Origin of the sequence: Paenibacillus sp. FSL P2-0136 (assembly GCF_037975325.1) — a bacterium.
GTDB classification, from domain to species: domain Bacteria; phylum Bacillota; class Bacilli; order Paenibacillales; family Paenibacillaceae; genus Paenibacillus_AQ; species Paenibacillus_AQ silagei.
On sequence record NZ_CP150244.1, the window covers coordinates 6,455,089 to 6,509,997 of the forward strand.

Annotated in this window: 72 protein-coding genes and 1 other annotated feature (2 of these 73 cut by a window edge); of the genes, 5 read left to right on the forward strand and 67 right to left on the reverse strand. The window is 49.2% G+C overall.

Features of this window, described 5'->3' with window-relative positions:
* Positions 1–233, reverse strand: partial view of a sigma factor-like helix-turn-helix DNA-binding protein gene (locus NYE26_RS27450; RefSeq protein WP_036721921.1) — the start only. 241 nt of this gene lie to the left of the window's left edge; the window shows 233 of its 474 coding nt (coding positions 1–233); it begins with the start codon at positions 231–233; the stop codon falls past the left edge of the window.
* A gap of 250 nt (positions 234–483) precedes the next feature.
* Between NYE26_RS27450 and NYE26_RS27455 the strand changes: the two genes are divergently transcribed.
* Positions 484–882, forward strand: a complete 399-nt coding sequence (locus NYE26_RS27455) for a helix-turn-helix transcriptional regulator (protein WP_339251595.1) — start codon at positions 484–486, stop codon at positions 880–882.
* 86 nt (positions 883–968) lie between these two features.
* The gene (locus NYE26_RS27460) at positions 969–1,862 is read left to right on the forward strand and encodes an ImmA/IrrE family metallo-endopeptidase (RefSeq protein WP_339251597.1); all 894 of its coding nucleotides are present in this window, start codon (positions 969–971) and stop codon (positions 1,860–1,862) included.
* 67 nt (positions 1,863–1,929) lie between these two features.
* Here NYE26_RS27460 and rpsI read toward each other — a convergent pair whose 3' ends face one another.
* From rpsI to NYE26_RS27635, 35 genes are all read right to left on the reverse strand, one after another.
* Positions 1,930–2,322, reverse strand: a complete 393-nt coding sequence (rpsI, locus tag NYE26_RS27465) for a 30S ribosomal protein S9 (protein WP_036692433.1) — start codon at positions 2,320–2,322, stop codon at positions 1,930–1,932.
* 20 nt (positions 2,323–2,342) lie between these two features.
* A complete protein-coding gene (rplM, locus tag NYE26_RS27470; protein ID WP_036721811.1) occupies positions 2,343–2,780 on the reverse strand; it encodes a 50S ribosomal protein L13 in 438 nt (145 codons plus the stop codon).
* Between the two features lie 231 nt (positions 2,781–3,011).
* The gene (gene truA, locus NYE26_RS27475) at positions 3,012–3,791 is read right to left on the reverse strand and encodes a tRNA pseudouridine(38-40) synthase TruA (RefSeq protein ID WP_339251600.1); all 780 of its coding nucleotides are present in this window, start codon (positions 3,789–3,791) and stop codon (positions 3,012–3,014) included.
* Positions 3,792–3,970: 179 nt separating this feature from the next.
* Complete coding sequence (rplQ, locus tag NYE26_RS27480; protein WP_019908254.1) at positions 3,971–4,336, reverse strand: 50S ribosomal protein L17; 366 nt, start codon at positions 4,334–4,336, stop codon at positions 3,971–3,973.
* Positions 4,337–4,378: 42 nt separating this feature from the next.
* Positions 4,379–5,323, reverse strand: a complete 945-nt coding sequence (locus tag NYE26_RS27485) for a DNA-directed RNA polymerase subunit alpha (RefSeq protein WP_036692422.1) — start codon at positions 5,321–5,323, stop codon at positions 4,379–4,381.
* A 131-nt stretch (positions 5,324–5,454) separates the two neighbouring features.
* Positions 5,455–5,850: a 30S ribosomal protein S11 gene (rpsK, locus tag NYE26_RS27490; protein WP_020427052.1), complete on the reverse strand. Its 396-nt coding sequence runs from the start codon at positions 5,848–5,850 to the stop codon at positions 5,455–5,457.
* 19 nt (positions 5,851–5,869) lie between these two features.
* The gene (gene rpsM, locus NYE26_RS27495; RefSeq protein WP_036721817.1) at positions 5,870–6,238 is read right to left on the reverse strand and encodes a 30S ribosomal protein S13; all 369 of its coding nucleotides are present in this window, start codon (positions 6,236–6,238) and stop codon (positions 5,870–5,872) included.
* Positions 6,239–6,257: 19 nt separating this feature from the next.
* Positions 6,258–6,371, reverse strand: coding sequence for a 50S ribosomal protein L36 (rpmJ, locus tag NYE26_RS27500; RefSeq protein WP_003322638.1), 114 nt, complete (start codon positions 6,369–6,371; stop codon positions 6,258–6,260).
* Between the two features lie 53 nt (positions 6,372–6,424).
* Positions 6,425–6,640 carry a translation initiation factor IF-1 gene (gene infA / locus NYE26_RS27505; protein ID WP_018753971.1) on the reverse strand — a complete coding sequence of 72 codons (216 nt, stop codon included), beginning with the start codon at positions 6,638–6,640 and terminating at the stop codon, positions 6,425–6,427.
* A gap of 2 nt (positions 6,641–6,642) precedes the next feature.
* Positions 6,643–6,951, reverse strand: coding sequence for a KOW domain-containing RNA-binding protein (locus tag NYE26_RS27510; protein ID WP_036721819.1), 309 nt, complete (start codon positions 6,949–6,951; stop codon positions 6,643–6,645).
* A gap of 11 nt (positions 6,952–6,962) precedes the next feature.
* Positions 6,963–7,715 carry a type I methionyl aminopeptidase gene (gene map / locus NYE26_RS27515; protein WP_036721822.1) on the reverse strand — a complete coding sequence of 251 codons (753 nt, stop codon included), beginning with the start codon at positions 7,713–7,715 and terminating at the stop codon, positions 6,963–6,965.
* A gap of 4 nt (positions 7,716–7,719) precedes the next feature.
* Entirely contained in the window at positions 7,720–8,364 is a 645-nt protein-coding gene (locus NYE26_RS27520) for an adenylate kinase (RefSeq protein WP_036721823.1), read from the reverse strand.
* Positions 8,365–8,462: 98 nt separating this feature from the next.
* Entirely contained in the window at positions 8,463–9,761 is a 1,299-nt protein-coding gene (secY, locus tag NYE26_RS27525) for a preprotein translocase subunit SecY (protein ID WP_036721825.1), read from the reverse strand.
* Positions 9,761–10,201 carry a 50S ribosomal protein L15 gene (rplO, locus tag NYE26_RS27530; protein ID WP_036692409.1) on the reverse strand — a complete coding sequence of 147 codons (441 nt, stop codon included), beginning with the start codon at positions 10,199–10,201 and terminating at the stop codon, positions 9,761–9,763. The genes secY and rplO overlap by 1 nt, the downstream gene beginning before the upstream one ends.
* A 41-nt stretch (positions 10,202–10,242) precedes the next feature.
* Complete coding sequence (gene rpmD, locus NYE26_RS27535; protein ID WP_019908243.1) at positions 10,243–10,428, reverse strand: 50S ribosomal protein L30; 186 nt, start codon at positions 10,426–10,428, stop codon at positions 10,243–10,245.
* Between the two features lie 14 nt (positions 10,429–10,442).
* Positions 10,443–10,940, reverse strand: coding sequence for a 30S ribosomal protein S5 (gene rpsE / locus NYE26_RS27540; protein WP_036652980.1), 498 nt, complete (start codon positions 10,938–10,940; stop codon positions 10,443–10,445).
* A 26-nt stretch (positions 10,941–10,966) separates the two neighbouring features.
* Complete coding sequence (rplR, locus tag NYE26_RS27545) at positions 10,967–11,335, reverse strand: 50S ribosomal protein L18 (RefSeq protein ID WP_036692407.1); 369 nt, start codon at positions 11,333–11,335, stop codon at positions 10,967–10,969.
* A gap of 84 nt (positions 11,336–11,419) precedes the next feature.
* Positions 11,420–11,962, reverse strand: coding sequence for a 50S ribosomal protein L6 (gene rplF, locus NYE26_RS27550; RefSeq protein WP_036721827.1), 543 nt, complete (start codon positions 11,960–11,962; stop codon positions 11,420–11,422).
* A gap of 30 nt (positions 11,963–11,992) precedes the next feature.
* Entirely contained in the window at positions 11,993–12,391 is a 399-nt protein-coding gene (rpsH, locus tag NYE26_RS27555; protein ID WP_036692403.1) for a 30S ribosomal protein S8, read from the reverse strand.
* 32 nt (positions 12,392–12,423) lie between these two features.
* Complete coding sequence (locus tag NYE26_RS27560) at positions 12,424–12,609, reverse strand: type Z 30S ribosomal protein S14 (RefSeq protein WP_036589425.1); 186 nt, start codon at positions 12,607–12,609, stop codon at positions 12,424–12,426.
* A gap of 44 nt (positions 12,610–12,653) precedes the next feature.
* Positions 12,654–13,196 (reverse strand): 50S ribosomal protein L5, encoded by a 543-nt coding sequence (rplE, locus tag NYE26_RS27565; protein ID WP_209878863.1) that lies wholly within the window; start codon positions 13,194–13,196, stop codon positions 12,654–12,656.
* Positions 13,197–13,226: 30 nt separating this feature from the next.
* On the reverse strand, positions 13,227–13,580 hold the full coding sequence (gene rplX, locus NYE26_RS27570; RefSeq protein ID WP_019908235.1) for a 50S ribosomal protein L24: 354 nt from the start codon (positions 13,578–13,580) through the stop codon (positions 13,227–13,229).
* Positions 13,581–13,636: 56 nt separating this feature from the next.
* The gene (rplN, locus tag NYE26_RS27575) at positions 13,637–14,005 is read right to left on the reverse strand and encodes a 50S ribosomal protein L14 (RefSeq protein ID WP_036680556.1); all 369 of its coding nucleotides are present in this window, start codon (positions 14,003–14,005) and stop codon (positions 13,637–13,639) included.
* A gap of 40 nt (positions 14,006–14,045) precedes the next feature.
* Positions 14,046–14,312: a 30S ribosomal protein S17 gene (gene rpsQ, locus NYE26_RS27580; protein ID WP_036692400.1), complete on the reverse strand. Its 267-nt coding sequence runs from the start codon at positions 14,310–14,312 to the stop codon at positions 14,046–14,048.
* A 43-nt stretch (positions 14,313–14,355) separates the two neighbouring features.
* The gene (rpmC, locus tag NYE26_RS27585) at positions 14,356–14,553 is read right to left on the reverse strand and encodes a 50S ribosomal protein L29 (RefSeq protein WP_019908232.1); all 198 of its coding nucleotides are present in this window, start codon (positions 14,551–14,553) and stop codon (positions 14,356–14,358) included.
* Positions 14,543–14,977 carry a 50S ribosomal protein L16 gene (gene rplP, locus NYE26_RS27590; RefSeq protein ID WP_020427064.1) on the reverse strand — a complete coding sequence of 145 codons (435 nt, stop codon included), beginning with the start codon at positions 14,975–14,977 and terminating at the stop codon, positions 14,543–14,545. The genes rpmC and rplP overlap by 11 nt, the downstream gene beginning before the upstream one ends.
* Before the next feature lie 2 nt (positions 14,978–14,979).
* A complete protein-coding gene (gene rpsC / locus NYE26_RS27595) occupies positions 14,980–15,645 on the reverse strand; it encodes a 30S ribosomal protein S3 (RefSeq protein WP_036721832.1) in 666 nt (221 codons plus the stop codon).
* A 13-nt stretch (positions 15,646–15,658) separates the two neighbouring features.
* On the reverse strand, positions 15,659–15,991 hold the full coding sequence (gene rplV / locus NYE26_RS27600) for a 50S ribosomal protein L22 (RefSeq protein ID WP_019908228.1): 333 nt from the start codon (positions 15,989–15,991) through the stop codon (positions 15,659–15,661).
* A gap of 31 nt (positions 15,992–16,022) precedes the next feature.
* Complete coding sequence (gene rpsS, locus NYE26_RS27605; RefSeq protein WP_036721834.1) at positions 16,023–16,301, reverse strand: 30S ribosomal protein S19; 279 nt, start codon at positions 16,299–16,301, stop codon at positions 16,023–16,025.
* A gap of 77 nt (positions 16,302–16,378) precedes the next feature.
* Positions 16,379–17,209: a 50S ribosomal protein L2 gene (gene rplB / locus NYE26_RS27610; RefSeq protein ID WP_036692392.1), complete on the reverse strand. Its 831-nt coding sequence runs from the start codon at positions 17,207–17,209 to the stop codon at positions 16,379–16,381.
* A gap of 27 nt (positions 17,210–17,236) precedes the next feature.
* Positions 17,237–17,530, reverse strand: a complete 294-nt coding sequence (gene rplW / locus NYE26_RS27615; RefSeq protein ID WP_019908225.1) for a 50S ribosomal protein L23 — start codon at positions 17,528–17,530, stop codon at positions 17,237–17,239.
* Positions 17,530–18,153 (reverse strand): 50S ribosomal protein L4, encoded by a 624-nt coding sequence (gene rplD, locus NYE26_RS27620; protein ID WP_036721837.1) that lies wholly within the window; start codon positions 18,151–18,153, stop codon positions 17,530–17,532. Before rplD ends, rplW begins: the two co-directional genes overlap by 1 nt.
* 25 nt (positions 18,154–18,178) lie before the next feature.
* The gene (gene rplC / locus NYE26_RS27625; RefSeq protein ID WP_036721840.1) at positions 18,179–18,802 is read right to left on the reverse strand and encodes a 50S ribosomal protein L3; all 624 of its coding nucleotides are present in this window, start codon (positions 18,800–18,802) and stop codon (positions 18,179–18,181) included.
* Between the two features lie 38 nt (positions 18,803–18,840).
* The gene (gene rpsJ, locus NYE26_RS27630) at positions 18,841–19,149 is read right to left on the reverse strand and encodes a 30S ribosomal protein S10 (RefSeq protein ID WP_017692074.1); all 309 of its coding nucleotides are present in this window, start codon (positions 19,147–19,149) and stop codon (positions 18,841–18,843) included.
* Between the two features lie 236 nt (positions 19,150–19,385).
* A complete protein-coding gene (locus NYE26_RS27635; protein ID WP_339251608.1) occupies positions 19,386–20,105 on the reverse strand; it encodes a Crp/Fnr family transcriptional regulator in 720 nt (239 codons plus the stop codon).
* 194 nt (positions 20,106–20,299) lie between these two features.
* Here NYE26_RS27635 and NYE26_RS27640 point away from each other — a divergent pair, with 194 nt between their 5' ends.
* Both NYE26_RS27640 and NYE26_RS27645 read left to right on the forward strand, forming a co-directional pair.
* Complete coding sequence (locus tag NYE26_RS27640) at positions 20,300–20,716, forward strand: V4R domain-containing protein (RefSeq protein ID WP_245368609.1); 417 nt, start codon at positions 20,300–20,302, stop codon at positions 20,714–20,716.
* Between the two features lie 33 nt (positions 20,717–20,749).
* Positions 20,750–21,091, forward strand: a complete 342-nt coding sequence (locus tag NYE26_RS27645; RefSeq protein WP_036721849.1) for a cupin domain-containing protein — start codon at positions 20,750–20,752, stop codon at positions 21,089–21,091.
* A gap of 91 nt (positions 21,092–21,182) precedes the next feature.
* Here the strand turns inward: NYE26_RS27645 and tuf are convergent, their stop codons facing one another.
* From tuf to NYE26_RS27775, 26 genes are all read right to left on the reverse strand, one after another.
* A complete protein-coding gene (gene tuf / locus NYE26_RS27650; protein ID WP_036721850.1) occupies positions 21,183–22,373 on the reverse strand; it encodes an elongation factor Tu in 1,191 nt (396 codons plus the stop codon).
* A 108-nt stretch (positions 22,374–22,481) separates the two neighbouring features.
* Positions 22,482–24,560 (reverse strand): elongation factor G, encoded by a 2,079-nt coding sequence (fusA, locus tag NYE26_RS27655; protein ID WP_036721851.1) that lies wholly within the window; start codon positions 24,558–24,560, stop codon positions 22,482–22,484.
* A gap of 47 nt (positions 24,561–24,607) precedes the next feature.
* Positions 24,608–25,078, reverse strand: a complete 471-nt coding sequence (rpsG, locus tag NYE26_RS27660) for a 30S ribosomal protein S7 (RefSeq protein ID WP_020427074.1) — start codon at positions 25,076–25,078, stop codon at positions 24,608–24,610.
* A 45-nt stretch (positions 25,079–25,123) separates the two neighbouring features.
* A complete protein-coding gene (rpsL, locus tag NYE26_RS27665) occupies positions 25,124–25,543 on the reverse strand; it encodes a 30S ribosomal protein S12 (RefSeq protein ID WP_036721853.1) in 420 nt (139 codons plus the stop codon).
* Positions 25,544–25,677: 134 nt separating this feature from the next.
* On the reverse strand, positions 25,678–25,929 hold the full coding sequence (locus tag NYE26_RS27670; protein WP_036692367.1) for a ribosomal L7Ae/L30e/S12e/Gadd45 family protein: 252 nt from the start codon (positions 25,927–25,929) through the stop codon (positions 25,678–25,680).
* 179 nt (positions 25,930–26,108) lie between these two features.
* A complete protein-coding gene (gene rpoC / locus NYE26_RS27675) occupies positions 26,109–29,720 on the reverse strand; it encodes a DNA-directed RNA polymerase subunit beta' (protein ID WP_036721855.1) in 3,612 nt (1,203 codons plus the stop codon).
* Between the two features lie 113 nt (positions 29,721–29,833).
* On the reverse strand, positions 29,834–33,379 hold the full coding sequence (gene rpoB, locus NYE26_RS27680) for a DNA-directed RNA polymerase subunit beta (RefSeq protein ID WP_339251613.1): 3,546 nt from the start codon (positions 33,377–33,379) through the stop codon (positions 29,834–29,836).
* A gap of 426 nt (positions 33,380–33,805) precedes the next feature.
* Positions 33,806–34,402, reverse strand: coding sequence for a class I SAM-dependent methyltransferase (locus tag NYE26_RS27685; RefSeq protein WP_209878857.1), 597 nt, complete (start codon positions 34,400–34,402; stop codon positions 33,806–33,808).
* Positions 34,403–34,538: 136 nt separating this feature from the next.
* On the reverse strand, positions 34,539–34,898 hold the full coding sequence (gene rplL / locus NYE26_RS27690; RefSeq protein ID WP_036721862.1) for a 50S ribosomal protein L7/L12: 360 nt from the start codon (positions 34,896–34,898) through the stop codon (positions 34,539–34,541).
* A gap of 63 nt (positions 34,899–34,961) precedes the next feature.
* Positions 34,962–35,465 (reverse strand): 50S ribosomal protein L10, encoded by a 504-nt coding sequence (gene rplJ / locus NYE26_RS27695; protein ID WP_036721864.1) that lies wholly within the window; start codon positions 35,463–35,465, stop codon positions 34,962–34,964.
* Positions 35,466–35,529: 64 nt separating this feature from the next.
* Positions 35,530–35,683: a sequence feature (ribosomal protein L10 leader region), on the reverse strand.
* 68 nt (positions 35,684–35,751) lie between these two features.
* Complete coding sequence (gene rplA, locus NYE26_RS27700; RefSeq protein WP_036692357.1) at positions 35,752–36,444, reverse strand: 50S ribosomal protein L1; 693 nt, start codon at positions 36,442–36,444, stop codon at positions 35,752–35,754.
* Positions 36,445–36,524: 80 nt separating this feature from the next.
* Complete coding sequence (gene rplK, locus NYE26_RS27705; RefSeq protein ID WP_019908208.1) at positions 36,525–36,950, reverse strand: 50S ribosomal protein L11; 426 nt, start codon at positions 36,948–36,950, stop codon at positions 36,525–36,527.
* Positions 36,951–37,025: 75 nt separating this feature from the next.
* Positions 37,026–37,559 (reverse strand): transcription termination/antitermination protein NusG, encoded by a 534-nt coding sequence (gene nusG / locus NYE26_RS27710; RefSeq protein WP_020427084.1) that lies wholly within the window; start codon positions 37,557–37,559, stop codon positions 37,026–37,028.
* 21 nt (positions 37,560–37,580) lie between these two features.
* The gene (gene secE / locus NYE26_RS27715) at positions 37,581–37,772 is read right to left on the reverse strand and encodes a preprotein translocase subunit SecE (protein ID WP_036692354.1); all 192 of its coding nucleotides are present in this window, start codon (positions 37,770–37,772) and stop codon (positions 37,581–37,583) included.
* A gap of 21 nt (positions 37,773–37,793) precedes the next feature.
* Entirely contained in the window at positions 37,794–37,943 is a 150-nt protein-coding gene (gene rpmG / locus NYE26_RS27720; RefSeq protein WP_074086515.1) for a 50S ribosomal protein L33, read from the reverse strand.
* Positions 37,944–38,027: 84 nt separating this feature from the next.
* A complete protein-coding gene (locus tag NYE26_RS27725) occupies positions 38,028–38,249 on the reverse strand; it encodes a hypothetical protein (protein WP_339251617.1) in 222 nt (73 codons plus the stop codon).
* 56 nt (positions 38,250–38,305) lie between these two features.
* Complete coding sequence (gene sigH, locus NYE26_RS27730; protein WP_036721868.1) at positions 38,306–38,950, reverse strand: RNA polymerase sporulation sigma factor SigH; 645 nt, start codon at positions 38,948–38,950, stop codon at positions 38,306–38,308.
* A 161-nt stretch (positions 38,951–39,111) separates the two neighbouring features.
* A complete protein-coding gene (locus NYE26_RS27735; RefSeq protein ID WP_339251619.1) occupies positions 39,112–39,633 on the reverse strand; it encodes an NYN domain-containing protein in 522 nt (173 codons plus the stop codon).
* 2 nt (positions 39,634–39,635) lie between these two features.
* Positions 39,636–40,397 (reverse strand): 23S rRNA (guanosine(2251)-2'-O)-methyltransferase RlmB, encoded by a 762-nt coding sequence (rlmB, locus tag NYE26_RS27740; RefSeq protein ID WP_076081731.1) that lies wholly within the window; start codon positions 40,395–40,397, stop codon positions 39,636–39,638.
* Positions 40,398–40,421: 24 nt separating this feature from the next.
* Positions 40,422–40,859, reverse strand: a complete 438-nt coding sequence (locus NYE26_RS27745; protein ID WP_036721873.1) for a ribonuclease III domain-containing protein — start codon at positions 40,857–40,859, stop codon at positions 40,422–40,424.
* A complete protein-coding gene (gene cysS / locus NYE26_RS27750; protein ID WP_036721875.1) occupies positions 40,856–42,262 on the reverse strand; it encodes a cysteine--tRNA ligase in 1,407 nt (468 codons plus the stop codon). The genes NYE26_RS27745 and cysS overlap by 4 nt, the downstream gene beginning before the upstream one ends.
* Before the next feature lie 51 nt (positions 42,263–42,313).
* Positions 42,314–43,006, reverse strand: a complete 693-nt coding sequence (cysE, locus tag NYE26_RS27755) for a serine O-acetyltransferase (RefSeq protein ID WP_036721878.1) — start codon at positions 43,004–43,006, stop codon at positions 42,314–42,316.
* Between the two features lie 437 nt (positions 43,007–43,443).
* Positions 43,444–44,907 carry a glutamate--tRNA ligase gene (gltX, locus tag NYE26_RS27760; RefSeq protein WP_209878853.1) on the reverse strand — a complete coding sequence of 488 codons (1,464 nt, stop codon included), beginning with the start codon at positions 44,905–44,907 and terminating at the stop codon, positions 43,444–43,446.
* A 58-nt stretch (positions 44,908–44,965) separates the two neighbouring features.
* Complete coding sequence (ispF, locus tag NYE26_RS27765; protein ID WP_076081728.1) at positions 44,966–45,454, reverse strand: 2-C-methyl-D-erythritol 2,4-cyclodiphosphate synthase; 489 nt, start codon at positions 45,452–45,454, stop codon at positions 44,966–44,968.
* A complete protein-coding gene (gene ispD, locus NYE26_RS27770; RefSeq protein WP_036721883.1) occupies positions 45,451–46,149 on the reverse strand; it encodes a 2-C-methyl-D-erythritol 4-phosphate cytidylyltransferase in 699 nt (232 codons plus the stop codon). The genes ispF and ispD overlap by 4 nt, the downstream gene beginning before the upstream one ends.
* Positions 46,150–46,249: 100 nt before the next feature.
* Positions 46,250–47,338 carry a PIN/TRAM domain-containing protein gene (locus NYE26_RS27775; protein ID WP_339251625.1) on the reverse strand — a complete coding sequence of 363 codons (1,089 nt, stop codon included), beginning with the start codon at positions 47,336–47,338 and terminating at the stop codon, positions 46,250–46,252.
* A gap of 209 nt (positions 47,339–47,547) precedes the next feature.
* Here NYE26_RS27775 and NYE26_RS27780 point away from each other — a divergent pair, with 209 nt between their 5' ends.
* Positions 47,548–47,943 carry a hypothetical protein gene (locus tag NYE26_RS27780; RefSeq protein WP_036692322.1) on the forward strand — a complete coding sequence of 132 codons (396 nt, stop codon included), beginning with the start codon at positions 47,548–47,550 and terminating at the stop codon, positions 47,941–47,943.
* Between the two features lie 170 nt (positions 47,944–48,113).
* Here NYE26_RS27780 and pssA read toward each other — a convergent pair whose 3' ends face one another.
* From pssA to NYE26_RS27805, 5 genes are all read right to left on the reverse strand, one after another.
* Positions 48,114–48,851 (reverse strand): CDP-diacylglycerol--serine O-phosphatidyltransferase, encoded by a 738-nt coding sequence (pssA, locus tag NYE26_RS27785; protein ID WP_076081725.1) that lies wholly within the window; start codon positions 48,849–48,851, stop codon positions 48,114–48,116.
* Between the two features lie 64 nt (positions 48,852–48,915).
* The gene (gene disA, locus NYE26_RS27790) at positions 48,916–49,992 is read right to left on the reverse strand and encodes a DNA integrity scanning diadenylate cyclase DisA (protein ID WP_036721893.1); all 1,077 of its coding nucleotides are present in this window, start codon (positions 49,990–49,992) and stop codon (positions 48,916–48,918) included.
* 13 nt (positions 49,993–50,005) lie between these two features.
* Positions 50,006–51,373: a DNA repair protein RadA gene (gene radA, locus NYE26_RS27795; protein WP_036692317.1), complete on the reverse strand. Its 1,368-nt coding sequence runs from the start codon at positions 51,371–51,373 to the stop codon at positions 50,006–50,008.
* Between the two features lie 204 nt (positions 51,374–51,577).
* A complete protein-coding gene (gene clpC, locus NYE26_RS27800) occupies positions 51,578–54,046 on the reverse strand; it encodes an ATP-dependent protease ATP-binding subunit ClpC (RefSeq protein ID WP_076081724.1) in 2,469 nt (822 codons plus the stop codon).
* 37 nt (positions 54,047–54,083) lie between these two features.
* Positions 54,084–54,909, reverse strand: the 3' portion of a protein-coding gene (locus NYE26_RS27805; protein WP_339251630.1) for a protein arginine kinase. The gene runs 239 nt beyond the window's last position; only the last 826 of its 1,065 coding nucleotides appear in the window; its start codon lies off the right edge, out of view; the stop codon is at positions 54,084–54,086.

Below are 54,909 nucleotides of genomic sequence, written 5' to 3' on the forward strand. Positions count from 1 at the left end.
GCGGTAAAGTTCTGCATACGCACAGGTTCTAAAAGAATTTCCCGTTCATACCCTGCACGCCGTTCAATCCCCCGCTTGTTCCCCGGCCGCCGGCCGCTGCTCAGCCACTCAATAACATATTTGCAGTCACTGACCATTCCGGCGATTACCTTCTTATCATCCGCATCTGCATTTCTGTATAATTGCTCTACACTCTTTAAAGAAATTTGATATTCCGGAAGCAGTTTTTGCACACAATTCGAATCCAGAAGTTCCAAATCCTCCTGCTCTATACACCACATGTTAATTCCCCCTTATCGAAAATAGATTTAAATATACTCAATTTCGTATTTCTAAATCATACTATGCTCAATTTCGCATTACGTCAAGCCTTATACCCGAAATAATACGAAAATGCATATTTACATTTGAATTCAAACCTTTTACAATAAACTTAAGAATACGAAGTAGCGTATACACTGATGATTTTGAGGAGGACTGCGTGTGCAACGGGCTGAAGTCTTAAAGCGATTAATTGAGGAAACCGGCCTGAACACCAAGGCTTTTTCAGAGAAGGCAGGAATTCCTTATACTACGCTGAGGTCCATACTAATGCGGGGTGTCGGAGGAGCTTCTGTTGATAATGTTCTTAAGGTTTGCCGTGCTTTAGGTATCACTACCGAAGAACTGGATCGTCTGGCCAATAGAGGCGCAGAAGACACTTCGTCTTCATCATTATCTGAGTTGTCTGAGTTTGAAGCTTTTTTAAACAATCCGGAGCATGGGCTATTTTTCAAGGATTATCTGGATGCACCGGATGAGCGCAAGCGGGAAATGTTAACCTTCTGGCAATTTATCAAAGACCAAGAAAAGAAAAAAGCCGATTCTTCAGACAGCAATTAAAAAGTAGAACAAATCGTGGTTTCAGCCAACGGGCTGATTCCGCATATCCATATATGCGAACATACATTCTATTTTGGAGGTTTATTATGTTTATTCATTATACAAAAACACATTTGGAGCATTTCGTGGAGGACCTTTACATAACACATTCGATTCTGCAGCCAGAGGACATCACGATTCCTAAGCTTTCAGAGGAGTTTGATGTGCTTGTTAATTATGCGCCGATGACAAGCCGTGCCTATGAGTCCTCATTAGGTGTACGTTATATACTTCTGGATAATCGGAATTCTCCTATGAAGCAGCGGTTTGATTTTCTGCATGAGCTATGCCACATCCTGAGACACGCTGGCAATCAGACGGTAATGCCTGTCCCCTTCATCAAAGCGCAGGAGGAGGATGCCGAGAAATTCGTTCTTTATGCCACGATGCCCTTTTTTATGCTCCAAACGTACAGTTTATCCAATGAATATTCTATTGCAGTTCAGCAGATTTCAGAGCTCTTTGGTGTACCCATAGATATGGCCAAAATCCGGTTTGATCAAATCTTACGTCGGGAGTATGAAGGAGAAATGTGGCCTAAGAAGAGAAAAGAGCATCCGTATGCCTTTTATCAAGCTGAAGAGGAATGGTGCCAAGCTTCGGATCAACCAGCAGTCTTTGCCTATTATGATCCTCACAGCACTTTGGATGGCCCCGATCAGCTTATTGTCTGTCTTGATCAACACACGTTATCTACACGAACTGAATGGAGGATTCCTTTAGAGGAGAGGTTTCACGAAATTGAGCTGGATGCCCTGAGGAATTTCGAACTTGCGCCAGCCGCAAGGGGAGATCTGATCTGCTTCGATGGACAGCTTACCTTACAGCTTCACCAGCTTGTACACCGGTATGGTTCATCCAAACGAAACTTTGTACTCCAAATGAGAGATATTGAACAGATCTTTGAAGCGGATCAGAGTACGGTGCGAAGATTTTTGTGAGGGGTAACAAAAACAAAGCTCCCGGCCAATAGGCCAGGAGCTTCTTTTCCTTGAAAACAAGGGAATATTAACGTTTCGAGAACTGTGGAGCGCGACGAGCAGCTTTGAGGCCGTATTTCTTACGTTCCTTCATACGTGGGTCACGTGTCAGGAAGCCGGCTTTCTTCAGCGTACCGCGATATTCAGGGTCTACTTTGAGCAATGCACGGGAAATCCCGTGACGAATTGCGCCAGCTTGACCGGAAATGCCGCCACCATGTGCAAGTACGATTACATCGTAGCTGCCCAGAGTTTCAGTCAGGTTCAAAGGTTGTCTTACGATCATCTTCAGTGTTTCAACACCGAAATATTCGTCCATCTCACGTTTGTTAATGACAATGCGTCCTTCACCCGGTACAAGGCGAACACGTGCTACCGAATGTTTACGACGACCTGTCCCATAGTATTGTACTTGTGCCATGAAACTGTCCTCCTTTATTCTTATCCGCGAAGTTCGTAAACTTCAGGTTTTTGTGCTGCATGTGGATGTTCAGCGCCTGCATATACTTTGAGTCTCAGCTTCATGTGATTACCTTGACGAGTCTTAGGAATCATACCATGAACTGCGAATTCAATCATACGCTCAGGTTTGGTCTTGAGCAGTTCTTCCGCAACGGTAACTTTCAAGCCACCTGGGTGCATCGAGTGACGGTAGTATTTCTTGTTTTGCATTTTCTTACCTGTGAGGTGAATCTTCTCAGCGTTGATAACAATTACGAAATCACCAGTATCAACGTGTGGAGTGAATTGCGGTTTGTGTTTGCCGCGGATCAGGGCAGCGGCTTCGCTTGCCAAACGGCCAAGTGTTTTGCCTTCGGCATCAATGATGTGCCAATTGCGTTCAACTTCGTTCGGCTTCGCCATGTAGGTGGTACGCATGAATGTTTCCTCCTTGTTCTCGTACGAAAATCATCTGTTTCGTATATCTTGTTTCGCGATTGAATTACAATTTAGTGAGTTAAAAAACTTATTTGTTGGCATTTCCTTGATCGGGGCTGTGGGATAGCCATCAAGAAAACACAACTTTTATATTACAGTATAAACATGACAAGCGCAAGCGATTTTTAAACAATCAGTACTTATTTTCATAAAAAATATAGTATCGGCCGTTTAGTCGTCTATCTCGTCATATTCCACACTCCAGAGTGCCAGCCCCTTAGACACAGCCGTAGGTCCGGCCGCTGCACGATCACAAGCCGCAAGAATGACAGGCATTCTATCTGCGGTGATTTTACCTTGCCCCACCTGCATCAGCGTGCCCATTATAATGCGTACCATATGCTGCAAAAAGCCACTGCCTGTAATATAGGTATGGATCACTCCCTGGTCAGGAGAGCCCGGGCGGCACATGCTGCGGTCTACTTCAAGATAAGCCTCATAAATGGTCCGCACATGCGAAGTCTTGGTAGACTTCCTGGACGCAAACGAGGTGTAATCATGGGTACCCAGCAGCGCGCTTAGCCCCAGCTCCATCGCAGGAACGTTCAGCTTCATCGGATGATGATGCTGCCAGCGCCGCTGGAACGGATCCGGGAACCGGTTGCCGTTAATCGTGTAGCGGTAGGTTTTACGCTTCGCCCCTCTACGGGAGTGGAACGAGAGCGGAACCTCAGCAGCCTCAGTAACCACGATATCCTGCGGCAGCCTGGCATTCAGCGCCAGACACCAGCGCTCCAGCGGAATCTGTGAGGAGGTTATGAAGTTAAAAGGTTGGCCATAAGCATGCACCCCTGCATCAGTCCGTCCTGAGCCCGTGATTTTGAGCGTCTCACCGGTCAGATGCTGAATTGCATGCTCCAGCTTGTCCTGAATCGTATTGCCCTGAGGCTGGGTCTGAAAGCCATCATAGTGGGTACCGTCATAATTGACTTTCATCAATAGATTGCGCATTTCATTCTCCTGTTGGTCCATATACTTAATTTATTCTCAAAAAAAAGAGCCCCGGCGGGAGCTCCTTCTACTCTATACAAGGTGATTCCCGCGGTTATTTGCACGGCAGGGTACTATGCCCTGCAGTACAATAACGTTAAATACGTAAAGCGTACATCCGGAAATCATGGCTTGTGAAACTACGCGCGGTCTACCAGTTCAAGATAAACCATAGGCGCAGCATCGCCACGGCGAGGTCCCAGCTTCAGGATACGAGTGTATCCGCCTGGACGCTCTGTGTAACGTGGAGCAATGTCAGAGAACAATTTTTGGATTGCATCTTGTTCACCATCTACAGTCTCACGACGAACAAATGCAGCTACTTGACGGCGAGCATGAAGATCGCCCTTTTTCGCTTTAGTGATCAGTTTCTCAGCGATGGAACGAACTTCCTTCGCTTTGGCTTCTGTTGTCTGAATACGTTCGTATAGGAACAGATCCGTTACCATATCGCGGAACAAAGCTTTACGCGCGCTGGAATCACGGCCCAATTTTTGGTATGCCATTTGTTTTCCCTCCTTCACTCAAGTCTCAAGAACTCCGGGGTCCTATTCTTCTGTACGAAGTCCCAAACCAAGTTCCTCAAGCTTCTCTTGAACCTCTTCCAAAGATTTGCGGCCCAGGTTACGAACCTTCATCATATCTTCTTCAGTTTTCGTAGTCAGCTCTTGCACGGTATTAATACCGGCACGTTTGAGGCAGTTGTAGGAACGGACAGAAAGATCAAGCTCCTCGATCGTCATCTCAAGTACTTTTTCTTTTTTGTCTTCTTCTTTTTCAACCATAATTTCGGCGTCTTTCGCTTCATCCGTAAGACCTACGAACAGAACGAGGTGCTCGTTCAAAATTTTGGCTCCAAGGCTAACGGCTTCTTCCGGTCGGATACTGCCATCTGTCCAAATTTCCAGCGTCAACTTGTCGTAGTTAGTCACTTGACCAACACGGGTATTATCAATACCGTAATTCACACGTGAAATAGGAGTGTAGATAGAGTCAACTGGAATTACACCAATTGGCTGATCGTCGCGTTTGTTCCGGTCCGCTTGGACGTAGCCGCGACCACGGCCTGCAAAAATGCGCATGTGCAGTCTCGCGCCAGGTCCCAGCGTTGCAATATGAAGATCCGGGTTCAGGATCTCAACATCGCTGTCCGCACGGATATCACCCGCGGTAACGATGCCTTCTCCTTCAGCATCAATCTCGAACACTTTCTCTTCATCCGAATGAATCTTCAGAGACAGAGCTTTAAGGTTCAGGATGATTTCCGTCACATCTTCCATTACGCCGGGAACGGTCGAGAACTCATGCAGAACGCCGTCAATTTGGACCGAAGTCACTGCGGCTCCCGGAAGGGAGGAAAGCAGGATCCGGCGAAGCGAGTTCCCCAGAGTCGTGCCATATCCACGTTCCAGCGGTTCAACTACGAATTTCCCATAGGTCCCATCATCATTGGCTTCTACGGTCTCAATCTTCGGCTTTTCGATTTCTATCACGAGTGTACCCCTCCTTCAAACGTCGCTCCTATATGAAACAGTCACCCCATCAGGTGTATCATGTAGTATGCCTAAACACCTATTATTAGCAGATGCGTCAGAATTATACCACAATCACAATTCTGATTGTACTAAACGCGGCGACGCTTCGGCGGACGGCATCCATTGTGAGGAACTGGAGTAACGTCTTTAATGAGGTTTACTTCAAGACCAGCGGCCTGAAGGGAACGGATGGCTGCTTCGCGGCCCGCGCCCGGTCCTTTAACCATAACTTCAACGGACTTCATGCCGTGTTCCATAGCTGCCTTAGCAGCTGTTTCGGCTGCCATTTGCGCTGCAAATGGAGTCGATTTACGGGAACCTTTGAATCCTTGACCGCCGGAGCTTGCCCAGGAAATTGCATTTCCGTGGGGATCCGTGATCGTAACGATAGTGTTATTGAACGTGGAACGGATATGTGCCACGCCAGACTCGATATTTTTCCGGTCGCGACGTTTCGTACGTACGACTTTTTTCGGTTTAGCCATTGTCTCTTATCACCTCTTCTTATTTCTTTTTGTTTGCTACAGTACGACGCGGGCCTTTACGGGTACGAGCATTGGTTTTGGTACGTTGACCGCGAACAGGCAATCCACGACGGTGACGAACACCGCGGTAACAGCCGATCTCAGTAAGACGCTTAATATTCAAGGAAATTTCACGACGAAGGTCACCTTCAACCTTAACCTCTTTGTCGATCGTTTCACGCAGTTTGCTGACTTCATCTTCCGTCAAATCACGGACACGTGTGTTAACGTCAATGCCTGTTTCATTAAGAATTTTCTGGGAAGTCGTTTTACCGATTCCGAAAATATAAGTCAAGGCGATCTCAACGCGCTTATCACGTGGCAAATCCACTCCAGCTATACGAGCCATTTTACGCTACACCCCCTTCTTAACCTTGTTTTTGTTTGTGTTTCGGATTTTCGCAAATTACCATAACAGTCCCTTTGCGGCGGATGACTTTGCATTTTTCGCAAATGGGCTTTACAGAAGGTCTTACCTTCATGTTAATTACCTCCTCAAAGTTTTGCGAAGCAAAACTTTTGTTGTAGTTCCCATCTATTTACGGTAAGTTATACGGCCTTTTGATAAATCATAAGGCGATAACTGCACGACCACTTTGTCTCCGGTTAGGATACGGATAAAGTGCATCCGCAATTTCCCGGACACATGGGCAAGTATTTGATGACCGTTCTCAAGCTCAACCTTAAAAGTTGCGTTAGGCAACGGTTCAATAACCGTTCCTTCTACCTCAATGACGTCTTCCTTAGCCACAGTTAGTCTCCTTTCTCATTAGCACTTTTTCCAGCGGGCTGGCCATACTTCATCACTGCAAACCGCAGCTTTCCGTTGGTGACCCGGCCGGTTTCTTCCAAACTGTCTACAATCTCACTGCTGATGAAGGGTATGAGCTCCAAATGCTGAATATTCTTCTTCTTTGGGCTGTCAAACTTACGTTTGTCCCCATCAGCAATATATACAAATCTGCTATCCACAACTGCGATAACAACGGCAGCCTCTCCGGCATCCTTGCCTTTGAGAATTCTCACGATTTGACCAACCTGCGGGCTGCTCCCAGTATTCACGTGAAGATCACCTACGCATTCAGTTTTGTGAAAATTTCCATGCCGTCCGGTGTAACTGCTACTGTATGCTCGAAGTGAGCGCACAGTGAACCGTCTACCGTAACGACCGTCCAGTTATCATCCAGCGTTCTGACATAACGTTCTCCAGCGTTAACCATCGGCTCAATGGCGAGTACCATACCCGGCTTCAGACGTGGTCCGCGGTCCGCTATGCCATAGTTCGGAATTTGCGGTTCTTCATGCAGTTCTGCCCCAATGCCATGACCAACATACTCGCGGACAACGGAGAATCCGGCGTCTTCAATGTATGACTGAATGGCATGGGAGATTGTAAACAAGCGCACATCCGGTTTGACTAACGCCAGTCCAGCGTACAGGGAGCCTTCCGTGACGTCCAGCAGACGCTGAGCCTCTTCGGAAATGCTGCCCACCCCGTATGTCCAGGCGGAATCACCGTGATAACCACGGTACTCTGCACCGATATCCAGCGTAACGATGTCGCCTTCTACCAGTTTGCGTTTCCCTGGAAATCCGTGCACCAATTGTTCGTTGACTGAAGCGCAAATGCTGGCAGGAAAACCGTTGTAGCCTTTGAAAGACGGCACAGCACCCTGACTGCGAATGTACCCATCGGCGATTCTGTCGAGCTCACCGGTAGTAATGCCTGGCTGGATAGCTTCAGCAATAAGACGGTGACTCTCGGCAACAATTCGACCAGCTTCCCTCATAAAGACAAGTTCCTGTTCGGATTTGCAAATGATCATTACATTAACCCCGCAGCATAGATACGATTTCAGAAGAAACGACATTGATTTCGTTTTCTCCGTTGACCTGACGCACAAGACCTTTATCGTCATAAAATGCAAGCAGCGGCGCTGTCTTGTTATCGTACTCATCCAGACGCTTGCCTACACTTTCTTCGTTGTCATCCGGACGCTGATACAATTCTCCGCCATCAATGTCGCAGACGCCTTCTTGCTTCGGCGGGTTGAAAATTAAATGGTAGGATGTTCCGCATACTGAGCAGATCCGGCGTCCGGTAAGACGCGCCATCAGCAGTCCGCGGTCCACATTCAAGTTGACAACGTGATCCAGTGAAGTTCCAAGCCGGCTGAGGATTTCTCCCAGCGCTTCCGCTTGCGAAAGGGTTCTTGGAAAGCCATCCAATAAAAAACCTTTTTCGCAATCGGACTGCTGCAGCCGTTCTTCGACGATTCCAATAGTCACATCATCAGGTACAAGCAACCCTTGATCAATATAAGATTTGGCCTTAAGTCCAACCGGTGTGCCTTGCTTAATAGCCAAGCGGAATGCATCACCAGTCGAAATATGAGGAATACCCAACTCTTTTACAACAACAGCGGCTTGTGTTCCCTTGCCTGCCCCAGGAGGGCCCATGAATAATATGTTCACGATTCTCTTCTCCCCCCGAAAGTTCGCCACCAAGCAAGAAACAGCACAATAGGTACCGGGAAGTTTAAAGCCTTAGGTACTTCTCCGGAACCTATCGCCTATTTATTGATGAAGCCTTTGTAATGGCGTTTGATCAATTGGCTCTCGATCTGCTTCATGGTATCCAGCGCAACACCAATTACAATCAGCAGTGCCGTACCACCAATCTGCACTTGCTTCGGTAACCCGGACAACGATCCAAATAATACTGGCAGTACAGAGATTAATGACAGGAAGAGCGCACCGGACATGGTCAGACGCGACATAACTCTAGTCAGATATTTCTCAGTAGCCTTACCTGGACGTATACCTGGAATGTATCCGCCATTCTTTTTCATATTGTCAGCCATTTGCTGCGGGTTCATCTGGACAAACGTATAGAAGAACGTGAATCCGATGATCATGACTACATACAGCAGCATGCCGAGCGGCTTGGTATGATCCAGATTGGCCGAGACCCATTTAGCCCAAGCGTGGGTGGACCAGAAGCTCGATAAAACGACCGGGAATTGAAGCAGTGAAACGGCGAAGATAACAGGAATTACACCAGCCGCATTAATTTTAAGCGGAATGTGCGTATTCTGTCCACCGTACATTTTGTTACCGACTACGCGCTTGGCATATTGTACAGGGATTTTACGGATACCTTGTTGAACAAAGATCACCCCGACAATAATCGCAACAACCACGATCAGTACAATAACGACTTTAAGAATATTCAGGAACATCTGACCCGGCTGAATGAAGCTTGATTGCGCCGTAGTGGTGATATATCCCGGAAAGGCGGCGACGATTCCCGCAAAAATCAGGATCGAAATCCCGTTTCCTATACCCTTTTCAGTGATCTGCTCACCTAACCACATCAAGAACGATGTACCCGCCGTCAATATGATCGCAATAAGCAGGTAATCCGCAAAGGTTGCATTTGGAATCATCTCAGTGCCATAAATCCGGTTAAACCCGATAGATGTGGCAAACGCTTGGATCAAACCTAGCACTACTGTGCCGTAACGCGTAATTTGCGCCAGTTGCTTTTTCCCGTGTTCCCCTTGCTTAGCCCATTCGGCAAACTTAGGGACAACATCCATCGAAAGCAATTGAACGATGATGGATGCTGTGATATACGGGTAAATGCTGATCGCAAAAATCGAGAAGTTTTTGAGCGCTCCGCCCGAGAAGGTGTTCAAAAGACCCATCAAAGCGTCTCCGCCCTGATTTGTTGATTCCAGTACTTCTTTGTTCACACCGGGAACCGGTACAAACGAACCGATGCGGTAAATGATCAGAACGAACAGGGTAAACAGGATCTTTTTGCGCAAATCTTCAACATGCCATATATTCTTAAGCGTCTTGAACATTAGATCACCTCGGTTTTACCGCCGGCAGCTTCGATTTTCTCTACCGCAGATTGAGAGAACTTATTTGCTTTGACAGTCAATTTAACAGCCAGTTCACCATTGCCGAGAATCTTGATGCCGCTCTTAGTGTTGCTGACAACACCAGTTTCAAGCAAAAGCTCAGGAGTTACTTCTGTTCCTTCTGCAAAGCTATTCAGATCTTCCAGGTTCACAATCGCGTACTCTTTACGGGTAGGATTGACGAAACCACGTTTAGGCAGACGACGATAGAGTGGGTTTTGTCCACCCTCGAAGCCTGGACGTACACCACCGCCGGAACGGGAGTTTTGACCTTTGTGTCCACGGCCCGAAGTTTTACCGTTACCGCTACTTGGTCCACGACCAACGCGGTTGCGTTCTTTCCGTGATCCAGGAGCTGGAGCAAGTTCATGTAACTTCATCGTTTGCACCTCCTTATGTTTGTTAATTTATGCGAGGCTTATTAGCCTTCAATTTCAGTAACGGACAGCAAGTGGCTCACTTTGTTGATCATCCCGCGAATTGCAGGAGTGTCGTTGTGAACCACGGACGAGTTGGTTTTGCGCAGGCCGAGCGTCTTAACAGTAACACGTTGTGTTTCTGGACGTCCAATTACACTGCGTACGAGGGTAATTTGCAATTTAGCCATTGACGTTCCCCTCCTTAACCGCGTAATTCTTCGACAGATTTGCCGCGAAGCTTCGCGACCTCTTCAATGCGCTTCAGACGGGAAAGTCCCTCTAGAGTAGCATTGACCATGTTCATGGAATTCGAAGAACCCAAAGATTTTGTCAAGATATCGCCAACGCCTGCCAATTCAAGCACCGCACGAACCGGTCCACCAGCGATAACGCCGGTACCTTCGGATGCTGGTTTCAGCAGAACGCGTCCTGCGCCGAAATGTCCAGTAACCAGGTGAGGAATCGAAGTTCCTACGATTGGAATGTGGATCAGGTTTTTCTTGGCGTCTTCAATGCCTTTACGGATGGCATCCGGAACTTCGCCGGCTTTACCGATACCAGCACCAACGTAGCCGTTGCCGTCGCCCACAACAACAAGTGCACTAAAGCTGAAACGGCGTCCGCCTTTTACAACTTTTGCAACACGGTTGATGTGTACAACTCTTTCTGTCAGTTCTAAACTGTTCGGATCTACACGCAAGTCGTTAACCTCCTTTTAGAAATATTCTAGAATTCAAGACCAGCTTCGCGAGCTGCGCTAGCCAGAGCCTGAATCCGTCCATGGTACAAGTATCCACCGCGGTCAAATACAACCACTGCATAACCCTTTTCTTTGGCGCGCTCAGCGATCAATTGACCCACTTTGCTTGCAGCTTCAACGCTGCCGCCATTTCCGATTGTAGCACTCAATTCCTTATCAAGTGTGGAGGCCGATACGATAGTAACGCCAGTCACATCATCGATCAGTTGAGCGTAGATGTGTTTCGAAGAACGGAACACATTCAAACGTGGACGCTCAGTAGTACCCTGGATCTTCTTACGAACACGCAGGTGTCTTTTGAGACGAGCCTTGTTTTTATCCTCTTTTGTAATCATGACTTCCCTTTCACTCCCTTCAGTTTGCCGTAAACAGCTTCACTTTAAGATGCACGGGGTATCTTACAATTAAGGTAGAGCTGGTTATTTCTTCTTACCAGCTTTACCTTCCTTGCGGATGATACGCTCGCCTTCATATTTGATACCTTTACCTTTGTATGGTTCAGGTTCACGTACGGAACGAATTTTGGCAGCATAAGCGCCAACGCGTTCTTTGTCAATCCCTCTAACGATGATCTTCGTGTTCGCAGGAACATCGAACTCGATACCCGCTTCCGGTGTAATTTCAACCGGGTGGGAGTAACCAACGTTCAATACGATCTTATCTCCGGATTTGCTTGCACGATATCCGACCCCAACCAGTTCCAGAGATTTCGAGAAACCTTCAGTCACACCACTCACCATGTTGTTGACAACGGAGCGGGTTGTGCCGTGAAGTGAACGATGCAATTTGTTGTCCGACGGGCGAACAACAGTGATTTCGTTATTTTCAACTGTAATCTTCATGTCTTTATGAAGCTCACGAGTCAAAGTGCCTTTAGGACCTTTTACTGTAATAACGGCGTTGTCCAAAGTGACATCTACACCGCTAGGTACTGCGATTGGTTTGCGACCAATACGAGACATGTGTTGCACCTCCTTATCTTGTGACGTTTATTACCAAATGTAGCAGACAACTTCTCCGCCGGATTTAGATTGACGAGCTTCTTTGTCGGTCATAACTCCCTTAGATGTGGAGATAATCGCGATTCCAAGACCACCGAGTACACGAGGCACTTCATTGCTCTTCGTGTATACGCGAAGACCTGGTTTACTGATTCTTTTCAGACCAGTGATAACGCGCTCCTGGCTTGGGCCGTATTTCAGGAAAATACGGATAATCCCTTGTTTGCTATCTTCAACGAATTCAGCATCACGGATGAAGCCCTCACGCTTCAAGATGTCCGCGATTTGTTTTTTCATAGTAGAAGCAGGCATTTCTACTGTCTCGTGACGCACAGTGTTGGCGTTACGAATACGAGTAAGCATATCTGCAATAGGATCAGACATAGTCATGTGTGTAAACCTCCTTCCCGTTTATAAACTTCTTACCAACTTGCTTTTTTCACGCCAGGAATCTGGCCTTTATAAGCTAATTCACGGAAACAAATTCTGCAAATTTTGAACTTTTGCAGTACCGAATGTGGACGACCGCAACGCTCGCAACGTGTGTATGCACGTACTTTGAACTTAGGCTCGCGTTGTTGTTTAACTTTCATTGAAGTCTTTGCCACTTAGACTGACACCTCCTAAACATTTTCGGAGAAATGGATGATTCTTATTTTGTGAAAGGCATTCCCAGCTGATTCAGCAGCTCACGGGATTCCTCGTCCGTCTTAGCAGTCGTTACAATAACGATGTCCATACCGCGAACCTTATCCACTTTGTCATACTCGATTTCCGGGAAGATCAATTGTTCTTTAAGACCCAGTGTGTAGTTACCACGGCCATCAAAGGCTTTGCTGGAAACACCACGGAAGTCACGAACGCGTGGAAGCGTTACGTTGATCAATTTATCCAGGAAGTAATACATACGCTCGCCGCGCAGTGTTACTTTAACCCCGATCGGCATATTCTCGCGCAGTTTGAAACCGGCGATGGATTTCTTAGCTTTAGTGATAACCGGCTTTTGACCAGAAATCAGTTGCATATCGTTAACTGCAGCGTCAAGTACTTTGGAGTTTTGAACAGCGTCACCTACACCCATGTTGATGACGATCTTCTCGATCTTAGGCACTTGCATAACTGTTGTGTAGTTAAACTTCTGCATCAAAGATGGTGTGATTTCATTCAGATAACGTTCTTTCATTCTTGCTGCCATGAAGATTTACCTCCTTTCATTAGGACTGTATTAGTCGATAATCTCTCCGGATCTTTTTGCTACCCGAACCTTCTTACCGTTATCTAGTACTTTATAGCCGATACGCGTAACTTTCCCGCTCTTCGGATCAATGTGCATTACGTTAGACACATGAATCGAAGCTTCCTGTTCGATGATTCCGCCTTGCGGATTCAACTGGTTAGGCTTCTGGTGTTTCTTCACCATGTTCACGCCTTCTACCAGGACGCGGTTTTCACGAGGATAAGCAGCGATGACACGGCCTTTTTTACCTTTGTCTTTCCCGCTGATCACAAGCACCACATCATCTTTTTTAACGTGCAGTTTATTGTTATGGGATTCCAGAACTTTTTTAACTCTAGGCATTGATTACACCTCCTATAACTGACCTTTTCAAGTACAACCGAGCATCACTCGGATTTTTAGATTACTTCCGGTGCCAAGGAAACGATCTTCATGTAGTCCTTGTCGCGAAGTTCGCGAGCAACTGGTCCGAAGATACGTGTTCCGCGCGGGCTTCTGTCGTCTTTGACAACAACAGCTGCATTTTCGTCGAATGCGATGTAAGATCCATCTTTACGGCGTACCGAACGTTTTGTACGAACAACTACCGCTCTAACAACATCACCTTTTTTGACAACGCCGCCTGGTGTTGCTTGTTTAACGGAACAAACGATCAGATCGCCGATTGCTGCTGTACGGCGTCCAGTACCACCCAGTACGCGGATACACATCAGTTCCTTCGCACCAGAGTTGTCAGCCACATGCAAACGTGTAAATGGTTGAATCATTATTATTTTCCTCCTTCCGGAAAGGGATCTGCTTCATGTCTTAGATGATTACCGCTTTTTCTACCACTTCAACCAGTCTCCACCGTTTGTCCTTCGACAATGGACGAGTTTCCATGACTTTCACGACATCACCAATTTTAGCTACATTCTCTTCATCATGTGCCTTGAATTTCTTCGTGGACTTGATGCGTTTGTGATACAGATTGTGCTTTTTATAGGTTTCAACAGCAATTACGATGGTTTTATCCATTTTGTCGCTGACTACTTTACCGATCAGCACTTTACGTGCATTACGCTCTTCGCTCATAATTAGCCTCCTTCCTGATTACGGATTATGCATCCGCCGTCACTTAACTAATCCCAAGTACTCTTTGATGGATAACGGTTTTAGCACGAGCTATTTCCTTACGCACATCACGAATCCGAGTCGGGTTATCCAGTTGGCCTGTTGCCAATTGGAAACGGAGATTGAAAAGTTCTTCCTTAAATCCGGCGATTTTCTGTTCAATCTCAGCAGTGGTTAAGTTGCGAAGTTCATTAGCTTTCATTTGCTTCACCACCCAATTCTTCACGTTTCACAAACTTAGTCTTTACAGGCAGCTTGTGAGCGGCAAGACGCATCGCTTCACGAGCGATTTCTTCCGACACGCCTCCGAGTTCGAACATAATCTTACCCGGTTTAACTACAGCTACCCACTTCTCAACGTTACCTTTACCACTACCCATACGAACCTCGAGAGGCTTCTGAGTGATTGGCTTATCCGGGAAAATCTTGATCCAAACCTGACCGCCACGTTTGATGTAACGTGTCATTGCGATACGAGCAGCTTCGATCTGACGGTTAGTGATCCAAGATGGCTCCAGTGCCTGCAAACCGAATTCGCCGAAGTTAAGTTCGGTTCCGCCTTTTGCCATACCCTTCATGTGACCGCGTTGTTGCTTGCGGTGTTTAACGCGCTTTGGTACCAACATGATTAGTTGCCTCCTTCCTGAGCAGCTTGTTTCTTAGCTGGGGGAAGAACTTCTCCACGATAAATCCATACTTTTACGCCGATACGGCCGTAAGTTGTATGTGCTTCAGCTGTTCCGTAATCGATATCAGCACGAAGCGTATGAAGTGGAACTGTTCCTTCGCTATAACCTTCTGAACGGGCAATCTCAGCGCCGCCAAGACGTCCGCCAACCTGAGTTTTAATTCCCTTTGCGCCGGAACGCATAGTTCTTTGAATCGCTTGTTTCAGAGCACGACGGAACGATACGCGACGTTCCAGCTGTTGTGCAATGCTTTCAGCAACAAGAATAGCATCCAGTTCAGGGTGTTTGATTTCATTGATGTTGATGTGTACTTTCTTACCGCCGGCGATAGTTGTAACTGCGCTGCGAAGTACTTCTACTTCTGCTCCGCCTTTACCAATTACCATACCTGGCTTGGCAGTGTGAATTGTAACGTTCACTCGGCTTGCCGCTCTTTCGATCTCGATGCGGGAAACAGAGGAATCTTTCAACTTGCCTTTAAGGTATTCCCGGATTTTGACGTCTTCCATTAAAAGAGTACCGAAATCTTTGCCTGCATACCATTTTGATTCCCAATCGCGAATAATACCGACTCGGAGTCCGACTGGATTTACCTTTTGACCCACGTGTTATCCCTCCTTATTTCTCAGATACCACCAAAGTAATGTGGCTGGTACGTTTATTGATCCGGCTTGCGCGGCCCATGGCGCGCGGACGGAAACGTTTCATTGTAGGACCCTGGTTAACGAAAACTTCGCTTACGAATAAGCTGTTAACGTCCATAGAGTAGTTATGCTCAGCGTTCGCAATCGCCGAGTTCAGTAGCTTCTCAACAACCGGAGAAGCGGACTTCGGAGTGTGGCGAAGAATTGCAATTGCTTCCCCCACTTGCTTGCCGCGAATCAAGTCAACAACCAGTTTCGCTTTACGAGCGGAAATCCGCACCGATCTTGCATGTGCTTTTGCTTCCATTGTTTTCCCTCCTCTCAAACGAAGACGTTAATTATCTTCTGGTTTTCTTATCGTCACCCGCGTGGCCTTTGTAAGTACGTGTTGGCGCGAACTCGCCCAACTTGTGACCTACCATATCTTCCGTTACGTATACAGGCACGTGTTTGCGGCCGTCATATACACCAAACGTATGTCCGATAAACTGAGGGAAAATGGTTGAGCGACGGGACCAGGTTTTTACTACGACTTTCTTGTCTGACTCGTTCAAATCCTCAACTTTTTTCAGCAGGTAGCCATCGATGAACGGCCCCTTCTTTAAACTGCGACCCATGTGTGAATCCTCCCTTCATCCGGTTCTTCAAAACCGCGAATCGACGCTTCGCGCTTAACTAACTTGCCTGAAGCGTCTTATTTTGTGCGGCGACGAACGATATATTTATCAGATGCTTTGTTTTTCTTACGCGTTTTGTAGCCGAGGGTTGGTTTGCCCCAAGGTGACATTGGCGATTTCCGTCCGATTGGAGCGCGGCCTTCACCACCACCGTGTGGGTGATCGTTAGGGTTCATGACAACACCGCGTACTTCAGGACGACGTCCGAGCCAGCGGCTGCGTCCGGCTTTACCAATCTTGATCAGTTCGTGATCTCCGTTACCTACGGCTCCGATAGTCGCACGGCAAACGCTGAGGATTCTGCGAACCTCACCCGAGTTCAAACGAACAGATACGTATTTATCTTCTTTACCCAGCAGCTGAGCTTCAGTACCTGCAGCACGAACCAATTGTCCGCCTTTGCCTGGTTTCAACTCGATGTTGTGGATAACTGTACCTACCGGGATGTTGATCAACGGAAGGCTGTTACCAATTTTGATGTCCGCAGCAGGGCCGGACTCAACTTTATCCCCAACTTTAAGGCCTTTAGGAGCGATGATATAACGTTTCTCTCCATCAGCATAGTGGATCAAAGCAATATTGGAAGTACGGTTCGGGTCATACTCGATTGTAGCAACGCTACCTGGTATGCCGTCTTTAGTCCGCTTGAAGTCGATGATACGGTATTTACGTTTGTGTCCGCCGCCATGGTGACGAACCGTAATTTTACCTTGGTTGTTGCGTCCGGCATGCTTGAACAGCGGGGACAGCAACGATTTCTCTGGCTGGTTTGTTGTAATTTCTTCAAACGTAGACACAGACATGTTGCGTCTTGCCGGAGAGGTCGGTTTGTACTTTTTGATTGGCACTATAGTTTCCTCCTTACTTTAAGAGTATTATTCTACCGCTTCAAAGAACTCAAGCGGCTTGCTGTCCGGGCTAAGCTTCACGATGGCTTTTTTCCACTCCGGAGTATAACCGGAATATTTGCCGTAACGTTTCAGTTTACCAGGTACGCGCATTGTGTTCACACTAACGACTTTTACTTTAAAAATAGCCTCGACAGCTTTTTTGATTTCGGTCTTGTTAGCACGGATATCCACTTCAAAAGCGTACTTCAGTTCGCTCATGTATTCGGATGTGCGTTCCGTAATCACTGGACGCTTGATTATATCACGAGGATCTTTCATTACGCGAACACCTCCTCTACCTTCAGAACTGCTTCTTTAGTGATGATCAGTTTGTCGTACGTCAGTACGTCAAGAACATTGATGCCGTCAGCCGCTACGAATTTCACCCCAGGGATGTTACGAGCGGAAAGTGCTACGTTGTCATCATAGCTAGGAGCTACGATCAGGGCTTTGCTGCCCACTTTAAGGTTGTTCAGAATCGCTGCGAATTCTTTCGTCTTCGGAGCATTCAGAGTCAAGCTATCCAATACGATGATGTCATTCTCAAGCACTTTTGAGGACAACGCGGATTTGATGGCCAACCGGCGAACCTTCTTAGGCAATTTCCAGGAATAGCTGCGTGGTGTTGGTCCGAAGACTACGCCGCCGCCTTTCCATTGTGGAGAACGAATGGAGCCTTGACGAGCACGACCTGTACCTTTTTGTTTCCAAGGCTTACGTCCGCCGCCACGCACTTCAGAGCGTCCTTTTACTTTATGTGTACCGCGACGAAGGGAAGCTCTTTGCATAAGTGCAGCTTCATGCAGCACATGTACGTTCGGTTCAATACCGAAAACTGAATCACTCAGTTCAACTTCGCCAACTTCGTTACCACTAGTATTGAAAAGTGTTACTTTTGGCATTTCATGTTCCTCCTTTCTTCAGTAATTATTTCTTAACGGTTTGTTTAACTTTCACGAAGCTGTTCTTAGGACCTGGAATAGCGCCTTTAACCAGCAGTACATTACGTTCTACGTCAACCCGGATGATTTCAAGCTTTTGAACCGTTACGGTCGTGTGACCCATATGTCCTGGCAGGCGTTTGCCCTTAGGAACACGGTTAGCCTGGATGGAACCCATCGAGCCCGGTCTTCTGTGGTAACGCGATCCGTGTGCCATTGGTCCGCGGCTTTGTCCCCAGCGTTTGATGTTACCCTGGAAGCCTTTACCCTTCGAAGTACCTGTTACGTCAACAAACTCGCCTTCAGCGAAGATGTCAGCCTTAAGCTCTTGTCCAACCTCGAGTGACCCGAGGTCAACACCGCGAATTTCGCGAACGTAGCGCTTAGGTGTTGCATTTGCCTTTTTGGCGTGACCCTGTTCAGGCTTGTTGGAGCGACTTTCCTTTTTATCGGAAAAGCCCAACTGCACTGCTTCATATCCGTCGATATTCAGGTCTTTCTTTTGCAGTACCACACAAGGTCCAGCTTCGATAACAGAAACCGCGATTACGTTACCTTCTGGAGTAAACACTTGAGTCATACCGAGTTTTTTTCCTAAGATACCTTTCAATGTTGACACCTCTTTTCTTTTCCTGATTACTTAATGAATTACAATTTGATTTCGATATCTACACCGGACGGTAGATCCAAGCGCATCAAGGCATCCACAGTTTGTGGTGTTGGGTTCACAATATCGATCAAACGTTTGTGAGTCCGTTGCTCAAACTGTTCACGGGAATCCTTGTACTTGTGTACCGCACGGAGAATGGTAATGATTTGCTTCTCAGTTGGCAGCGGAATCGGCCCGGATACACCAGCACCCGAACGTTTTGCTGTTTCAACGATTTTCTCTGCGGATTGATCAAGAATTCTGTGGTCGTATGCTTTCAAGCGAATACGAATTTTTTGCTTTGCCATTTTAGTCCCTCCTTCTATCGCCCAATTTATTATCGGACATACTCCGTGAAAATTTTCTGACGTCGACCTCATGGCAAAGGGGCCGGGTGTGTCAGTAACCTCTCACATCATCGCAACGTCTCAGAACAACATTTATTATTATATCTAATAGGCGGCTATATTGCAAGAGCCTTTGCAAAACAAATCACCTTTTCCAGAAAAAAAGTTTAAAAATACACGGTTTTATCTGAAAATTGTTAATGACTGATTTCAGCGAGCTGAATTAGAGTATCCATCTCCAAAATATTCACGGTTCTTTTATGCATAGCGATGATCTTCAGCGCTTCCAGCTTGTTCAGCTTACGGCTTAGGGTCTCGGCAGTAGTGCCGATCATCGCTGCCACTTCTTTTTGCGCCGATGGGAGATCCACGGAATGTCTTAAAGCTTGCATTGTCAGAGCTGATTCTGGTAGATTCCTCGTGTACAAGTAGACTAGAAGCCGGGCTAACCGTTTTTCCACTTCAAACATATGCAGTGCCCCTGCTGTTTCTTCCGCCAGATGCAGCTGCTCACTAACAGACATCAGAAAGCTAAACGCCAGGCCCGCATTCTGCTCCAGCAGGGGAATGAAATCCTTCCGGTGCATCCGGCAGACCACTCCACTCTCAATAATCTCCGCCGTTACATCATTATTTTTATTGTGAAGCAAGGCAAACTGACCGAAATAATCCCCCGGGAAAAGAAAACGGACAATATGCTGCTTCCCTTCTTTACTGTTCTTCGTTAATTTGATAAGCCCGCTCTTCACCACAAACAAGGCTTCAGACGGCTCCCCTTCTCGGCAAACTTGGCTACCCTTTTTATATGAATGGGATTCTGTGATTGATTCTATGATAACCAATTCTTTATCGGACAAACTCCTGAATACCGGAACCTGGCGCACACAGGCATGAGAACTGCACGTATTGCATTCCATACATCATTCCTCCTCTACTGTCGCTTATCCCACCATATCAATGATCGAAGCGCTGCCGGGTGACTGGACGCACAAATTTTCATAAAACTTGATCTATATCAAGGATTAACGCGCCGGCTGTCTATACAATAGGTTCATAGAGAGCAAAGGAGTTGATGGGCTTGCAGCAATACACTTTTGAGGACATGCGCCAGATGAATAGAACAACTCTGGGCAATATGGTACCCCTTGAACTATTCCGGACCATCCGTCTAATTGGAATGAACCAGGGATTGCCGTTAGGCGGAAAGGGAACGACTGTGACCATTGGCAGAAAGATCGGCGAGAGCCTGCCTGTCCAGTCCGTGGAAGAGCTGCTGCAGATCTTTGAGGAGCTCAAAATCGGGATTCCCCGAATTGTTCATTCCGATGAGCGCAAAATTAATATCGCTGTTGACGATTGCTTCTGCAAAGGACTACCTTCCCTTGAAGATGAAAGAATGGTCTGTGATCTGGAGGGAGCTATCATTGAAGGTGCTCTGTGCCGAATTCTCGGCCGCAAGGTTTCAGTGAAAGAGATCAAATGTAATGTCACCGGTCATGAGCACTGCGAGTACGAAGTCAAGCTTTAAATAATACTAATATAATGAAAGCAGGGATTTATAATGGAAAAGAAAACACTAGCTGAGGCCGTACAGTATCAAGAGGAACGCTTTACCAAAAAGATCATTTTCCAAAAAGGCGATAGCGTAGTATTTGTGCTTAATTTCATGCCTGGGCAAAAGCTGCCCGTTCACAAGCACCCCGGAGCAGATGTCTATATCCTCGCCTTACACGGTGACGGTACCATTCATGTTAATGAGGAAGAGTTCTCCTTCATCCAAGGAGAGACCATCTACATTGCCGGTGACGAGTCATTCGCTTATACGAATAATAGTTCATCGCCGTCCAGCCTGCATGTGGTTTTATCCAAGTTGCCAAGTGCGGACTATGCGAAGGAAATCTAATTCTCAATCTTATCTATAAAATAAAACAGGCCCCCTTCAAATGAAGGGGGCCTGACTTATATTCAGTCTATCCTAACGGATAGAGCCTGAATTATTTCTGGATGGAAGCTACGGAACCGGCACCAACTGTACGTCCGCCTTCGCGAATGGAGAATTTAGTACCTTCTTCAATAGCGATTGGGGAGATCAGCTGAACAGTTACAGTGATGTTGTCACCAGGCATAACCATTTCAGTACCTTCTGGCAGGTTGATGATGCCAGTTACGTCAGTTGTACGGAAGTAGAACTGTGGACGGTAACCAGTGAAGAATGGTTTGTGACGTCCGCCTTCTTCTTTAGTCAGAACGTAGATCTGAGCAGTGAACTCAGTGTGTGGCTTAACGGAGTTCGGCTTAGCCAATACTTGGCCACGCTCGATGTTGTTACGGTCAACACCACGCAAGAGTGCGCCGATGTTGTCGCCAGCTTGAGCGGAATCAAGCAATTTGCGGAACATTTCCACGCCAGTAACTACAGACTTCTTAGTTTCTTCGTGAATACCAACGATTTCGATTTCTTCTCCGACTTTAACTGTTCCGCGTTCTACGCGACCAGTTGCCACAGTACCGCGGCCAGTGATGGAGAATACATCTTCGACAGGCATCAAGAAAGGCTTGTCAGTCTGACGTTCTGGAAGCGGGATGTATGTGTCGATCGTTTCGAACATTTCAACGATCTTCTGTGCATACTCGCCATCAGGGTTCTGCAGAGCTTCACGAGCAGATCCACGAACGATTGGAGTGTCATCGCCTGGGAAGTCGTATTCGCTAAGCAGATCGCGAACTTCCATTTCAACCAATTCAAGCAACTCTTCGTCCTCAACCATGTCGCATTTGTTCAGGAATACAACGATGTAAGGAACGCCTACTTGACGGGACAGCAGGATGTGTTCACGAGTCTGTGGCATAGGGCCGTCAGCTGCGGATACAACCAGGATCGCTCCGTCCATTTGCGCTGCGCCAGTGATCATGTTTTTAACATAGTCGGCGTGTCCAGGGCAGTCTACGTGAGCGTAGTGACGGTTAGGAGTTTCATATTCAACGTGAGCGGTGGAGATAGTGATACCGCGTTCGCGTTCTTCAGGAGCCTTATCAATTTGGTCGAATGCTACAGCAGCACCACCGTATTTTTTGGACAATACAGTTGTGATTGCAGCAGTCAGAGTTGTTTTACCATGGTCGACGTGACCAATAGTACCGATGTTAACGTGCGGTTTGTTACGTTCAAACTTTGCCTTTGCCATTTGAACAGTTCCTCCTTATTGTGGGGTCCATATATTTGAGCCGTCCGCCTATTAGCAGTTCTAAGGTGACTTAAGTGTTATACCCGGACGGCAAGTTAAAAATTAAGCTTATTCTCCGCCTTTGTTCTTGGCTACGATTTCTTCAGCAATGGATTTAGGTACTTCTTCATAGTGAGAAAGCTCCATTGAGAATACGCCGCGTCCTTGAGTACCGGAACGGAGTGTTGTGGAGTATCCGAACATTTCGGACAAAGGCACCTTCGCACGGATAATTTGCGCTCCACCACGGGAATCCATACCTTCGATTCTACCGCGACGGGAGTTCAGCATACCCATTACATCGCCCATGTATTCCTCAGGAACAGTTACTTCCACTTTCATGATTGGCTCAAGCAATGCAGGTTGACATTTTTCTTTTGCAGCTTTAAGCGCCATCGAACCGGCAATTTTGAACGCCATTTCGTTGGAGTCAACATCATGGTAAGAACCATCTACGATGGTAGCTTTAACGTCAACAAGCGGGAAGCCTGCAATAACGCCGTTCTTCATTTGCTCTTCAATACCGGCAAGTGCAGGAGCGATGTATTCTCTTGGAACCGAGCCACCGACAACTTTACTTTCGAATTGGCTGCCAGTACCTGGCTCGAGGGGTTCAAACTCAACCCATACGTGACCGTACTGACCGCGACCGCCGGATTGGCGAACAAACTTGCCTTCTACGCGGGCAGATGCCTTGAACGTTTCGCGGTAGGCAACCTGTGGTTTACCCACATTGGTTTCTACTTTGAATTCACGACGCATACGGTCGATGATGATGTCCAAGTGAAGCTCACCCATACCTGCCAGGATGGTTTGGCCTGTTTCTTCATCAGTGTGAGCACGAAGAGTAGGATCCTCTTCAGTCAACTTTCCGAGAGCAACACCCAGTTTATCTTGGTCAGCTTTGGTTTTTGGCTCGACTGCGATTTCGATAACCGGATCTGGAAAGTTCATGGATTCCAGAATGATCGGATGCTTCTCGTCGCAGAGTGTATCGCCTGTGCTAGTGTCCTTCAGACCAACGGCTGCCGCGATATCACCAGCGTAAACGATGGAGATTTCTTGACGGCTGTTCGCATGCATCTGCAGGATACGCCCAATACGCTCACGTTTGCCCTTAGTAGCATTAATTACATAAGAACCTGATTCCAGGATACCGGAGTATACACGGAAGAACGTGAGTTTACCAACATAAGGGTCTGTCATGATCTTAAATGCCAAGGCACCGAATGGCTCTTCATCCGAAGGATGACGTTCCGCTTCTGTTCCATCCTCCAGATGACCCGTAATAGCCGGTACATCCAAAGGTGATGGCAAGTAATCAACAACAGCATCCAGCATAAGCTGAATCCCTTTGTTACGGTAAGAAGAGCCGCAAATTACTGGGAAAATTTTAACTTCAACTACGCCTTTGCGCAGAGCAGCTTTGATTTCCGGAATAGTAATTTCTTCGCCTTCCAGGTACTTCATAGTCAGATCTTCATCAAGTTCAGCAACTTTCTCGATCAGCTCGAGACGCAGTTCCTCAACCTTTGCCAAATATTCTTCCGGAATATCCGTAACTTCAATATTTTGGCCCAAATCATCTCTGAACATATGTGCTTTTTGCTCAACGAGGTCGATGATACCTGCGAAATCATTTTCTGCACCGATTGGCAGTTGAATAGCAACTGCATTGGCTTGAAGACGATCACGCATCGTTTCGATAACGTTAAGGAAATCCGCACCGATAATGTCCATTTTGTTCACATATGCGATCCGTGGAACGTTGTAACGGTCAGCCTGTCTCCATACGGTTTCGGACTGAGGTTCTACGCCCTCTTTCGCACTAAATACACCAACTGCCCCATCCAATACACGCAGGGAACGTTCAACTTCAACGGTGAAGTCAACGTGTCCTGGGGTATCAATGATATTGATGCGGTGACCCTTCCATGCAGCAGTTGTAGCAGCGGAAGTAATCGTGATTCCGCGCTCCTGTTCTTGTTCCATCCAGTCCATTGTAGCAGCACCCTCGTGAACTTCACCGATTTTGTGCGTACGGCCTGTGTAGAATAGAATCCGCTCAGTGGTAGTAGTCTTACCAGCATCAATATGCGCCATGATCCCGATATTACGTGTATTTTTTAAGGAGAACTCTCTTGCCATGAAATGGATCTCCTTTCAAAATAGAAGTTATTTGAACGACTGCAATCCTACCAGCGGTAGTGAGCAAACGCTTTGTTCGCTTCAGCCATCTTGTGTGTGTCTTCACGTTTCTTAACGGAAGCGCCTGTGTTGTTGGAAGCATCAATAATCTCAGCCGCCAAACGTTCTTCCATAGTCTTCTCACCGCGGTTGCGTGAGTAGTTTACAAGCCAACGTAATCCCAAAGCAGTACGTCTTTCAGGTTTAACCTCAATAGGTACTTGGTAGTTAGCACCGCCGACACGACGAGCTTTAACTTCCAATACAGGCATGATATTCTTGATGGCAGCTTCGAAAACTTCCATCGGCTCTTTACCTGTACGTTCTTGAATCAACTTGAACGAATTGTACAAAATGCTTTGAGCGACACCTCTTTTACCACCCAGCATAATACGGTTGATCAAACGAGTAACCAACTTGCTATTATACAATGGATCTGGCAATACATCTCTTTTAGTAACTGGACCTTTGCGTGGCATGGATATCCCCCTTTCTTATATGGTTATTATTCTGATAAGCTCATCTTATTTCTTGACTTTAGGACGTTTCGCACCATACTTGGAGCGAGCCTGCATCCGGTTAGCAACACCTGCAGTATCCAGTGCACCACGAACGATGTGGTAACGAACTCCTGCAAGGTCCTTAACTTTACCTCCGCGCAGCAATACTACACTGTGCTCTTGAAGGTTGTGTCCGATACCCGGAATGTAAGCAGTCACCTCAAGACGGTTCGTCAGACGAACACGGGCATACTTACGAAGTGCTGAGTTTGGTTTACGTGGAGTCATTGTGCCTACACGAGTGCATACACCGCGTTTCTGCGGAGCGCTCAAATTTGTAGCCTCACGCTTGAGGGCGTTGAACCCTTTTTGAAGAGCGGGAGATTTGGATTTTTCGATTTTGGCTTGACGGCCTTTACGAACCAATTGATTAATAGTTGGCATGTTGTGCCACCCCCTTCCTGAAATGATAGTCAATTTACAAACATTAAGTCCACAGACCCAGGTGGTTCATAAAAAGACAAATGAAAAGTCCTTGCTGCCGAAGTGTACCCCGGTACAAAAACGTTCTCTTGCTGCTATTGTTTTAAGACGGCTGCCATCGCAGCACCAACTTCTATACCGCAGGCCTTGCCCAAATTCAGCATCGTGTCCACATAAGTGACCTTCACACCTTGTTTGTTGCAAAGCATTACAATTCTGGAAGTAAGCCGTTGATCTCCGTCCTCTGCCACATAGACTTCTGCGGCTTGGCCCAACTCCACCGCCTTAACGGTTTGCTTGGAACCGATCTTGACCTGAGCATCCTGTAACCCTCTGTCATCAGTCATGAAAATCATTACCTCCACTGAATAAGAATGACAAGACTACTCACGCACCTTAGACATATTAGCATCCTCAGCACATGATGTCAAGAAAAACGACAATAAATTTATTAATAATCACAGCAGACAGCCGCGTCACGCCAGATTTCTGCGTGACGCGGATACTGCTTGCCATGAGTATTCAATTATTCAGCGGGTACCGGCTCTAAAGCTTCTTCACTGCTTTCAGCATTCGGATCGCTCAGCTTCACATTACGGTAACGATTCATGCCTGTACCTGCAGGAATCAGCTTACCGATGATTACATTCTCTTTCAGACCGAGCAGCTTATCCACTTTACCCTTAATAGCTGCATCTGTTAAGACGCGGGTAGTTTCCTGGAAGGATGCCGCAGACAGGAATGAATCAGTTTCCAGAGAGGCCTTGGTAATCCCGAGCAGAACCGGTTTGGCGACTGCTGGTTCATTGCCGGCAAGAATGGCTTCCTTGTTGGCTGCTTCATATTCATGAATATCCGCAAATGCACCCGGCAGGAGACTGGTATCTCCGGCATCGATAATACGGATTTTGCGCAGCATCTGCTTGATCATAACTTCAATGTGCTTATCATTGATTTCAACGCCCTGGTTACGGTATACACGCTGTACTTCTTGCAGAATGTAGTTCTGTACCCCGCGGATCCCTTTGATACGCAGCATTTCTTTAGGGTCAATTGAACCGTCTGTTAATTCATCGCCGGCCTCAATCTCCTGGCCTTCGCTGACACGCAGACGGGAGCCGTAAGTGATGGAATACGTTTTGGACTCTGCTTCACCCTGGACTTCGATCTCGCGGCGGTCCTTGGTTTCGCGGATTTCCTTAACTACCCCGTCAATCTCACTGATTGTAGCCTGACCTTTAGGGTTACGGGCTTCAAACAGCTCCTGGATACGCGGCAAACCTTGCGTAATATCGTCTCCGGCTACACCACCGGTATGGAACGTACGCATGGTAAGCTGTGTTCCCGGTTCACCGATGGATTGTGCGGCAATAATACCGACAGCCTCCCCGATTTCCACGAATTTACCTGTTGCCAGGTTACGTCCGTAGCACTTCTTGCAGACACCGTGACGGGCACGGCAGCTCAGTACAGAGCGGATCTGCAGCTTGGTCACGCCAGCATTCACGATTTCTTCAGCCTTATCCGAGTCAATCAGATCGTTACGGTGAACGATGATTTCCTTCGTCTCAGGATGACGGACGGTCTCGAAGGAATAACGGCCTTCAATACGGTCGTAGAGATCCTCAATGACTTCCTTGCCATCCTGAATCCGGCTAACCATGAAGCCTTTATCAGTACCACAATCTTCTTCACGGACAATAACATCCTGCGCTACGTCAACCAGACGGCGCGTCAGGTACCCGGAATCCGCTGTACGCAGCGCTGTATCGGCCAGACCTTTACGCGCTCCGTGAGTGGAGATAAAGTACTCGAGGACGGTTAGGCCTTCACGGAAGTTCGCTTTGATTGGCAATTCAAAGATTCGGCCCGAAGGTGTTGCCATCAGACCACGCATCCCACCGAGCTGGGTGATCTGCGATTTGTTACCACGCGCCTTGGAGTCGACCATGAGCATGATGGAGTTGAAGCGGTCCATTGATTTAAGCAATACGTTAGTCAGATCATCCTTGGTCTTCGACCAAATCTCGATAACGCGGTCATACCGCTCATCATTGGTAATCAGACCACGGCGGTATTGATTCGCAACCACATCAACCTTAGCTTCGGATTCCTTAAGAATGGTAGCTTTTTCCTCAGGCACGATAACATCCGATACGGCAACCGTAACACCGGAACGTGTAGAGTACGTAAAGCCGAGTTGCTTAATTTTATCCAGAATCACTGAAGTCTTGGTGGTGTGATAAGTCTCAAAGCAGCGGGCGATAATGAGGCCCAGATATTCTTTACCTACAGCACTGGCTTCCGGAGCTGCCATGATCAGTTCGCGGACATCCGCACCCTTTTCATAGATGAAGTACTTCTCAGGAGTTCCCTGCAGCAGGTTAGTTTTGGTAGCTTCGTTGATATACGGGAAGCTGCTTGGATAGATTTCGTTGAAGATAATCTTACCCACAGTAGTGATCAGCAGAGCATTCTGCTGCGCTTCTGTGAAGCTGGTTTTACCCAGAGCCTTAACAGGAATAGCAACACGTGCATGCAGACCCGCAGTTCCGCGCTGATAAGCAGAGACCGCTTCATTCACGTTACGCAGGATCATCCCGGTACCCTTTTCTTCCTTGTTGTCCATGGTCAGGTAGAACGTACCAAGGACCATATCCTGGGAAGGGGTAACGACCGGCTTGCCGTCCTTAGGGTTCAGGATGTTACCGGACGCCAGCATGAGAATACGGGCTTCAGCTTGAGCCTCAGCGGACAGAGGAACGTGTACCGCCATCTGGTCACCGTCAAAGTCGGCATTGTAAGCCGTACATACGAGCGGGTGAAGACGGATCGCGTGACCTTCTACCAGAATCGGTTCGAACGCCTGGATACCCAGTCTATGCAGCGTAGGGGCACGGTTCAGCAGAACCGGATGCTCTCTGATTACCTCTTCAAGCACATCCCATACTTCAGGACTTACGCGCTCAACCTTACGCTTCGCGCTCTTTATGTTGTGGGCCAGCCCTTTGTTAACCAGTTCTTTCATTACAAACGGTTTGAAGAGTTCCAGTGCCATCTTCTTAGGAAGACCGCATTGGTACATCTTCAGGTAAGGTCCTACGACGATAACCGAACGGCCGGAATAGTCAACACGTTTACCGAGCAAGTTCTGGCGGAAACGTCCCTGTTTACCTTTCAGCATATGGCTGAGCGATTTGAGCGGACGGTTACCTGGTCCTGTTACAGGACGGCCGCGGCGGCCGTTGTCAATCAGCGCATCTACAGCTTCCTGAAGCATCCGTTTCTCATTCTGAACGATAATGTCAGGCGCGCCGAGGTCCAGCAGTCTTTTCAGACGGTTGTTCCGGTTAATTACACGGCGGTACAGGTCATTAAGGTCAGAAGTAGCAAAACGGCCGCCATCAAGCTGAACCATTGGACGAAGCTCCGGAGGGATAACCGGGAGTACATCCATGATCATCCAGTCAGGCTTGTTGCCGGAGTTGCGGAAGGCCTCAATGACTTCCAGACGTTTGATTGCCCGGTTGCGGCGCTGGCCTTGAGCGGTACGCAGCTCTTCTTTGAGGAATTCCAGTTCTTTATCGATGTCGATATCCTGAAGCAGCTTTTTGACAGCTTCTGCACCCATGCCGGCCTGGAATCCGTAGCCATATTTCTCACGGTAGCTGCGGTATTCTTTCTCGGACAGCAGCTGCTTCTTCTCCAGCGGAGTTTCCCCTGGATCAGTTACAACATAAGATGCAAAGTAGATAATCTCTTCGAGCGATCTAGGAGACATATCCAGTGCCAGACCCATACGGCTTGGAATACCTTTGAAATACCAGATATGAGATACAGGAGCTGCCAGTTCGATGTGGCCCATACGTTCGCGGCGGACTTTAGCGCGGGTAACTTCCACGCCGCAGCGGTCGCACACTACGCCCTTATAACGGACGCGTTTGTATTTACCACAGTGACATTCCCAGTCCTTTTGCGGTCCAAAAATACGTTCGCAAAAGAGACCCTCTTTTTCCGGTTTCAATGTACGATAGTTAATGGTTTCCGGTTTTTTAACTTCTCCGCGGGACCAAGAACGAATTTTTTCCGGGGAAGCGAGCCCGATTTTCATAAATTCAAAATTGTTAACGTCCAACAAGGAGCAACCCTCCTTAACCTATATCCTGATTTAGTACCACAGCCCTCTCTTGACGCTGAAGTCAACAGAGGGCATGGTCCTTTGTGTAATGAAATTATTGGCTTGCTGGTGAACTACTCTATGCCGACTTCTGCGCCTTCCAAATTGAGGCTCAGCTTATCGCCTGACGTCTCGTCCTCATCGTCCAGTTCCTTCATCTCGATCTCCTGCTCGTCACCGCTGAGGATTTTGACATCCATCCCGAGCGACTGCAGTTCCTTGATCAATACCTTGAACGATTCCGGTACACCCGGTTCTGGAACATTTTCACCTTTGACAATGGATTCGTACGTTTTCACACGGCCGACCACATCATCGGATTTCACGGTCAAAATCTCTTGCAGTGTATACGCCGCGCCGTAAGCTTCAAGCGCCCACACTTCCATCTCCCCGAAACGCTGTCCGCCGAACTGAGCTTTACCGCCCAGTGGCTGTTGTGTAACGAGTGAGTAAGGACCTGTGGAACGGGCATGAATCTTATCGTCAACCATGTGCGCAAGCTTGATCATGTGCATGACGCCGACAGTAACCTCACGCTCGAAGCGCTCGCCTGTACGTCCGTCATACAGCACAGTCTTACCATTACGCTGCATACCGGCTTCTTCCATCGTATCGAACACGTCATACTCACGGGCTCCGTCGAATACCGGAGTAGCCACGTGGATACCCAGACGCAGTGCAGCCATACCAATATGGACTTCAAGCACCTGTCCGATGTTCATACGGGAAGGAACGCCCAGCGGGTTCAGGACAACCTGTACCGGCGTACCGTCAGGAAGGAACGGCATATCTTCTTCTGGCAGGATACGGGCAACGACACCCTTGTTACCGTGACGTCCGGCCATCTTGTCACCTTCAGAAATTTTACGCTTCTGAGCGATGTAGACACGAACCAGCTGATTCACGCCAGGAGGCAGCTCATCGCCGTTCTCACGTGTGAATACTTTGACATCAACGATAATACCATCACTACCATGCGGAACACGCAGGGAGGTATCACGAACTTCACGGGCCTTCTCACCGAAGATCGCATGCAGCAGGCGTTCCTCAGCAGTCAGCTCAGTTACACCCTTCGGAGTAACCTTACCTACCAGAATATCGCCGGCATTGATTTCCGCACCGATACGGATAATTCCGCGCTCATCCAGATTGCGGAGCGCCTCTTCACCGACGTTAGGAATATCACGTGTGATCTCTTCAGGTCCGAGCTTCGTATCACGGGCTTCGGATTCGTATTCCTCGATGTGGATCGAAGTGTATACATCTTCCTTCACCAGCTTCTCACTCAGCAGGATCGCATCCTCGTAGTTGTAGCCTTCCCAAGTCATGAACGCAACGACTACGTTGCGGCCAAGCGCAAGTTCGCCCATTTCTGTGGAAGGTCCATCTGCCAGGATGTCACCTTTTTTGACGATATCCCCACGTTTAGCCAGTGGACGCTGGTTAATACAGGTACCCTGGTTCGAACGCATGAATTTGTGTAATTTATATTTAACGATATCGCCTTTGACTTCCTTGCCTTCAACTGCCTCAACACGGCGCAGCCAGATTTCATTGGCAGAGGAGCGTTCGATAATACCGTCATATTTGGAGACAATACATACGCCGGAGTCTTTAGCAGACTTATGCTCCATCCCTGTCCCTACAAGCGGAGCCTTAGGAATAAGAAGCGGAACGGCCTGACGCTGCATGTTCGATCCCATCAGTGCGCGGTTGGAGTCATCGTTCTCAAGGAACGGGATGAGCGCCGTTGCGACCGATACGACCTGTTTTGGCGAAACGTCCATGTAGTCTACACGGTTGCTAGGCATAGTAGTGATGTTGTCTGAATCCTTGTTGTAACGAACGATAACCTGGTCTTCCTTAAAGGAGCCATCCTCATCGATCAGTACATTCGCCTGTGCAACTACATAGTTATCTTCTTCATCGGCAGTCAGATAATCGATTTGCTCAGTTACCTTACCTGTCTTCGGATCTACCCAACGATACGGAGCTTCGATAAAGCCGTATTCATTGATGCGGGCGAAGGTGGACAAGGAGTTGATCAGACCGATATTCGGACCTTCCGGAGTCTCGATAGGACACATACGGCCATAGTGACTGTGATGGACGTCGCGGACTTCAAAGCCTGCGCGTTCACGAGTCAGACCGCCGGGTCCGAGTGCAGACAGACGGCGCTTATGCGTAAGCTCGGCAAGCGGGTTCGTCTGATCCATGAACTGGGACAGCTGCGAACTGCCGAAGAACTCTTTGATGGATGCGATAACCGGACGGATGTTGATCAGCGCCTGCGGTGTAATCGCATTGGCATCTTGAATCGACATTCTCTCGCGGACTACGCGCTCCATACGGGATAGCCCGATCCGGAACTGATTCTGCAGAAGCTCACCTACAGAACGCAGACGGCGGTTACCCAGATGGTCAATATCATCCGTGTTGCCGATACCATGCAGCAAATTAATAAAGTAGCTGATTGAGGATATAATATCAGCCTGAGTAATATGCTTAACCGATTTATCAATGTTGCCATTGGCGATCAGTTTGATGATACGACCTTCTTCGATTGGCGAGAATACGTCAATGGTCTGAAGCGGAATATCTTCGCTGTCCATTACACCGCCGGTTACACGGTAGTTTTTGGCAGCCATATTCTTCTCGAAATAAGGAATCAGCTCATCAAGCAGGCGGCGGTCCACCATTTGGCCGGATTCTGCCAGGATTTCTCCGGTAGATTCATCAACCAAAGGCTGTGCCAGACGCTGATTGAACAGACGATTCTTAATATGCAGCTTTTTGTTGATTTTGTAACGGCCTACATTGGCCAAATCATAACGTTTCGGGTCAAAGAAACGTGCGACGAGCAAGCTCTTGGCATTATCAAGTGTAGGTGGTTCGCCCGGACGCAGACGCTCGTAGATTTCAATAAGCGCCTTCTCCGTGGAATCCGTGTTGTCTTTATCCAGCGTGTTGCGAATATATTCATCATTGCCAAGCAGTTCCAGAATTTCAGCATCACTGCCGAAGCCCAGAGCACGCAAGAGGACTGTTACCGGGATCTTACGAGTCCGGTCGATACGGACATACATGATGTCCTTAGCGTCGGTCTCAAGCTCCAGCCAGGCTCCGCGATTTGGAATTACTGTGGCGGTGTAAGTTTTTTTGCCGTTCTTATCCACTTTTGTGCTGAAATAGACGCTTGGAGAGCGAACCAACTGGCTGACAATAACCCGTTCCGCACCATTGATAATAAAAGTGCCGGTTTCCGTCATCAGAGGGAAATCTCCCATGAACACTTCCTGCTCTTTAACCTCACCGGTCTCCTTATTGATGAGACGCACCTTCACACGCAGAGGTGCTGCATATGTTACGTCCCGCTCTTTAGCGTCGTCAACCGTGTACTTCGGTTCACCCAGGCTGTAATCAATGAACTCTAGTACCAAATTCCCTGTGAAATCCTGGATCGGCGAGATGTCCTGGAACATTTCCCGCAATCCTTCCTCCAAAAACCAATCATAAGATTTTTGTTGGATCTCGATCAGGTTCGGGACCTCGAGTACCTCGTTAATTCTCGCATAGCTCCGCCGAGTGCGTCGACCATACTGAACAAGATGTCCTGCCAACTTTACTCACCCCTCATGTCTACTCACTTAAAAATTGATTGCGAACCCTTGTTTGGACCCGTATAATGGAACCATAACACAAGGATTCAGCCATAAATACAGAAAAGCCCCTTATCGAAATCTTTCGAAAAAAGAGCACATCTATCCACGGCCAAAATACTCCTTATCCAGTAGATTTGCCCAAAACGTGCGTATTATACGTCACCAGGCTACAGTTCATGCGCTATTATCTATTGCCCCGGCGACCTTCGCCGTGACAGGAACATAGAGAACGGAATTCGCAAAAAACCTGCCGTGCGGCATGCGCTTACCGGGCGACAATATATCACTTGACATTTCAGCAAACTAAAGACATGGAGCCTAGCTTAATACTGACATTTTATAATAATACCACTACGGACATCGCATGTCAATGAGTATTATTATTTATTTTTGAGCTTTTAAGATTCTATAGCCCTTGTCTTTCCCTACTTCTTCTACCACTGCAAACATACTCTCCAGCTTGGCAACCGCCGACGGCGCACCCTGCTTCTTCTGAATGACAACCCACAGACAACCGCCCTCATTCAAATGATCATACGCCTGTTCAAAAATCGCATGCACTACGGCCTTGCCGGCGCGAATCGGCGGGTTGGTTAGAATCACATCGAAGGTCTGCCCCTCTACTGCCGATAGCACATCACTTTCCATCACCGTAACATTGCGGATTCCATTATGCTGCGCATTCTCGCGGGCAAGCTCTACCGCACGGCTGTTGATATCAATCATCGTTACATGTCCCTTGGAAGCGAGATGCGCCGCACTAATCCCTATAGGCCCGTAACCACAACCCACATCCAGCACCTTCGCATCCTCCAGAATCTCCATCGCCTCAATCAGAACACGGCTGCCATGATCAATATCTCCTTTTGAAAAAACACCGGCGTCGCTGGTAAAGCGTAGGCGTTTGCCTCTCAGCTCCGTATCGATGCTGCGTCTGTCATGACGCGCTTCCGGCTGCTGCGAGTAATAATGCTGCGACATACTATCCTCCCTTTCACGTTGAACTACACATACCTGCAAGGCTCCCTTATAGAGCAACCCCCTTGAACAAGTTCAAGGGGGTTGCGGAAACCGGAGAGAATGACTTCTGCTCCGGGGCAGTACCTATTGAATCAACTTATTTTACTTCTACAGCTGCGCCTGCTTCTTCCAATTTTGCTTTGGTAGCTTCGGCTTCTTCTTTGCTTACTTTTTCTTTGATTGCTTTTGGAGCGTTATCTACAACTTCTTTAGCTTCTTTCAAGCCAAGACCTGTGATTTCGCGAACGATTTTGATAACGTTGATTTTGGAAGCGCCAGCGCTTGTCAAAATTACGTCGAATTCGGACTGTTCAGCTTCAACAGCTGCTACAGCGCCGCCAGCTGCTACTGGAGCTGCTGCAGTTACGCCGAATTCTTCTTCGATTGCTTTTACCAGGTCGTTCAGTTCCAGTACGCTCATGCCTTTAATTTCTTCTAAGATTGTTTCTTTGCTCATGATTGAACCTCCATTATATTTGAATTGGTTTGTGGTCTTGATTATGAAGCTGGAAGCAAAGGCTTACGCGCTTTGTTCTTCTTTCTCAGCAACAGCTTTAACTGCAAGCGCGAAGTTGCGCATTGGAGCTTGAAGCACGCTAAGCAGCATGGAGAGCAAACCATCGCGGGATGGCAGTTCAGCCAGTGCTTTCAGTTGGTCCGCATCGATAACTTTACCTTCTACAACGCCGCCTTTCAGTTTCAAAGCGTCGTTCTTCTTAGCGAAGTCATTTAGAATCTTAGCTGCTACTACCGCATCAGTCTCGCTGAATGCGATCGCTGTAGGACCCGTCAGGACAGCGTCCAGATCAGTCAGCTCAGCTGCCGCAGTTGCACGGCGAAGCAATGTGTTCTTCAGGACTTGAAACTCAACGCCAGCTTCACGAAGCTGCTTACGCAGTTCAGTCACTTGCGATACGTTCAATCCGCGGTAGTCTGCAACAACAGTGGAGACACTGTTCTGCAATTTGCCAGTCACAACATCAACCGCATCCTGTTTAGCTTGGATTACTTTTGCATTTGCCAATTATATACACCTCCTGAAAATTTATGTCACAGCGGTTATTCCGGAGAAACCCCGCCGTTCCTACGCAGGCATTAGAAAAGCCTCCGCAGATTCACGAAGGCTTGATAAAACGGAAAGTTAATCAGGCGAGCCTGGCACTTTTTGTTTCTATCACAACACCTCGGTAGGAAATTAAGCCCTACGGCACCTACTGTCTACGGTAAGCATATTCACATTTAAGATTGATCACCTTAATGTTCACAACTGTTATAGATTATCAAAGATAACTCTAGGAGTCAACCTTTAATTATCTGAAAGCAGCTGCGTTCACACGAGCGCTAGGTCCCATTGTGGACGAAATAGCGATGCCTTTAAGGTATACACCTTTGGCAGCAGCCGGTTTCGCACGGTTCAGAGCGTCCATAAGAGCTTTAAGGTTCTCGTTCAATTGTTCAGCGTTGAAAGACACTTTGCCGATTGGCGCGTGAATTTGGCCCGCTTTGTCAAGACGGTATTCGATTTTACCAGCTTTGATTTCTTGGACAGCCTTGGTAACGTCGAAAGTAACTGTACCTGCTTTAGGGTTAGGCATGAGGCCTTTACCACCGAGCAGACGACCCAGTTTACCGACTTCACTCATCATGTCAGGTGTAGCTACGCAGACGTCGAATTCGAACCAGCCCTGTTGAATCTTGTTGATCATATCAGCATCACCAACAAAATCAGCGCCAGCAGCTTCCGCTTCCTTCGCTTTTTCACCTTTTGCAAATACAAGCACACGTTGAGTTTTGCCTGTGCCGTGAGGCAGGACAACAACACCACGAACTGCCTGGTCTTGTTTACGCGGGTCTACACCCAGACGAACTGCTGCTTCAACGGTTTCGTCGAATTTGGCAGTTGCCGCCTTTTTCACAAGCTCTACAGCTTCTGAAGGCTCGTAAGTCGCTTCGCTGTTGATCAGCTTCGCGGATTCTTGGTACTTCTTACCATGTTTAGCCATGAAATGTTCCTCCTTTGTGGTATTAGCGGAAATTCCTCCCACATATTGCGGTCATGAATGACCGGTTCATCGAATACATATTAGTCTTCGATTGTGATTCCCATACTGCGGGCAGTACCTTCAACCATACGCATTGCAGCTTCAACAGATGCAGCGTTCAGATCGGGCATTTTGGTTTCAGCGATTTCACGAACCGCTGCGCGGCCCAGCTTCGCTACTTTTTTCTTGTTTGGTTCACCGGAGCCTTTTTCTACTTTTGCAGCGATGCGAAGCAGAACAGCAGCCGGAGGAGTTTTGGTGATGAAGGTAAACGAACGGTCTTCAAATACTGTAATTTCAACCGGGATGATCAGACCAGCCTGGTCGGCAGTACGAGCGTTGAATTCCTTACAGAATGCCATGATGTTGACACCCGCTTGACCTAACGCCGGACCTACTGGAGGCGCTGGATTCGCTTTCCCTGCAGGAATCTGCAGTTTCACCATTTTAATAACTTTTTTAGCCATGAGTGACACCTCCTTGCGTAAATAGTGGTATTCGAATGCTAAACAGCATTCTCCCACAAGAAACCCTTGTGCTTGTTATATCTTCTCCACTTGAGTGAAATCCAACTCCAGCGGGGTTTCCCGTCCAAACATGTTGACATGTACCTTGATCTTGCTTTTGTCTGCCAAAATTTCTTCCACGGAGCCCACAAAATTCGCAAATGGACCGACCATAATACGTACGGATTCCTTAATTTCGAAATCAATCTTCGCTTTAGGTTCAACCATGCCCATATGCTTCAGAATCTGTTCAACCTCTTCGGGTAGCAGAGCGGTAGGCTTAGAGCCCGAACCAGTTGAACCGACAAATCCGGTAACGCCCGGCGTATTGCGGACAACATACCAGGAATCATCAGTCTGAACCATTTCGACCAAAACGTAACCAGGGTAAACTTTGCGCATGACAGTTTTTTTCTTGCCATCCTTGTTTACCAGCTCTTCTTCCATAGGAACAAGAACGCGGAATATTTTGTCTTCCATGCCCATGGACTCAACGCGTTTTTCCAAATTGGCCTTGACCTTATTCTCATACCCGGAATAGGTATGAACAACATACCATCTTTTTTCCATATCAAGCCACCTGGGACCTCTCTAAATAATCGCTTCAATCACAGCGGAAATACCGATGTCCAGAACCCAGAAGTAAAGAGAAATAACTACAATTGTACCGAGAACGATCAATGTATAGTTCTTCAGTTCTTTACGGCTAGGCCAGCGAACCTTTTTGAGTTCACTCCAGCTCTCAGTGAAAAAGGAAAACAAAGACTTGAAACTACGTTTCACGCCGACTACACCTCCAAAAGACTATCTGGTTTCGCGATGAGGAGTTTGCTCGTTACAGAACTTGCAAAATTTCTTCATCTCCAAGCGGTCGGGGTGATTTCGCTTGTTTTTGGTTGTTGCATAGTTTCTTTGTTTGCAACTTGTACAAGCCAAAGTGATAATTACCCGCATGATGTGCACCTCCCGAAGACGTACTTCTAATCATCAAATTAGAAGACGTAGATATTGATTCAAAAAAAAGCCGCGAATTTAGGCCTACCTAAAACACTTTAGCATAATATCAATGTCTGTGTCAACGAAAGTTTCCCCCATCGCACTGGGTAATTCCGGGTGCTGTAGCCTTATGCCATAAGTCATCTTTGATCCTGTTTCTTCTTTTACCGCTAGCTGTCTTCCATAATCATTATGCTGCAATCCGCTTGTGTATAAACCTGCCATCATCCAACGTTTCAGCAATTGTAAATTCGTCGTATCCAAATCTAGCGGACACTAAAAAAAGACTCGAGTCCCGAGCCTTCCTAGTCATTATATCATTAATTGTCACGCACTTCCAGATATCTTTCCAATTTACGTTTCACACGCTGCAAAGCATTGTCAATGGACTTCACATGCCGCTTCAAATCCTCGGCAATCTCCTGATAGGAACGTCCATCCAGATAGAGCATCAGAACCTTGCGTTCCAGATCACTCAGAATCTCAGCCATCTTATCTTCCAGTCCGATGAACTCCTCCTGGTTGATAATCAGCTCTTCCGGGTCCAGCACCTGACTTCCGCATATCACATCCATCAATGTCCGGTCGGAGTCCTCATCATAGATGGGCTTGTCTAACGAGACATATGAATTAAGCGGAATATGCTTCTGGCGGGTAGCGGTCTTAATGGCGGTTATAATCTGACGGGTAATGCACAGCTCGGCAAAGGCCTTGAACGATGACAGCTTGTCACCCTTGAAGTCACGGATGGCCTTGTATAAGCCAATCATGCCTTCCTGCACAATATCTTCACGATCTGCCCCGATCAAAAAATAGGAACGGGCCTTGGCACGCACAAAATTACGGTACTTGTTAATTAAATGCTCCAATGCGCCACTGTCGCCACCACGGAAGATCTCGACAATTTCTTCATCACTTATGAAATCATACTCGGACAGCATTATTTCCTTGAGGTCGACACTCACCAAGAATCCCCCCGGCTGCAACGCAAGACACATCGTTACTTCTCGAAATATAGGAACAGTATATATTATGTTACCTTACACCGTCAACCGGATTTGTCCAAAAACAATCTTCAATAACATATTATGTCATTTTCTCGCGAGGGGCAACTGCTATTCCTGTCCTACTGCCTGCGCCAGTTCTCCAGCCGTTTACGTGTCTCCGGCGGCAGCTTGTCTTCAAGTGAGTGACGGGTTCCGCTCACGCTTCCCGGCTCGATCGCCTTCTTCACCTGCTTCTGGTTCTCCTCAATCTCAAGCCTCAGTTCCCTGGCTGAAATCCGGAGTGCGCCCTGGGCAAAAACGACATGCTGCTCCACAAAATCGCTGGTGGCTACCGAGATCTGTCTGCGGCGGTGCGTGAATTCCCCAACCAGCCGTTCGATGCATTCATCTGCCGTTTCCTTCTCCTTGGTGAAGAAGACCTGGATCTTCCCTTGTTCAAACGACCTGCCCAGTCCCGGCACACGGTAGGCATCGAATACGGCAATGACGCGCAGCCCGGAGAATGCCTGATAATCGGCCAGCATATCGAGCAGCCGGTCGCGTGCCCCCTGCATACCGGTCTGCGACAATGCCGCAAGCTCCGGCCAGCCGCCGATCATATTGTATCCGTCCACGAGCAGGATATCGCGCCAGTCTGCCATAGTTATCCCTGTTCTTGGCGGCGGCGGAGTACCTCGTACATGATTACGCCCGCTGCTACTGAAGCATTCAGAGAGTTGATTCTTCCGGCCATCGGCAGCTTAAGCAGCACATCGCATTTCTCACGGATCAGGCGGCCCATCCCTTTATTCTCATTGCCAATCACCACTGCTACGGGACCGGTGACAATATCCGATCCGAACAGATTCTGATCGGTATCCACATCCGTGCCGACTACCCAGACTCCCAGCTCCTTCAGCCGGTCAATGGTCTGTCCCAGATTCGTTACGCGGGCCACAGGCACATATTCGACTGCACCAGCCGAGGTCTTGGATACGGTAGCTGTAATCTGCGCAGAGCGGCGCTTCGGCACAATGACTCCGTGCACACCTGTGCAGTCAGCCGTACGCAGGATAGACCCGAGGTTATGCGGATCTTCAATTTCGTCCAGCAGGAGCAGGAACGGCGGTTCTCCCTTGGCTTCAGCAATTGCCAGAATATCAGCAACCTCCGTGTAGGCAAAAGGCGCCGCTTGCGCCACCACTCCCTGGTGCTGAACGCCCGGTGCAAGCTGATCCAGCTTACGCTTGTCTACATGCTGAATGACAATGCCCGCCTTGCGCGCTTCCGCAACGATAGGTGCGGTCAGGTGCTTTTGTGCAGTTTCGGCGATCCATATTTTGTTGAGTGTACGTCCCGCTCTAAGGGCTTCAAGCACCGAATGCTTGCCTGCCAGTATTTCCTCTTCAGTTCTCAATTCTTCCATTGTTTTATCTCCTGTTCTGTATACTCACTTGGGGCGGTGCATCATATATTCGATACTGCTGTGAACAAGCTCCTGGATTCTCGCTTGCTGTCCTGTGTAATATAAATAGCCGATCATGCATTCAAAAGCAGTGGCGTGGCGGTATTCCAGCACATCCGCATTTTTGGGAATGCTGCCGGATTTGGCATTGCGCCCCCGTCTGACCACATCCTTCTCATCCTCGGTGAGCACCGGGTCCAGATAAGCAAGAATGTTGCTCTGAGCTCTGGCGGAGACCAGTCCGGTCGCCGACCGGTGCAGATGCTGGGGGCGCAAATTAGGCAGCGAGATCAGATACTGCCGGACTGCAACTTCGTAGATAGCATCACCTGCATAAGCAAGGACGATTGGAGGCAGCAGATGGGCAGGCTTAGAGGGTTCATACGGGAACCAGGCGCGGTTCAGATCAAACAGCCCGTTCATTTGCGCCGCCACCGCATTCCCTGTGGAGTATCTTCCAGCAGAATTCCCAGCGCATTCAGCTCATCGCGGATTTCATCCGACCGGCTCCAGTTCTTGTTCTTGCGCGCTTCCACACGCTCTGCAATCAGGCGTTCCACCTCTTCGCTTGCCACTTCTTCCTCAGTCTCTACCGTGAGGCGAAGCACCGCATTCATCTCGGCAAAAGCCTTCAGCAGCGCGGCGAAGTCAGCCGGATTCGCCTCAGGATCAGCAAGCGTAAGGTTCGCCAGGCTCACCCAGTCGAACACCGCCGTAATAGCGTCCGGTGTATTGAAATCATCCTGCATCCGCGCATGGAAGCTGCTAAGGATAGCGGCCAGCCGCTCCGTAACCTGCGGACTTGCTTCACCCTTTGTCCCCTCCGCCGCCAGTTCAAGGCGATGCTTCACATTGCCTTCAGCCAGAGCGATCCGCTCTACGCTTTTCTCAGCAGATAGCAGTGCTTCCTCGGTGAAGTTCAGCGGATTGCGGTAATGGCTGGATAGCATGAAGTAACGGATAGCACCCTGCTTGAAGCGCGCGCGGATATCCTTCACGAGGAGGCCATTCCCCAGCGACTTTGACATTTTCTCGTCACCGATATTCAGAAAAGCATTATGCATCCAGTAATTCGACAGCGGTTCACCCGTCAGCGCTTCGGTCTGGGCACATTCGCATTCATGATGCGGGAATTTCAAATCCTCTCCGCCGCCGTGAATGTCGATCGTTGTACCCAAATATTCACGCACCATCGCCGAGCATTCAATATGCCAGCCTGGACGGCCCTCTCCCCATGGACTGGACCAGTGAACTTCGCCCGGCTTGGCTGCCTTCCAGAGTACGAAATCCTCCTGGTTCTCCTTGCGCGAATCCACCTCGACACGGATACCGAAGCGCAGCTCCTCCAGATTCTGGCGGGACAGCTTGCCGTAATTGGCAAATTTCCCGGTACGGTAATACACATCTCCGCCGTTCTCATACGCGTAGCCTTTGTCTTCAAGCTCCTTAATGAACTCGATAATCGTGTCCATGCTCTCCGTAACGCGCGGATTCATCGTCGCCGGCTTCACGCCCAGCCCGGCCAGATCCTCCTGGTAGGCGGCAATGAACATTTCGGCAACCTCGGCTACAGTGATGTTCAGCTCCTCCGCCTTGCGGATCATTTTATCATCCACATCGGTGAAATTTGTCAGATAGCGGACTTCATTACCAAGCGTCTCCAGGTAGTTGCGCACCATGTCAAAAACAATGACCGGTCTTGCATTCCCGATATGCATATAGCCGTAGACCGTGGGTCCGCAGACGTACATCTTCACCTTATCCGGCTCCTGCGGTACAAATTCTTCCTTCGTGCGCGTCATTGTGTTGTAAATGTGCAAAGCCATTCTTGTCCCAACCCTTTCTATTGTCCCCGGATTTCTGAAATGCCGGTACTCTTAAATTTCGTAATCGCCGATGTATTGCTGGCTTTCGAGCCGCCGCTGTTCCTGCTTCTGCTTATCTTCAGCACCCATCTTTTCTCTTAGCTCCTCGATTTCCTTCTGCAGGAATTTGAGGGAATCAATCAGCGGGTCAGGCATCTTGGTATGATCCAGCCGGTCGGATACACGTTCGCCGTTACGCTTAACCACACGCCCGGGATTGCCGACTACCGTGCTGTTGTTAGGCACTTCACGCAGCACGACTGCGTTAGAGCCGATATTAGAATTATCGCCGATTCGGAAGGAACCCAGTACTTTGGCACCAGAGCCGATGACTACATTGTTGCCGACGGTAGGGTGCCGCTTGCCCTTCTCTTTGCCGGTCCCCCCGAGTGTAACTCCCTGATAGATAATAACATCATCGCCAATCTCACAGGTCTCACCAATGACAATACCCATTCCGTGGTCAATAAACAACCGGCTGCCGATGACCGCGCCCGGATGAATCTCCACTCCCGTCATGAACCGGCTGATCTGAGAGACCATGCGTGCCAAGGTAAACCAGCGGCGTTTATAAAAAGAGTGGGCCATCCGGTGTGCCCAGATCGCATGAAGCCCGGCGTAGGTGAAGACGACCTCGAACCTGCTGCGGGCAGCGGGATCATTGTCGAATACTGCCCGAATGTCCGACTTGATATGCTTAAACATCGCGGTTCCCCTCTTCTTTGGATGCTATATTTCAAGTTACATTCTTATATTTCAACAAAAAACGCCCCTGCAGCATGATAGCTGCAGAGACGTTTAACCGCGGTCCCACTCTGCTAGAACATTCGTATATTCCAGAGCTGTTAAACTTCGCAGCCGCTGTATCCGGTGTTCCTCTTGGTGTCTGTAACGGCGACAGCCCGGCACAGTCTACAGCCCCGCACAGGGACATTCAACCATGCAGCTCACAGGTGCATCTTCAGCGGCAGACAAATGAATAACTCCCAGCCTGCAAGGGCATTCGCCCTTAAGCGGTTATTCTCTCTGGTAATTGTCCTTATACGCCTACTTTTCCTGATCCCAGCTATTTCTTATATTCTTATATCTTAGCGAAAAGCCACAGAACTGACAAGTGTCTTCTACCCTCGCCCGTCCCTGCCCTAAGCGCCTTTGATTTGTGATTTCAAGCGTTCGATCACCCGGCTGCGGCCGAGCAGCGCAATCGTTGCATTCAAGTCACGGCCATGCATCTGTCCGGTAAGAGCGACACGAATCGGCATAAACAGCGCTTTGCCTTTGTGACCGGTCTCCTTCTGCACTTCCTTGATTAGAACAGCCATATGCGGGGCGCTGAAATCTTCGGCAGCCTCCACTTTGGCCAGAAATGCGGACAGCACTTCAGGAACCTGAGCTTCGGCAAGCACCCCTGCCGCTTCGGTCTCCAGCTCCAGGTGGCTGCGGAAGAACAGCTCGGAGAGGGCGACAATATCCGACGCAGCTGTCATTTGCTCCTGGTACAGTGCAACCAGGCTCTCCGCCCAGCCCTGCTGCTCCTCACTGAGCACCTCAGGCAGACGGCCCGCCTTCTGCAAATGAGGAATGGCAAGTGCAGCAATCCGCTTAGGATCGGCATGCTTGATATAGTGATTGTTCAGATGAGCCAGCTTGTTCGTATCGAACACTGCCGGACTCTTCGACAGACGGTCCGCCGTAAAGATCGAGATCAGCTCTTCCTTGGTGAAGATCTCCTCTTCACCCTCAGGCGACCAGCCCAGCAGAGTGATGAAGTTGAATAGAGCTTCCGGCAGGTAGCCCAGCTGATCGTACTGTTCAATAAACTGAATGATCGATTCATTCCGTTTGCTCAGCTTCTTATGGTCATCGCCGACAATCAGCGTCATATGTCCGAAGAGAGGCGCTTCCCAGCCCAGTGCCTCATAAATCATGAGCTGGCGCGGGGTATTGGAGATATGATCTTCTCCGCGCAGCACATGGGAGATAGCCATCAGATGGTCGTCCACCGCTACAGCGAAGTTATAGGTCGGAATACCGTCCTTCTTCACGATGACGAAGTCACCCATTTCTTTGCTGTTGAACGAAATGCTGCCTTTTACGATATCATTGAAGGTATAAGTGCGGTCTTCCGGAACAAGGAAACGGATGCTGGCCACGCGTCCCTCTGCCTCAAAGGCCAGGCGCTGCTCCTCGGTCAGATTACGGTGTTTGCCGGAATAACGCGGGGTTTCGCCGCGTGCCGTCTGCTCCTCGCGTTCAGCCTCCAGCTCTTCCTCTGTGCAATAGCAGCGGTAAGCCAGGCCGCGGTCCAGCAGATCCTGCCAGTAGACACGGTACAGATCCAGACGTTCAGTCTGGCGGTAAGGCCCGTATTCGCCGCCTACATCCACGCTTTCATCCCAATCGATTCCCAGCCACTTCAAATACTTCAGCTGGCTCTCTTCACCTTCTGCAATGTTGCGCTTAAGATCCGTATCTTCGATCCGGATAATGAATTTGCCGCCCAGATTGCGGGCGAACAGATAGTTAAACAAGGCTGTTCTGGCATTTCCGATATGTAAATGTCCCGTAGGGCTCGGTGCGTAACGCACCCGAACTTGATCCGCCATGGGTTTCCCTCCGCTTCATATTGGTTGAAATCAGGCCTTTATTTACGCTAAAGCCATCTCACGATGATATCACATCTTGCAGCAGACAAACAATAGATTGGGCGGCAATTCCCTCTCCGCGCCCTGCGAAGCCAAGCTGCTCGGTCGTTGTTGCTTTTACATTCACCTTCGATACGTCAGCGTTCAGCGTGCGGGCAATAATCTCCGTCATCTGCGGAATATAAGGTGCCATCTTCGGTTGTTGCGCTATGATGGTTGAATCGATATTCCCCAGCCGGTATCCGCGCTCACGCGCAAGTGCCCATACCTGCTCCAGCAGCTTCAGGCTGTCTGCATCCTTGAAGGCCGGATCGGTATCGGGAAAATGTCTGCCGATATCCCCAAGGCCCAGCGCTCCCAGTATAGCGTCGCTTACCGCATGCAGCAGCACATCCGCATCGGAATGCCCCAGCAGCCCCTTCTCATAAGGAATCGTCACTCCGCCGATAATACACGGCCTTCCCTCGACCAGCTGGTGTACGTCAAATCCTTGTCCTACAGCAATCATCTGTGTCCCTCTCCCCTGCTTCTTACTGTGAATTCAGCGAAATCCAAGTCCTCCGGCGTCGTGATCTTAATATTCATGTAGCTTCCTTCTACAACTGACACGGTAATGCCGCTGCGTTCCGCCAGACTGGAATCATCTGTCCCGAGAAAACCGTCCCGCTCTGCCTCCTCATAGGCGGACAGCAGATCGGACAAACGAAAAGTCTGCGGGGTCTGAATCGCCCACAGACTTCGCCGGTCCGGCGTTGACAGCACCTTGCCTTCACTGTCGACCTGCTTGATCGTATCCTTAACCGGTACTGCAAGCACCGACGCTCCAGCGGACTGCGCCCGCTCGTAGCAAGCTTCTATCTCGCTGTCCTGTACGAACGGCCTTACCCCGTCATGAACCATGACCCAATGGGTCTTAAGTTCATCCAGTCCGCGGCGTACCGAGTGCTGGCGCTCCGTTCCCCCGGGAATGACCGCAGCCACTTTATCCAGCTTGAAGGCTTGTACCCACTGCTTACAGCGCTGCACATCCTCTTCCCCGGTGACAAGCACAATCTCGGAGATCAGCTTATGCCGCTGGAATACCTCCAGGGTATGCACGAGTATCGGCTTGCCCTGCAGCAGCAAATATTGCTTGCTCTCTGCCGTTCCCATCCGGGTTCCTCTGCCTGCCGCTACGATAACGACGCCAACACTGTTTGACATGCTTTCGGCTCCTGTCTTTCTTTCACGTATACTCCCATCATAACGTGTTTGGCTGGCATTTCCAAGCCCGAAAGGGTGCTGCCGGAGGCCTGGGCTGAACTTATTGTGCTTTTTCCAGAAGCTTCGGTTTGGCAAAAATCATCCGTCCTGCCGATGTCTGCAGCACGCTCGTCACCAGAACCTCCATCGTAGTGCCGATATAATCCCGGCCGCCCTCCACCACAATCATCGTGCCATCGTCCAGATAGGCTACGCCTTGTCCATGTTCTTTACCGTCCTTGATCACCTGAACAATGATCTCTTCGCCCGGCAGAACCACCGGCTTCACTGCATTCGCCAAGTCATTAATATTCAGCACCGACACTCCCTGCAGCTCGCATACCTTGTTAAGGTTAAAGTCGTTGGTGACGACCTTGCCGTGCAGTACTTTCGCCAGCTTGACCAGCTTGCTGTCCACTTCTGAGATCTCCTCGAAATCCCCTTCATAGATCAGCACCTTAACGTCCAGCTCCTTCTGAATCTTATTCAGAATATCAAGCCCTCTGCGTCCGCGGTTACGCTTCAGCAGATCCGATGAATCCGCAATATGCTGCAGCTCCTCCAGCACGAACTCAGGAATAACAATCGTGCCTTCGATGAAGCCCGTTTTACAGATGTCAGCAATCCTCCCGTCAATAATCACGCTGGTATCGAGGATTTTATGCTCCTGAGTTCCACGCTCCTCCGGTTCAGCAGAGCGTGCCCAGCGTCCGGTATTCCAGAGCGAAGCCAGCTCCTCCTTCTTTTCCAGCCCGATCCGCAGGCCCATATAACCCAGAGCAAGCGTGGCAGCTACCTGCAGCAGCTCACCTGCTTTACCCAGCCAGGACATGGCGGGATACAGCAGCAGAGACAGCAGCAGACCTCCCGTAAGCCCTGCTGCGCCTGCAGCAAGCTCATTCATCGGGATACCCGAGCAATACGCAACCATCTCCCGCAGCTTTGAACTTGCCCATTCCGCGCATAAAGTCCCCGCAATCAGAAAAATAATGGCACCCAGCACCGCAAACAAAATGCTTCCTTCCATAGGCAAGCTATCCTCCAGTTTCCCAAGGCCTACCGGGAACCCTCTTTCTGCCGCGTGATATAGCGAATAACCGGACCAGGCTCCACAACACCCGGCAAGTATCAAAACAGACTTTTTCCACATAACCTCGCACCTCCTTTTATTCATCCATCAATCCTCTATACCTCACCAGTATGTTCCAATTTTTAGGACGATAATCCGGGGGCGCGTTATTTTTTCTGCAAGCCCCGAATTTCGTCCGGTTCTGTTGCCGTAAACTGCTATTCCTGGTTGAAAATGAGGGAGACCCTGGCATATAATGAATTCAATTCGAACCCAGGGGTGAATGGAAAATGAGCGCACCAAGTTTACAGGCCTTCCAGGATCAAGTCTCCGAACTGCTGCTCCGTCACCGTAGTCTTCTGGATGTCATGTCCAAGAACGGACAGAGCAGTGCTTCCGTCAACCGGGCTGTCGTCAAAGCCATTACCGAATGCGGCTGCATTCAGCTGCATGCCACCAAGCAGGTCTTCGAGCCCACTCTAGGCCTTGAGCAAGCCAAGGAGCTTGCCGGAACCCATCTGGCAGGGGAGCTGTGTGAGAACTGCCGGGAGGTCATTGGCTCCGAGCTGGGCCGCGAGCTGTTCTACATGTCTGCACTCTGCAATTTGCTTGCTATCAATATGGACGAGGTTGTCGCCAAGGAATCGCAGAAATGCGCAACACTCGGGTTGTTCAACTTGTCCTGAGCAGACCGTCCGCGCTCTCCTTCATCCATTCCGCCAGCTCCGGGGGAACCGTATTCCGTATACTTCCCTCCCCGCAGGCAGCAAAAAGGCATTGCACTCTCCTGATATTCAGGAAAGGCAATGCCTTTTGTATATAGCGGTCTATGAATGAAATAAGTTCTGAAGAAGGGCTAACCGTTCTTGGAATGATATACCTTATCCTCCGCGCGTCTTCTGCGGCGGCGTTGCCGGCGGACCTTAAACAGTCCTAAGCTCTGTCTGAAGCCGTACAATGCATACAGCGCCAGCAGTCCAAAGATCAGCTTGGCAATCTGTTCAGGGAAGACCACCGCAACAGCTACAGCGATCACAATAACTACAGGTGCGCCTATAACCGCTTTTTTGGGAAAACCAATCTTCTTGAAGTTGGGATACTTCACTGTGCTGACCATCAGATACGACAACAGCAGGGTAGCCACAATCATGAATGGTGCGGATACATCCTTATGGAAAAGTGCAAGCGTGGCCAGAACCCCGCCCGCAGCAGGAATCGGCAATCCTACGAAATATCCCGGAATCCCCGGGCGGACATTGAACCGGGCCAGACGTAAGGCTCCGAATACAGGGAAGATCGCTGTGACGGTCCATCCCAGTGCAGGATTCAGCTCCTGCAGACTTGTTAAATACATAATCAGCGCCGGGGCGACTCCAAACGAAACTACATCGGATAGAGAATCCAGCTCCTTGCCGAATTCACTCTCACATTTCAGCGCACGGGCCATCCGGCCATCCAGCCCATCGAGCAGCATCGCGATAATCACCATGATAGCGGCCATGCTCAGCTTGCCGTCAAACGCCATCATGATACCAAACATTCCAAGCATCAGATTACCAATCGTAAAAAGACTTGGAATTGATTTTTGTATCATTTCTTCACCTCAATTTTCCTACTTGTACTGCATGGGACTGCAACATTACGTGATTGTATGGTATTTACATTTGTCTGTCAATAAGAACTTGTTTCTGGAGCCGCTTCAGCCCGTCCTGAATATTGCGTGCGCGGACCTCGCCAATGCCGTCCACTTCATCAAGCTCAGCTATGCTTGCCTTCATCAGGTTAGGCAGCATTTCGAAGCGTTCTACCAAATTGTGGATGATTACATTCGGCAGCCGTGGAATCTTGTTCAGCAGGCGGTAACCACGCGGAGTTACAGCTTCTTCGGAGGAAATGGCTGTTGAGGAATAGCCCAGCAGGCGGGCAATATGGTTGTCATCCATCAGTTCATCATCACTGCTGCGCTTCAGCCCGGCAATGATCTCACGGATCTTCTCCTCCTGCTCTTCTCTGGCGTAGTCTCTGTACAGCAGCCATGCTTCTTCCTCTGTATTTCCAACCAGTTCTTCCATCTGCATACTGATCAGCCGGCCTTCATTGCCAAGCTCGTTGATATAACGCTTAATTTCCATTTTGATTCTCAGCACCATCTCCACGCGCTGGATCACACCGACGACCTCGGCCACCGTCACAATCCCCTCATATTCGGAAGCGGACAGGTTGGTCAGCCCTTGTGTCAGAACGGCTCTGTACTTCTCCAGGGTCTGGATCGCCTGGTTGGCTTTGGCCAGAATCGAACCAATTTCCTTGAGTGCGTAACGGATGGAGCCCTGATACAGCGTAATAATATTACGGCGCTGGGAAATAGAAACGACCAGCTTGCCGGTCTGCTTCGCTACCCGTTCTGCCGTCCGGTGCCGGATTCCTGTCTCGATCGAAGAGATGGAGGAATCGGGGATCAGCTGCGTATTGGCGTACAGAATCCGCTTCAGATCCTCGCTCAGAATAATCGCTCCGTCCATTTTGGCCAGCTCGTATAAATAGTTTGGTGAAAAATCGCAGTTAATGGAGAAGCCGCCATCGACAACCTCCATGACCTCCGGACTATATCCGACAACAATCAGTGCCCCGGTCTTCGCGCGAAGCACATTCTCCAGCCCTTCCCGGAAGGGTGTTCCGGGTGCAGCCATTCTAAGCAGATCATTCATATTATCTGATGGATTATATTCTTTCATATCCCTGTGCCCCCTAATCTAACGCGACCGCTAGTGCCTGTGCTACTGTGCTGACGCCTATAATCTGGATATCCTGCGGATGCTTCCAGCCCTTCAGACTCTTCTCGGGCATAATAACCCGCCGGAAGCCAAGCTTGGCCGCCTCTTTCACCCGCATCTCTGCGCGTGATACCCCTCTCACCTCACCGGTAAGCCCTACCTCCCCGAAAAACACATCATACGGCTTGGTCGGAAAATCACGGAAGCTGGAGGCAATGCTGATAGCGACAGCCAAATCCACCGCCGGCTCATCCAGCTTCACTCCTCCCGCAACGTTGAGGTAAGCGTCCTGATTCTGCAGGAACATGCCCATCCGCTTCTCCAGCACAGCAATGATCAGCGCCATCCGTTGATGATCCATACCTGTGCACATTCTGCGGGGCGAAGGGAAATGTGTCGAAGCCACCAGCGCCTGCAATTCAACAAGAACGGGTCTTGTGCCTTCCATGCTGGCTACTACCGCTGACCCGGCAACTCCGAGCGGGCGCTCAGACAGGAACAGCTCCGACGGGTTCTCCACCTCGGTCAGCCCGATTTCCCCCATTTCAAAGATCCCGATCTCATTGGTGGAGCCGAAGCGGTTCTTCACCGCCCGCAGCAGACGGTACGTATGATGGCGCTCCCCTTCAAAATAAAGGACGCAATCCACCATATGCTCCAGCATACGCGGTCCGGCAATAGCGCCTTCCTTGGTTACATGCCCTACAAGCACCGTAGCAATTCCCCGGATCTTGGCGATCCGCATGAATCTTGTCGTACATTCCCGCACCTGTGCTACACTGCCCGGCGCACTGGTTACCTCCGGCATAAATACAGTCTGGATCGAGTCAATGACCAGAAACTGAGGCTGAATCTGCTCAATCGCTTCCTCAATGCTCTCCATGTTCGTCTCACACAGAACGTACAATTCCGCAGACAGCGCTCCGAGGCGGTCGGCCCGCAGCTTGGTCTGCCGCACAGATTCTTCCCCCGAAATATACAGCACGCGCAGCCCTTGTGTAGTCAGGGCATGCGAAGTCTGCAGCAGCAGGGTCGATTTCCCGATTCCGGGGTCGCCTCCGACCAGCACTAGCGAGCCGGGAACGATCCCGCCGCCAAGCACGCGGTTAAGCTCACCGATGCCCGTCAGAATACGGGGCTCCTTGTCACTTTCTATATTTATGATCGATTGCGCCTTTTCTTTACTCTGAAAAATAGGTGCATTCATGCCTTGTGTTTTGACGACGCTTTCCGTTTCCTCTACCATCGAGTTCCATTCCTGGCAGCCCGGGCACTTCCCGAACCACTTCGGTGATTCGTAGCCGCACTCGGTACAGAAAAATTTTGTTTTAGGTTTAGCCATGTGCACTCCTTACCGTCCGAACTTGCTAAAATTGCGGATATTTTACTCTTATTCAAAGTTTACCATTTCTGCACACTGAACGGAAGGACACTTAAGATCTAGTTTTCATTTGCGTCTTCTTTTAGGCATGTTAGGGTATAAACAAATAAAGCTCCCGCCCCTCTATACGGAGGAACGGGAGCATTGTTTCATTTTCCGGAACAATTATTCAGTTTCGACTGTTTTCTCCAGGGAGACCTCGGCCGGTGCTTCAACGGTGGTTACGACCAGTTCGCCGTTCACCTCATCAATGTTCAGGGAATCCCCCTTCTTGATGTTGCCCTTGAGCAGCTCTTCAGAGAGGCGGTCTTCGATATGCTTCTGAATCGCCCGGCGGAGCGGACGGGCACCGAAGGCCGGATCATAGCCCTCTTTGGCCAGGAATGCTTTGGCGCCGTCAGTGAGCAGGAAATCTACATCGTACTCACGCAGACGCTTGCGCAGCTCCTCGGACATCAGAGTCACGATCTCTGCGATATGCTTCTCATCCAGCGAGTGGAAGACAATGATCTCATCGATCCGGTTCAGGAACTCAGGCCGGAAGCTCTTCTTCAGCTCTTCCATAACCTTGCCCTTCATGTTGCTGTAATCCGCGCCTGCATCCTGTACTGCGGTGAATCCAAGCGTCGAATTCTTCTTGATCGCCTGTGCCCCTACGTTCGAGGTCAGGATGATCAGGGTATTGCGGAAATCGACCACGCGGCCCTTGGAATCGGTCAGACGGCCGTCTTCCAGTACCTGCAGCAGAATGTTGAACACTTCAGGGTGGGCCTTCTCAATCTCATCCAGCAGTACAACCGAGTAAGGCTTGCGGCGCACCTTCTCTGTCAATTGTCCGCCTTCTTCATACCCTACATACCCTGGAGGCGCTCCGACCAGCCGGGAGGTGGAATGCTTCTCCATATACTCCGACATGTCGATGCGGATTACCGCATTCTCGTCACCGAACATCGCTTCGGCAAGCGCCCGCGCCAGCTCGGTCTTACCAACCCCGGTAGGTCCGAGGAAGATGAAGGAGCCCATCGGACGTTTCGGGTCCTTCAGACCCGCACGCGCCCGGCGGAGTGCCCGGCTGACCGCCTTAACGGCTTCGTCCTGGCCAATTACACGTTCATGCAGCAGGGCTTCCATATTCAGCAGGCGGTCTGTCTCTTCTTCCTTCAGCTTGCTGACCGGAATGCCGGTCCAGCTGGCCACCACCTGTGCGATATCCTCAGGTGTAACCTGGGAATCGGTGCGGCCCTGCTTTTCTTTCCACTGGTTCTTCGTAGTGTCCAGCTCTTCACGAATCTTCTGCTCGGTATCGCGAAGTGCAGCAGCCTTCTCGAACTCCTGGCTTTGTACTGCGGAATCCTTCTCCTTGCGGATATCATCCAGACGCATTTCCAGTTCCTTCAGATTCGGCGGGATGGTGTAAGAATTCAGTCTTACCTTAGAGCCTGCTTCATCAATCAGGTCAATGGCCTTGTCTGGCAGGAACCGGTCAGGAATGTAGCGGTCAGACAGCTTAACTGCTTCCACAATGGCTTCATCTGTAATCTTCACCCGGTGATGGGCTTCGTACCGGTCACGAAGACCGAACAGAATCTGTACAGCTTCCTCAGGGGAAGGCTGATCCACTGTGATCGGCTGGAAGCGGCGCTCCAGCGCGGCGTCCTTCTCAATATATTTGCGGTATTCATCAAGTGTTGTGGCACCGATGCATTGCAGCTCACCACGGGCGAGGGCAGGCTTCAGGATGTTGGAGGCATCAATCGCGCCTTCCGCACCACCCGCTCCGATAAGCGTATGAAGCTCATCAATGAACAGCACGATGTTGCCCGCCTGGCGAATCTCATCCATGATTTTTTTGAGGCGGTCTTCGAATTCACCGCGGTATTTCGTACCAGCCACTACAGAACCCATATCGAGGGTCATGACACGTTTGTCGCGCAGCGTCTCCGGAATTTCATTGTTGATGATCTTTTGGGCCAGACCTTCGGCAATCGCCGTTTTACCAACCCCAGGTTCACCGATCAGCACCGGATTATTCTTGGTCCGGCGGCTCAGCACCTGAATGACACGCTCAATTTCCTTGCTGCGGCCGATCACAGGGTCGAGGTTACCGTCCTTGGCATAGGCCGTCAGATCGCGGGCCAGGCCGTCCAGTGTTGGCGTGCTGACGTTAGCCGGAGCTCCGCTGTGGCTGGAGGTGGCTTCACTGCTGCCCAGGAGCTGCAATACCTGCTGGCGGGCCTTGTTCAGGCTAATGCCGAGATTGTTCAGCACACGGGCTGCTACGCCCTCTCCCTCGCGGATCAGACCGAGCAGGATATGCTCTGTTCCCACATACGTGTGACCCAGCTTGCGGGCCTCGTCCATGGACAGCTCGATCACCTTCTTGGCACGAGGAGTATAAGCGATGTTGGTCGGTTGTTCCTGACCTCTGCCAATCAGTGTTTCCACTTCATCCTGTATCTTCTCCAGACCCAGACCAAGTCCGATCAATGCCTTAGCGGCAATGCCGTCTCCTTCACGAATCAGTCCGAGTAAAATATGCTCTGTCCCAATGTTGTTGTGTCCCAAACGTACGGCTTCTTCCTGCGCCAGCGCCAGCACCTTTTGTGCGCGTTCCGTAAATCTTCCAAACATCATATCTCCTGCACCTCCACGGATAATAAATATCTATAATTTAATGTTGTGATCCCAGTGTCTCCCGGAGCAGCTTCGCCCGGTACATATCGCGTTCAGTAGGCGACAGCTCGTCACCGAACAGCTTTTGCAGAAAGCCCGGCTGAGTCTTGACATTCAGCTCATTGAGCACTGAAATCGAAGGCCCTTCCAGAATCCCCAGATCTACACCAAGCCGCAGATCGGAGAGCCGCTGTGCCGATTCTTTCAGTTCCATCACAGCAGCATAGGCCAGAATTCCGTAGGAGCGCTTGATACGGTCCGTAATCCGCAGAGCGGAATCGACCAGCAGGCGTTCGCGGGCGTTGCGTTCATGCTCTATAATCTGGGTGACTACGCTGTGAAGATTCTCAATAATCTCATTTTCGGTCTGTCCAAGCGTAATCTGGTTGGAGATCTGAAAGATATTCCCTACTGCTTCGCTGCCTTCACCATAAATTCCTCTAACGGTAAGCCCCACCTGATTAACTGCGGACAAAATGCGGTTGATCTGATGCGTCATCACCAAGGCCGGCAGATGCACCATAACCGAGGCTCTCAGCCCTGTTCCCACATTGGTGGGACAGCTTGTTAAGTAGCCTCTGCGGTCATCGAAGGCGTAATTGACAGCAGCCTCGAAAATATCATCGATGGCGGTTGCCCTTACCCAGGCTTCTCTGACCTGCAGCCCCGGGAACAGGCATTGAATGCGGAGATGATCCTCCTCATTGATCATAATGCTGACCGACTCGTCCTCATTAAGAATGACTGCCCCGCCCTTGGAATCATCCGCCAGTTTAGGACTGATGAGGTGCTTTTCCACCAGTACCTTTTTGTCCAGCTCACCC

Bases quoted from the DNA above. Each gene is read 5' to 3' on its own strand.
- NYE26_RS27460 (WP_339251597.1), top strand. From the start codon at position 969: ATGTTTATTCATTATACAAAAACACATTTGGAGCATTTCGTGGAGGAC.
- rpsI (WP_036692433.1), bottom strand. From the start codon at position 2,322: ATGGCACAAGTACAATACTATGGGACAGGTCGTCGTAAACATTCGGTA.
- rplM (WP_036721811.1), bottom strand. From the start codon at position 2,780: ATGCGTACCACCTACATGGCGAAGCCGAACGAAGTTGAACGCAATTGG.
- truA (WP_339251600.1), bottom strand. From the start codon at position 3,791: ATGCGCAATCTATTGATGAAAGTCAATTATGACGGTACCCACTATGAT.
- rplQ (WP_019908254.1), bottom strand. From the start codon at position 4,336: ATGGCATACCAAAAATTGGGCCGTGATTCCAGCGCGCGTAAAGCTTTG.
- rpsK (WP_020427052.1), bottom strand. From the start codon at position 5,850: ATGGCTAAACCGAAAAAAGTCGTACGTACGAAACGTCGCGACCGGAAA.
- rpsM (WP_036721817.1), bottom strand. From the start codon at position 6,238: ATGGCTCGTATAGCTGGAGTGGATTTGCCACGTGATAAGCGCGTTGAG.
- rpmJ (WP_003322638.1), bottom strand. From the start codon at position 6,371: ATGAAGGTAAGACCTTCTGTAAAGCCCATTTGCGAAAAATGCAAAGTC.
- map (WP_036721822.1), bottom strand. From the start codon at position 7,715: ATGATCATTTGCAAATCCGAACAGGAACTTGTCTTTATGAGGGAAGCT.
- secY (WP_036721825.1), bottom strand. From the start codon at position 9,761: ATGTTCAAGACGCTTAAGAATATATGGCATGTTGAAGATTTGCGCAAA.
- rplO (WP_036692409.1), bottom strand. From the start codon at position 10,201: ATGAAGTTACATGAACTTGCTCCAGCTCCTGGATCACGGAAAGAACGC.
- rpmD (WP_019908243.1), bottom strand. From the start codon at position 10,428: ATGGCTAAATTGCAAATTACCCTCGTACGCAGTGTAATTGGACGTCCA.
- rplR (WP_036692407.1), bottom strand. From the start codon at position 11,335: ATGATTACAAAAGAGGATAAAAACAAGGCTCGTCTCAAAAGACACCTG.
- rplF (WP_036721827.1), bottom strand. From the start codon at position 11,962: ATGTCTCGTATTGGTCGCAAACCAATCGCAGTACCTAGCGGTGTAGAT.
- rpsH (WP_036692403.1), bottom strand. From the start codon at position 12,391: ATGACTATGTCTGATCCTATTGCAGATATGCTTACTCGTATTCGTAAC.
- rplE (WP_209878863.1), bottom strand. From the start codon at position 13,196: ATGGCAGCAAGAATGAAAGAACGTTATCTGAATGAAATCACACCATCT.
- rplX (WP_019908235.1), bottom strand. From the start codon at position 13,580: ATGCCTAGAGTTAAAAAAGTTCTGGAATCCCATAACAATAAACTGCAC.
- rplN (WP_036680556.1), bottom strand. From the start codon at position 14,005: ATGATTCAACCATTTACACGTTTGCATGTGGCTGACAACTCTGGTGCG.
- rpsQ (WP_036692400.1), bottom strand. From the start codon at position 14,312: ATGAGCGAAGAGCGTAATGCACGTAAAGTGCTGATCGGTAAAGTAGTC.
- rpmC (WP_019908232.1), bottom strand. From the start codon at position 14,553: ATGAAAGCTAATGAACTTCGCAACTTAACCACTGCTGAGATTGAACAG.
- rplP (WP_020427064.1), bottom strand. From the start codon at position 14,977: ATGTTGGTACCAAAGCGCGTTAAACACCGCAAGCAACAACGCGGTCAC.
- rplV (WP_019908228.1), bottom strand. From the start codon at position 15,991: ATGGAAGCAAAAGCACATGCAAGATCGGTGCGGATTTCCGCTCGTAAA.
- rpsS (WP_036721834.1), bottom strand. From the start codon at position 16,301: ATGGGTCGCAGTTTAAAGAAGGGGCCGTTCATCGATGGCTACCTGCTG.
- rplW (WP_019908225.1), bottom strand. From the start codon at position 17,530: ATGAAAGATCCTCGTGATATAATCAAGCGTCCAGTGATTACGGAACGC.
- rplD (WP_036721837.1), bottom strand. From the start codon at position 18,153: ATGCCAAAAGTAACACTTTTCAATACTAGTGGTAACGAAGTTGGCGAA.
- rpsJ (WP_017692074.1), bottom strand. From the start codon at position 19,149: ATGGCAAAGCAAAAAATTCGTATTCGCTTGAAAGCATACGACCACAGA.
- NYE26_RS27635 (WP_339251608.1), bottom strand. From the start codon at position 20,105: ATGGAATGCAATACGTGCAGTTCTCATGCCTGTGTGCGCCAGGTTCCG.
- NYE26_RS27640 (WP_245368609.1), top strand. From the start codon at position 20,300: ATGAATAGAACAACTCTGGGCAATATGGTACCCCTTGAACTATTCCGG.
- NYE26_RS27645 (WP_036721849.1), top strand. From the start codon at position 20,750: ATGGAAAAGAAAACACTAGCTGAGGCCGTACAGTATCAAGAGGAACGC.
- tuf (WP_036721850.1), bottom strand. From the start codon at position 22,373: ATGGCAAAGGCAAAGTTTGAACGTAACAAACCGCACGTTAACATCGGT.
- fusA (WP_036721851.1), bottom strand. From the start codon at position 24,560: ATGGCAAGAGAGTTCTCCTTAAAAAATACACGTAATATCGGGATCATG.
- rpsG (WP_020427074.1), bottom strand. From the start codon at position 25,078: ATGCCACGCAAAGGTCCAGTTACTAAAAGAGATGTATTGCCAGATCCA.
- rpsL (WP_036721853.1), bottom strand. From the start codon at position 25,543: ATGCCAACTATTAATCAATTGGTTCGTAAAGGCCGTCAAGCCAAAATC.
- NYE26_RS27670 (WP_036692367.1), bottom strand. From the start codon at position 25,929: ATGACTGATGACAGAGGGTTACAGGATGCTCAGGTCAAGATCGGTTCC.
- NYE26_RS27685 (WP_209878857.1), bottom strand. From the start codon at position 34,402: ATGTCGCAGCATTATTACTCGCAGCAGCCGGAAGCGCGTCATGACAGA.
- rplL (WP_036721862.1), bottom strand. From the start codon at position 34,898: ATGAGCAAAGAAACAATCTTAGAAGAAATTAAAGGCATGAGCGTACTG.
- rplA (WP_036692357.1), bottom strand. From the start codon at position 36,444: ATGGCTAAACATGGTAAGAAGTACCAAGAATCCGCGAAGCTGATCAAC.
- rplK (WP_019908208.1), bottom strand. From the start codon at position 36,950: ATGGCTAAAAAAGTTATTAAAATGGTGAAACTGCAGATTCCTGCAGGG.
- nusG (WP_020427084.1), bottom strand. From the start codon at position 37,559: ATGGAAAAAAGATGGTATGTTGTTCATACCTATTCCGGGTATGAGAAT.
- rpmG (WP_074086515.1), bottom strand. From the start codon at position 37,943: ATGCGGGTAATTATCACTTTGGCTTGTACAAGTTGCAAACAAAGAAAC.
- NYE26_RS27735 (WP_339251619.1), bottom strand. From the start codon at position 39,633: ATGGCAGACTGGCGCGATATCCTGCTCGTGGACGGATACAATATGATC.
- rlmB (WP_076081731.1), bottom strand. From the start codon at position 40,397: ATGGAAGAATTGAGAACTGAAGAGGAAATACTGGCAGGCAAGCATTCG.
- NYE26_RS27745 (WP_036721873.1), bottom strand. From the start codon at position 40,859: ATGAACGGGCTGTTTGATCTGAACCGCGCCTGGTTCCCGTATGAACCC.
- cysS (WP_036721875.1), bottom strand. From the start codon at position 42,262: ATGGCTTTGCACATTTACAACACAATGACGCGCACGAAGGAAGAATTT.
- cysE (WP_036721878.1), bottom strand. From the start codon at position 43,006: ATGTTTAAGCATATCAAGTCGGACATTCGGGCAGTATTCGACAATGAT.
- gltX (WP_209878853.1), bottom strand. From the start codon at position 44,907: ATGGCGGATCAAGTTCGGGTGCGTTACGCACCGAGCCCTACGGGACAT.
- ispF (WP_076081728.1), bottom strand. From the start codon at position 45,454: ATGATTGCTGTAGGACAAGGATTTGACGTACACCAGCTGGTCGAGGGA.
- ispD (WP_036721883.1), bottom strand. From the start codon at position 46,149: ATGTCAAACAGTGTTGGCGTCGTTATCGTAGCGGCAGGCAGAGGAACC.
- NYE26_RS27775 (WP_339251625.1), bottom strand. From the start codon at position 47,338: ATGTGGAAAAAGTCTGTTTTGATACTTGCCGGGTGTTGTGGAGCCTGG.
- NYE26_RS27780 (WP_036692322.1), top strand. From the start codon at position 47,548: ATGAGCGCACCAAGTTTACAGGCCTTCCAGGATCAAGTCTCCGAACTG.
- pssA (WP_076081725.1), bottom strand. From the start codon at position 48,851: ATGATACAAAAATCAATTCCAAGTCTTTTTACGATTGGTAATCTGATG.
- disA (WP_036721893.1), bottom strand. From the start codon at position 49,992: ATGAAAGAATATAATCCATCAGATAATATGAATGATCTGCTTAGAATG.
- radA (WP_036692317.1), bottom strand. From the start codon at position 51,373: ATGGCTAAACCTAAAACAAAATTTTTCTGTACCGAGTGCGGCTACGAA.
- clpC (WP_076081724.1), bottom strand. From the start codon at position 54,046: ATGATGTTTGGAAGATTTACGGAACGCGCACAAAAGGTGCTGGCGCTG.